This is a genomic window from Pseudomonas putida, from assembly GCF_001636055.1.
Classification (GTDB): domain Bacteria; phylum Pseudomonadota; class Gammaproteobacteria; order Pseudomonadales; family Pseudomonadaceae; genus Aquipseudomonas; species Aquipseudomonas machongensis.
This window is the reverse complement of sequence record NZ_CP011789.1, coordinates 3,308,357-3,366,027: the sequence shown is the minus strand read 5'-3', so window position 1 is coordinate 3,366,027 and position 57,671 is coordinate 3,308,357. Positions and strand designations below refer to the sequence as shown.

Here is a 57,671-nt window from a genome sequence, read left to right as displayed (position 1 = left end):
CGCACCTCCTGGTGCATGGCGGTGTTGAAGCTGTTGAGTTGCTCGGGGCGGTTGAGCGAGAGGAGGGCGATGCCGTCCTCGATGGAAAACAGGATGTGCTGGAAGCTCATGGCAAGCGCGCTCCGTCAGTCGGTGGAATCGAGTGGGTCAGCGGCCGATGAAACTGGCCGAGCGTTTTTCCTGGAAAGCGCGGATGCCCTCCTGGCGGTCGGCCGTGCCGGCCAGCAGGGTGAAGGCATGTCGCTCGAAGCGCAGGCCGCTGGCAAGGTCGGTATCCTGGGCCTTGAGTAGCGCCTCTTTGGCCAGGCGCACGGCCAGCGGCGCCTTTTGCGCGATGCTGCACGCCACCTGCAGGGCGCGTTCAACGGTCAATTCGGGCTGGGTCATTTCGCTGATCAGCCCGGCCTGCAGGGCATGGCGGGCATCGAGGGTTTCGCCGGTGAGCACCAGCTGCATCGCCAGTGGCTTGCCGACTGCGCGAAGCAGGCGCTGGGTGCCACCGGCGCCGGGAATGATGCCGAGGTTGATCTCTGGCTGGCCGAAGCGTGCGTCGGACCCGGCGATAACGATATCGGCGCACATCACCAGCTCGCAGCCGCCGCCGAGGGCGAAACCGTTGACGGCGGCGATCAGAGGCTTGGGAAAAGCGGCGATGCGCTGCCAGTGGGCGACACGGGGATCGTTGAGGATGCCGACCAGGTCGCGCTCGGCCATCTCGTTGATGTCCGCGCCTGCAGCAAAGGCCTTGCGATTGCCGGTGATCACCACCGCACGGGTGTGCTCGTCATGGGCGGCAGCGTCGAGTTCGTCGGCGAGCTCTGCCAGAAGCTCGGTATTCAGGGCGTTGAGGGCTTGCGGGCGGTGCAGGGTGATCAGGCGGACACCGTCCGCCTGGGCCTGCACAACGAGGTTGCTTGGCATGGTGGTACCTCAGGCTGCACGTTTGGCGCCGGTCAAGGCCGGCCAGTTCTTGGAGTCGGTTGCAGTGGTGGCGCAAGTATAGGCGCAAAGCGATACGAAATATCAACATCAAAATTAATATGATGTATCTAAACGTTGACTGCTGATCCCCGGAATCGCCGAAACCCCTTCCTCGCATAGGTTCCGAGCTGCCATTCGATGAGAAGAACGATTCAAAAAAAGCGATACAGCAATTTCAAAATTGACTGATCTATTTGAAGTGATACATGATCCGTGAACATCATGAATCACATTGAGTCACTCCCATGCCCTGCTATCGCCTCGACGGCTTGACCCCAGTGGTCCATCCCACCGCCTACGTCCACCCCAGTGCCGTGCTGATCGGCGATGTGATCGTCGGCCCCGGCTGTTATGTCGGACCTCTCGCGGCGTTGCGGGGCGACTTTGGGCGCATCGTCCTGGAGGAGGGCGCCAATCTGCAGGACACCTGCGTGATGCATGGCTTTCCGGGCGGTGACACGGTCATCGAGCGCAACGGTCATGTTGGGCATGGCGCGGTGCTGCACGGGTGCCGAGTAGGGGCGGATGCGCTTGTGGGCATGAATGCGGTGGTGATGGATGGTGCGCACATCGCGCCACGCTGCATCGTGGCGGCCACGGCATTCGTCAAGGCGGGGTTCACCTGCGAGGCGCAGAGCCTGGTGGTGGGCTCGCCGGCCCAGGCCAAGCGTACGCTGAGCGATGAGGAAGTCGCCTGGAAGCAGCGCGGCACGCAGGAGTACCAGGCGCTCGCCAGACGCTGCATGGCGTCGATGGTGGAGTGTTCACCGCTGAGTGCGGTCGAGCCCGCACGCCCGCGCATGGGCGATACCGGCCTGCGGCCGAAGACGGGGCATGGCGCATGAGTATTGCCGTGTCGCGCCATGGCCAGGCGGGGCGGGGTAAAGGTATAGTCGGGGCTTTCTCCGCGCCCAGTTCCCCCATGAGCAGCCTCGCACCCCTGAACCACCTGATCACCCGCTTCCAGGAGCAGACGCCAATCCGCGCCAGCTCGCTGATCATCACGCTGTATGGCGATGCCGTCGAGCCCCACGGTGGCACGGTGTGGCTGGGTAGCCTGATCGGTTTGCTGGAGCCCTTCGGCATCAACGAGCGACTGATTCGCACGTCGATCTTCCGCCTGACCAAAGAAGGCTGGCTGACCGCTGAAAAGGTCGGTCGCCGTAGCTACTACAGCCTGACCGGCACCGGCCGACGGCGTTTCGAGAAGGCATTCAAACGGGTCTACAGTGCCATCCTGCCAGCCTGGGACGGCGCCTGGACGCTGGTGCTGCTCTCGCAGTTGGACGTTGCCAAGCGCAAGTCGGTACGTGAAGAGCTGGAGTGGCAAGGCTTCGGAGCCATCGCCCCTAACGTGATGGGTTGCCCGCGTGCTGATCGTGCGGATCTGGCGGCGACCCTGCGCGAGCTGGAGGCCGAGGAAGACAGTATCGTCTTCGAGACCCATGCCCAGGAAATTCTCGCCTCCAAGGCCATGCGCGCGCAGGTCAGGGAGAGCTGGGGGATCGACGAGCTGGGCCAGCATTACAGCGAGTTCATTCGCCTGTTCCGTCCGCTGTGGCAGGCACTGCGCGAACAGGAAACGCTGGAGGCGCAGGATTGCTTCCTGGCGCGCACCTTGCTGATCCACGAATACCGGCGTTTGCTGCTGCGCGATCCGCAGTTGCCCGATGAACTGCTGCCCGGCGACTGGGAGGGCCGTGCGGCGCGCCAGTTGTGCCGCAACCTCTATCGCCTGGTGTCGCCCAAGGCTGAAGCCTGGCTCAATGACATGCTGGAGACGGCGGACGGACCGCTGCCGGATGCCAGCGAGAGTTTCTACCGTCGATTTGGTGGTTTGAGCTGAAACATACGTGGTACGCATCACGGTATGTTATGGCGATTGAGGTTGACCATACTTCTGTGGCCACCCCTGAAAGCTGAAGCGCCCTGCAGGGCGCGCCAGCCAAAGAGTCGTGCTCAACTCCGCTCGACCAACCCCGCCAATACCGTCTGCAGATCGGTGCGCGCCTGGCGCGGCGTCCCTTCAAAGTCGATCCAGCCCGCATTGAAGCCATCGAGCATTTGCATGCGCGGTACCGGATTCTCCATCCCTTGCTCAAGGAATAGTGCCTCCCAGCTATCGCGCGGGACTGCTTGCGCCTTCACTTCACGCCCGAGCACCTGGCCAAGCGTGGCAGCGAGCTGCAGCGGCGAGATCGCTTGAGGGCCGGTCAGCTCCACCACCCGCACGCCCTCCCAAGGCTCCTGCAGCAACTGCGCCGCAACGCGCCCGACATCGGCCGTGGCGACCATGTGCACGGGCTTGTCCAGCGGTTGCAGGAAGCTGTACAGGACGCCATGTTCCCGAGCGGGGGCAATGTCCCACAGGCTGTTCTCCATGAACCAGGCAGCGCGCAGAAACGTTACCGGCATGGGCAGCTGCCCCAGCACATGTTCCATTTCACCCAGCTGCGATAGCAGGTTAGGGTGGCTGGCCTGCGCGCCAACGGTGGACAGGCACACAACGCGTTCCGGGTGGCTGGCCAGCAGTGCCGCGTGCAGGTTGGCGAGTATCGCGCGGGTTTCGGGGAAATCAGGGCGAGGGTCGAAGTTCGGCGGCAGCAACACGAACACAGCGGTGGCGCCGTGGAACGCCCGGGTCAGGGCGACACGGTCCTGCATGTCGGCTACCGCGACGCTGCACCCCTGGGCCTGCCAGGTTTCGCCCTTGGCGGCATCGCGCACCACAGCGCGCACCTCCTTGCCTGCGGCCAACAGGTTGCGCGCCAGGGCGCTGGCGACTTGGCCGGTGATGCCAGTGATAACGTACATGGTAGGTAACTCCTGAGTGGGAGGCGGCACAGCGCCGCGTTCGGGAGCCAGTCTGTGGTGCGTCGATTGATTAATCGATAACATGAAGCTCATTTCAATAATGACTGATTGGCATCAATATGAGTTTTGATGAGCGCAGCCTCAGCGGCATGAGTGTGTTCGTCGCCATCGTCGACAGTGGCAGCTTTGCCGCCGCTGGCGAGGTGATGGACATGTCCCAGCCGGGTGTCAGCCGGGCGTTGGCGCGCCTGGAGAAACGCCTGGGGATTCGCCTGTTTGACCGCACCACACGCTCGGTCACCCTGACCGACGAGGGGCGCCGCCTGTACGAACAGGTGGTGCCGTTGCTGGCAGCGCTGGACGAGGCGGCCAGCTCGGTGACCGAGGGGGCAGCGGTGGTCAGGGGGCGGCTGCGGGTCAATGTCGATCCGTTTTTCGCTCGCCTGATACTTGGGCCGCGCCTGGGCGGGTTTCTCGAGGCGCACCCACAACTGAACCTGGAACTGATCACTCGCGATCGCCTGGGCGACATGGTCGCCGAAGGTTTCGACTTGGCCGTGCGTTTCGGCGAGCCCCGCACGTCAAGCCTGGTGGCGCGCAAGCTGCTGGACACTCGTATCCTGACCGCGGCGGCACCGGCCTACCTCAAGCGTTTTGGCCGCCCGGCACAGCCGCAGGCCCTCAGCGAACATCGCTGCATCCAGTTCCGCGATCCGCAGAGTGGTCAGCCTTTTGCCTGGGAGTTTCACCGAGGTGCCGAGCGCCTGACCGTGGACACGCGCGGGCAATTGCTGGTCAACGATGTGGGCAGTCTGCACAGCACCTGCCTTGCCGGCTACGGAGTTGCGCAGGTGATGGCTTTGGGTAGCGAGCTGCTACTGGCCGAGGGCCGCCTGGTCGAGCTGTTCGACGACTGGCCGGACGAGCGTTTTCCGCTGTATGCACTGTACCCTTCGCGGCATCACCCGCCGGCCAAGGTTCGCGCATTTCTCGACTTCGTCCTGGAGTTGCTCAATGCACCTCAAGGGTGAGGGCAGGGCGTAGCTACGTGCGCGTGCAGCGCCTCGGCGAGCCATCCCATGAACCACAGGGCATCGTCGCCTGGAGGGTGGGGAGGGGTGAGCAACGGGTAGCTTTCCAGTGCGACCGCCTCATCGACCCCGCGTCGGCGGCCAAGGCGGTGCCTGCTACCACGGCACAGGGCGGGCAGACCTTCTGGGCGCTGGGAATATTCGGCCAGAGCATTGCGATCAATCCGCAGGAGCGCCTGGTGGTGGTGCAGTGGTCGACCTGGAAAAATGCCGAGTCGCCCAGTTCGCTGTATGACGAGCAGGCGGTATTCGTCAATGCGGTGAGTGCGGCGCTGGCCGGAAAGCCTTGAAGCTGCTCGGTAGCGCCTGAGCTTGTCGGCTTGCGTGCTGTCGGCGAGGGATCTGGGGGCGGACATAATGCGTGGCAAGCATAACTCAACTAAATAACTATTTAGCGTAGCTATAATTTAGATACCTATTACTCAGACAGGCGACGCCCAAGCCAAACCGTCTGGCCACCGCATTCCGCGTCCTCTGCGATGTGCTCCAGCAACTCAAAATCGTGGTTGGCGAGCAGTGCCGTGTATTCCTGAGGGTCGAGGCTCGCATGGTACAGCGTTTCACCCTCGAAAACGCCCAAGGCTTCGCCATGAGAAGGCCCACTGGTGAACATCAGCAACGCTCCAGGTGCGGCATGACGCTGAAATACCGGGAACATCTTGCGCTGATCGTCGGGCTTGAGATGAAAAAAGCTGTTCCAGGCCAGGATGGCCGCGAAATGGCGATCGAGCGCCAATGTGCGCATGTCCGCGTGAATCCATTCCTGCGTTGGAAATTGCGCGCTGCACAGTGCGAGCATCTGCTCAGACGAATCTACACCGATGACAGACGCGCCGGCGTCGATCAGATAACGTGCCACGGGTTGGCCGGAGCCGCAGCCCAGATCCAGAACGGTCGCAGACGGCGGTAGCAATGAACGGAAGCGTTCGATCCATTTGCGGTCGATGAAATGGTTGACGCGCAGATCGTTCCACGTAGCGGCGTGGCGGTCGTAGAGACTGATGATCTGATCTGCGGATGGATGGTGAGACATGAACTGGAGCATCCTTGATCGGCTTTGAAGGGTGAAGGCTCATGAGGGGCTTGCTGAGAGTCGAATGTACCTTGGGTGTGGCTCGTATGGGAAATACAGAAATACGCATAATGTATATTATGTTAAATTGAGTATTGTGGGAGTTGATCTCGATCAGTGTCCAATCCCAAGCGCTCAGAACTAAACATGCGAAAAGCTAATGTCAGGATGCCCTAAAAAAAGTAATCGGCCCTTAAAAACAATAAACCAGAATAATCAATGAGTTATCCTGAATCTTCTCCCCTAGGCAAACTCTACGAATCGCAATCGGTCCGTAAAAAAAATAGGACGCGTGCCACTCCAGCGCTATAAACGCCATATTGCCTATCCTTAAAAAAGTAAAACCTTAAAAAGAATAATTTTTTTAAGGGTTGATCTGATCACTCTCCCGACCGATTGTCTGGGGGTAACTACGTGGCTGTTAGGGATCCGCAAAAAGGATAAATACTCCTAAAAAAGAATAATTACCGCACATCAGTTGCTTGAAATGCTCCGTCGCCGCTCTCGATAGCGACACACTACCGCCAGTATTTTTAAAAGGATGGATTCACAGCCCCTAGGTCCGCTCTGCGGAGCCCTCAAAGAAGATAAATATTTTGAAAAAAGATAACCTGTTTTAGAGGCACAGCGCGGAGCAGATGTGGCTAGTCTTCAGCGAACCTGGCACTACTAGGCTCAACCCTCCTTCAGGCCTAGTTCTGCATGAAAAGCTAGGCGCTGACCTTGATACGAAAAAGTTCCACCGTGGAACTCAAGTACTTTTGGTTCAGGGCCTCTGGGGAGCTAGCCCATACTCAGCGCCTGAAGGCGCTTTGCGCATTCTCGTAGGGATGCATAGGTTCCATCGCTTATTTTCTCCAGCGGAGTGCTTCCCTCAAAATAATCGTTGTCATTTTTCATGGACATAAAACCTGCGATATTCTTAGGATTCTCAAAAATCTTGTTCAAGTAGCTATTCATCTCAAAAATAACGCTTAGGCGGAGCTTGATCTCTTGAGCGGCACAATCGGGCATGCCGATTATACTATGTGCGACTTGCTCTTCAGCGCCCCAAGACATCAATAGTGACAGCGCTGACAAACAAGCCTGAAACGACTCACTCCCGGTTGTATCAGCCACGACTTGCTTCCGTCCTCTGCTGCATGTTGAACTGCTCATTGATCAGTTCGCCTAATATCCTCGCAATCCAGGCTTGGTATGCACTCAGTACTGGATCGCTCGAATTAGCATTTGATGCTTGGTAAATGCTTCTCTCGCTCCTCACAACCTTGAGAGGTATTTCATTACCATCAACATAATAGCGCCCACTCGCAATACGGTAAGCATACGAATCTAAGGTTCTCTCGGGCTGCGCCAATATAACCCTTGCGAAGTCGACAACAGGCTCTACCGTCCACTTTTGGTTAGGACTCAACCGCGGCGGCAATGCGAGTTGAAGACCTACCACGCCTCTAGTGGCATTGGGCCTGTCGAGCTCGTTCAAGAAGTCCAATGTGCTCTGGCCCGTTTCAAAAATCCTGATGTCAATAATCTCTTTTTCTTCCAAAAGGTCCAGCACGCAAACGATTAGAAATGTGGATCCTGCCCCTAGGGATGCTACTTCTGAGAAGCTTTCAGGGTTTACTCGCAAGGTCGTCATAGCTCTCTCCCAACGAAAATGAACACTATAGATTGTAGCACTATAGGATTCAAAGAGGCTTCATCATTCCTTTTGTGGATCAAATACGCAAATGGAGCTCAAAACAGCCCTCGCTCAAGCGCTACGCAAAACTAGGACTAGCCGAGGCCTGACCCAGGAGGATTTTGGCGATGTCAGCAGCCGTACCTATGTAAGCTCTCTTGAGCGCGGCCTCAAGAGCCCCACCCTCGATAAGCTGGTCGAGCTGGCGACACGTATGGACGTGCACCCGCTATCCCTACTTGCAGAGGCCTTTTTGCTGATCGATAATGAGCCCGACATCGAAATGCTGTTCTCCCGAATCCGTCAAGACCTACATCGGCAGTGAACCGATGGCAAAGCAAAGGCCTCTACGCACGCAATATCCGATAACTGTCAGACCCGGATATTGCATAGCACCTCATTCGAAAGCATCCTTGATAGATCTGCAACCTCGTCTGAGTAGCCCATGCGCGTAGATCCACAACATCTTTTTGATACCTTTGGGAAATTTAACCAACTCAGTTTTCTCGGGGTGCATCAGGAACTACCATTGGTTCTTGATTATCTGAAACGATTCGCTCCTGATTGTAAGGCCTTAGAGAGCTACCTTGTGGTGCGAAGTTTTTTACGCTCATATGCCGGCAACCAGACGACATTCAACTCGTTTCGCACACATGTCGAGCGTCTCTTGCTCTGGTCCCAGATCATAGCGAAAAAATCCATTCTTGATATTCGTCGTGTAGATGCTGAAATGTTCATGGAGTTTTGCCTACAGCCTCCAGCAGAATGGGTAGGACCAGTAGTGAAATCGAGATTGTTCGTCTGGGGGGCGAAAACGACTTGAGTCAGATGATTATGTTGTGAACAAAGACTGGAGGCCGTTCAGTAGTACGGCTAGCAAACGAGATCGTAAAATCGCTGTAGAGTCGTCGAAAGACCTTCCAATTCGCCCCTACCAGATGGCGCAAGGATCGATTGCGCAGGTGGTAGTTTTTTTCAGCATGCGATGGACGAAGGCTTGACCGAGTCGAATCCTTTCCGCGCAATAAAACAAAAGTCCATCATAAACAACGTGCGGTATTGGACGTTTCCGCACAATCGCTTACAGAGCTTCAGTGGAGTTTCGTTATCGACTGTGCAGAGCAGATGGCTGCGGAGGATCCGAGACACGAACGCACTTTATTTATTGTGGCAACTATCTTTTCGATGTATCTCAGGATCTCTGATTTATTCGGCAGAGAAAACTGGCGCCCCTCAATGGGTGACCTGCGCTGAGATACTGTTGGCAACTGGTGGTTTCATGTTGTCGGAAAGGGAAATAAAGCAGCCCGAATTAGCGTGCGCGATGACTATGTTGATTGTTACTTAACTCGATATCGCCGCTATTTAGGACTTTCTCCCCTGCCCTCACCTCAAGACGTTTGCCCCCTAATTGGAACGCTAAATGGTCGCGGCGGCCTGTCTGATCGCTACATCCGATCTTTGCTTCAAGTAGTGTTTGTCCGTGCACTAAAACGAATGCAGGAGGAAGGCTGGAGCGACGATGAAATTGATCAACTTCGCTCGGCATCACTACACTGGCTTCGTCATACATCCGCTACTTTCGATGCGCCTTTGCGAGATATGAAGGACTTGCAGGCAGACCTTAGGCACAACAGCCTAAGTACTACCCAGAATATTTATTACAATAGCCTGGATGAGCAGCGAGCTTCGTCTATGAAAGGGCTTAAAATTCGAAAATAGCCGATCGGTCATTAATCAAACTCGAACTGCTTGCCTCAGGTCGTCGCAACCGAGCACCGGTTACGGTTACGGCTACGGCTACGGCTACGGCTACGGCTACGGCTACGGCTATGCTTGTGCTCAAGATGAGTATTTTGCTAGCACTCCAACTGATTAAGTGGACCGGTTGAAATGAAACCCTGCAAAGGTTCCCGGCGGGAGCTTGACCAAATCTGGTCCTGCAGAGAACTTAGCTCGCAGTCCGCTGGAATCGACCGAAGCGCCTGCGTCGTCTGATCATATACGTAAACGTGAAAGCCCAGCTGCAGTGCACGAGACATCTGCCGATGCCAGTAGAATTTCCCATCGCCTGTGATCGCGTCCTCGCCTAATAGCAGGTCATAGCGCGGGAGGATGTAGCCGAAAAGCACAGTTCGCGAAATTTCGGAAAGCGCTAGAGAATGACGCGTACTTGCCGATCGCCAGACCCGATGTCTCGCAAGGTATCGGCTACTGACTTCAGGAGCGCTGAGCAGTGTGACTTTGGTGTAAAAAGCCACGGAAGCCTCGGCATCGTCTACCAAAGCGATCTCGAAATCGTTGGCACTGCCTTCATGCGGCCGATGGTCGACGCGTATCAAACGGTAGCCAGGCTGAGCACTGTAGCCCGCGGTTTCACCGATATCGCTGATCCCGTCGACCCGAGTAAGGCCGGCGTAAAACGCAGAATTACCGGCAGTGCGTGTGAGCAGCTCCGGCAGTTCAGGGAGCGCTTTAGTAGCAAGGTACATAGTGGTGTCTCGATGAGAGCCTGATTCCATCTGCAACCCTAATGGAAACTCCAAGACTTCACAAACCCTCACGATGGGGTACGTACTGGTGTTTCTGGAATCCCATTATTGAGTGGCTCAATTCAACAGTCCAGGCTAGCGCGCTCATGCGATGTCCAGGCCAAGCCGCTCCCTCAGCACTTGCTTCCCGTACGCTTTTCCGATTTCCAGCATCACTGCCAAACTCACCCCTCCGGCTTTCTCAGCGCCAGCTTTGGTGAGGCGCCACACCTCGGTGTCCCGAATCGTGTCTAAGTATTCGTGCCCTCTGATGGTCAGGCGCTGGGGGCGCCAGTCGAAGTCATCCATCGCGGACAGATCCTTTGCAGCCAATAAGCCAGCCTCATGCAGTAACATGACGTGATAGGAAACTACGCTATGGGTCTGATCATCGAACTCAAGATCAATCCACGAATCAGGTGTCTGGTCGCTCTCTTCCACTGCAAGCAGAATCTGACGAATCAATTCTTTATCTAATCTCAAGGAATCGTTCCCCCGTCTCCTTTTTCCTGGTTGTGAACAGCTGGCATTCTAAATCGGATGGCATCGTAAATGCGCAATGCCTCTCCACTGGTCTTGGCATGCACGATGTAATGAGCGTTAGTCACGGTTCCCAGTAAGGAATAATGGATTGTCCTGGCTTATCAAGCACAATAGCGACGCTCTGCTGTGCCCGGGTTACCGCCACGTAAAACGTCGCCGCTGGGCCAGGGTCAAGCGACTTACCTCGCTGCAGAAAAGTTGCGATTGGGCCTGTTGCGATGATCAGCACGCGCTCGTAGGTTGCACCCTTGGCGACCTTGAAGTTGATGTAATTCAGGTCGAACGCAGTGCCCGACCTTACGTTCACGCGTAGACACTGAGGGTTAAATCTCTCCACATATGCATGAACGTTACGCTTGGCGAGCAGAAATACACCGTCATGATCAGTCGTAACCTCGTTGAGTGACTCCGTTCTAGGGAAGCCCCACACGGGATTGAAGATGGTGTCTGAGAAGCTCGCAATACCAGGTGTACAGCGCCACGTCGTGTTTCGAAATTGAATCTCGAGCTCTCCTCGTCTCTGCTTGCTGAGGAACCACGCTAGGGCCTTGGCGTAGGCATATTGCTTGTTCTTCCGGCTTCGAGGGCTTGTCGATAGCACTGATTGCCGAATATCGCCAACCATCCGGATGTCGATACGGGACGTGAACAGTTTCTCTAAAAGCTCCCAGTCCCAGCCGCTGAGATCTTGAACCTCATCCACTAGGATTTCGTCGTATAGGCTCTCCAATCTGTAGAACAGAGCACCGTTGCTTTGCTCCACAAGAAGGTTGGCTAGTTTGCCGAGCTCAGCCGCATACAACGCACCAGAGGGGTTAAAAAAACGTTCTTCGCCCGTTGCGAAGCGGTTGGGGAGCCCTTCATAGTCGAAGCCTTGTACGCGTCGACCTGGGAAGACAAAGGGCAGGAAAGGCCGAGCAAAATGCCGAATGAGTAGTGTGAACCACCCCATCACTTCCACATTGGTCTGTAGACCAATTGCTTTCGCCAGGCGTTCTGAAAGCTCGTGTTGATTTCGCTGGGTGTACGTCACAACCAATACTCGACGAGTAGGCGCCAATGCGGCGCAATGCTCAACCAGGCCCTGAGTTTTGCGAGATCCCGCAACGGCGAGGGTTAGATGGTTAGCCATGGATAAAGGCTGCCGCTGCTGCCATGTACGTCGGTGCGACAATACGCTGCCTACTTTCAGCGATTCGAATGGCGGCCTCTGTTTTCTCTCTGGTCATCCACACTTCGACGCGAGCGTCAGTCCGAATACCCAGAATATCCCGGAGTGCAGCCTCTCCATTGTGATGAATAAGTTGAGGTTCCAGTGTGTACCCGTGATCCACATCGCCGATGAAGAGCTCTCTGTGCTCTCCATCAAGCCACTCCTCAACGTCTTCTCGAAGTGCTGCGGGATCCTGGCCGTCGTTGTCCCTCAAAACTGCAACCCTCTTGCCGAGTCGGGAGCAGAGCTCGAGGCATCGGGCCAGTGAGAGGCTGCGCATGCTGAGGACATCAATGCCACATGCCATCGGTGTCATCTGATAGCGATCATGGAAGATCCGCTCAAAAATGATCTCGTCGGACGGCCCCTCGACGAGAACCAGTTTGTCCGCGAGCGCCATCCGAAGCGTATCGTAGCCCGGAAGCTTCTTGTAATACCCCACGGTTTCCGGAGTTAGCCCCGTGATCGTTGTGACTGCATCCCGATTGATCAGCATCAGAGAATCTAGCCCCAGCCTATTGAGCACGTAGGTGCTGTGAGTGCTGATGAACAACTGCTGTTCTTCCCCTGCGAGCCGCTCAATGCGGTTCAAAAGCTTGACCATGCTGGTGTGGGAAAGGTGGTTTTCCGGCTCCTCGATCATCACCACCCTGGTGCGATCGGCATGTCGGCCCATTGCCAGAGAGATTTTGATGGTGGCCTGCTGGCCTTGCCCAGCCATCGAGAACGGCACATTGTCTATGTGCGGTGCGACAGCCGACTCCCACGATGTCCTGGTTGTCTGATCCATGGCCACCTTGAGGGGTTGTTGGTCGAGCGACGCCTCCAATTGCCCCAGTCGCTGATTAAGCGCCGCTAAGGCCCCATCTGACATAGCTGCTTTGGCCCGCCTGTAATCCAGGGAGATCAAGGCCTTTTCAGAGGGTTCCAAGTGGTCATTCAATATCTGTCGAAGGTGGTAGTCGACGCCACCAAACGTCCTGATCGTACGCGAGTCGATGATCGCAATGGAGAGATCTCTAGGGCGCCGGGTGAGCTCCGAATCGCCGAAATGGCGCCACTCGATCTTGTAATACTCCACAGGGAGCAGCATGGACGGATTTTCCGTCCACGCTTGAAGTTCTGCATCGTACTCAGGATTGGGTGCGACCCGGAACACCACGCCAGGGCAAGCCTGTGCAGGAATTGCGCTGTTATGCACTCCACACAACGCTTGGAGGTCAGGTCGGTTTTCCAAGAACAGCTCAATTTCGATTGTGGGCCAAGCCGCATCTCCAATAAGTAGATTGTCCAAAAACTCCGAGACTATCGCTGTGTTGAACCAGTAGGGATTGAGCTCTTCTGCTGCAGGTCTTCCCCCCATACGCCCCGTCATCGCCAAGGCGATAGCCTCCATCAACGAGGATTTACCCGCCTCGTTTCCACCAACAAGCAGGTTGATCCTTCTGTTAGGCTCCAGCTCAAAGTCCCGATGGATTCTGTACCCTTTCACCTTGATCTTCGTGATCATCGTCTTTCCTTGCTAAAGGAATCCCGTCCAGTGGGCGGGCGAATAGGAAGAGTGTACCGCGGTTTGTCGATGGCGCCAGCGGGCGCGCTAGGGCGCACGTCTCGCTGATGTCCACGAGGCTTTAGCCGCTGCGCTTAAGGACGCCACCCAGTTCGGTGAAGAGTGAAGAGTGAACACAGAATGTAAACCAGAGTCGTAGCCCAGTACGCTGCGTAGCAAGACATTCAATCTCACACTACTTTCTTACCAAATCACGAAGATTATTGATGATTTGGGCGGCAGTTTGCTCTGAAGATTGATGTCGAAGCAGCGCCAGCGCCTCTACCGTTTTTGGGATATCAATAGCAGGCCTGGCTGGTCGTCCCTCGTTTTGCACGAACGGGCCATCGGTCTCGGTGAGAAGCCGGTCTGACGGGAGTGAGGCGACAAGCTTACGATGCTTGGCGGAGTTCAACATCTGAATGTTGATCGAAAAATAGCATCCAAGCTCCACGGCCCTGCTGGCTTCGCTCGGAGAGCCAGTGAACCAGTGGAGCACCACTGTTCCCCGGTCGGCTGGAAGTAAGCGTTCAATATAGGACAGCACCTTACCCACGCTGCGCACGCTGTGGACAGAGAGGATTTTCCCGCCCTGCTCCGAGCAAGCCTCGAGCACTCTCTTAAACACCCTCTCCTGGGCCTCGAAGCTTCGATAGAACTGGGGTCCGGCATCAAGCCCCACCTCTCCGACGTATCGAGTTTCCTCAAGCAGGCGTTCCAGTAGTGGTAGCTCAGATTCGCGCTCTGCCACTAGTTGAGGATGTAAGCCCAAGGCCACCCGGACATGCCGAGCCGAGGCCGCAAGCTCTCGATTGCGCTGCCATGCTTTCGGTGTTGTGGTCACGGCCAAGGTGGCCACCTCAGCCCGATCGCATTCCACGATGAGACGCTCATGATCGGGATAGAGGTCAAGATGGCAGTGGAAGTCCACCCACCTCGGAGTTGATCTATTCTGCGACTTCATAGTGGTACGGCGGTCACACCCTCAAGGTAATCGTCCACTTCTAGCAAGCCCTCTCGATAGACCTGTTCAAAGTTATCCAGGCTATCAGGGTGGTCGATCAACGGCCCGGGCTCGTGAATGGCGAACTTTGCGCGCTGGGGCGCACGTTTGAGGCGCGCTATGGCCAACTGGAAAGATCGCACATGTTCGCCATCAGACTTGTTCGTGTCCAGAGATTGAGCATGCAGATCCGGAATGACATACCGCGTCTGATCCGGCCCACAACCGCGGTGAATTGCAGCCCGCCGGATGATGCAGGGGACGCAGAACCCACAATGCTTGGGTGATCGATTCGCGGGGTCGGGATGGTACCTCGCCTTTCCGGGTGATGAGCACGACATTGTGAGATGCACATGATCCGCCAGGAATGCAGGGTCTGTGCACTGTTCTGCCATTTGCCCCTTGGTAAGATAGCTGAACATGTTAAACAACCTTGTGCTCAGCCCCAGGCGCCCAAACAGCTCATTTACCCGCGCCATGTAGTATGGGTGGGTCGTACGAGTGCTACATGCACCTAGGCGCCGCGGATCCAGCGGGACGTTCAGAGAGATCAAGCCATTTTCAGGAACATGGATGGTGATCGAGTCGCCGATCGCTTCCGCGGCCATGGCCGCCAGAGCGAAAAACAGGAATGAGCGCGCTCGCAGCGTGTCCTCGCTACCACCACCTTCCACGAGGTCATGCGGGAAGCCTACACGGGCCTGTACGTGATTAATCGCGGTCTCGGAAAACCTCTCCTGCAGCACTGCCCGACAGTCGTTTTGATAGGTGCTGGTGCTGTTAGTGTCCCAGTAATGACTAACAAGTAACGGCTTGCCGCCATTACTTAGCAGGTTGATCGCGCCGATAAAGCTGTCCATCCCCCCGGAGAACAGGCATACGCTGTCAGACTCATCTGTTCTCAAGCTATCAGGGATGGGGGAAAGCTCCTCGATATCTGTGGGACGCTCGCGGAAGGCCAAGCGCCAACGATCACCAGTGAGGAATTTCAATGTCGAGGCCAGCAAGTCGGACGTTGCTGCCCAAAGAACGGGATCCGCGACGGGGATGTAGAGATCAATCTCTCTCGTCCAGGCATTCTCCGATTCGGTGTCCCGTGAGATCCTCGTATCTGCTGCGGTGAGGGTCGCTGCCAGGAGTGCAAGATCGACGGCAGTTTCTCCTGGGCTTAGACCAAGACCAGCCAACTGCTCAACGGCTTGCCCGATTCCAAACTGCAGTCTCCCAATTCCATCCAAGAACTGAATATTGGTGATGACACTGCCTGGCGCCAGCAACTCCAGCTCTTGGTCGTCAGTTTGGCCAAGCCGGCAAATAATGCTGTGGTGCCTCATTCTAATCCCTCCGCTGCAGTGGCGATCAGATCGAATGCCGCCTCATAGATCGCACTGGTCACCTGATTGACCTCTTGGTCTGTGGGGGCCGGCCATTGCTCCAGTCGGTTAGCGAGCTGGCCTCGTGTACAACCCATGATAAAGGAGCTCAGTTGAGATTGAATGCGCTCAACTGCGTCCACATCATCTGGCATGGTGATCCCCCTGCCGCCCAAATCCGCCATGATCATGCTCTCAATCGAATTCGCTACGAAGTCGAGGAAGAAATTCTGTCGATCAGCTTGGGTCATGTCATCGAAGCTACCGTTGCTTGCCTCGTCCAGTTCGGCGATTGTCTTTAGCGCTGCCTGGCGCGCAACACCTTCGTCGATCGCCCCTCCAGGCGGGCAAATGAACTCAAGTAGCGTGAGCAGCACCTGGGAGGCCGGTTGCCCTGGGGCAACGGTGAGCTGCAAGCGTCGCAGCGTTTCAGCTGCCCCGTTCCGCTGAACATCTCCGAAGATGCTGAGCAGCTTGGCGGCAGTAGCACGGGACGTTCCCATGCGACGCGCGCCTCTGGAAGATCCTCCAACGCCTTTGCGCACATAGGAAGACAACGCATTGCCAAGGTCGCTAGGGCTGCCAGTGCGGGCAAATCGGGTGAAGCTACTGCGCGCCCCGCGAAGGGAGCCAGTGCCGTCATTGTTCACTGGCGCTGATGGCGCGGAGCCCGGCTGAGATGGCATAGCACCAGGTTGCGATGGATTTGACGGGCCTGGCCCGTTGGCTTGAGCAGCCGGTGCGCTTGGCTGCGCAACATCATCAATCCAGGAAGGCACCAAGCCGGAGCTCGGGCCTCCATATCCTTTGGAGGTACCCATATCAATCCTTATGATTTGCCGCTGAAGGCCAGTACGCGATTGGCCGCCTTCTGGAGATTCTCGTTTTCGACCTGCTGGCTCCAGCCCCTGAGAATTCCCTCAAGCGCTTGGATAGCGTTCGTATCCTTCAGGCACTCATGCCATGGGGCTGGAGCCCACATGCCGAGTTTTGGTGTGGGCAATGATCGGACAAATTCGACCAAGCGTTTCTGTAGTGCGGGGCGTTGTTTGACAAGCTCGATCAACCCCGCAACTCCTTTAGGTTGATCCAAAAAATCGTCCGCCTGGATTATCTGATCGCGGAGAGCATCAAAAACATTCTCGGCATCAACCTCAGCCAATCCCAAAATTTCTTTCTTCGTGGCCCCTTGTCTGAACTGCAATGGTGGGCCCATCAGCTTGTCGACGAGCGCCTCGAGATGACTCACTGCGACCTGCCCCATCAACGAGCTGCGCTTGTCGCGAGTCACGAAGATGTACGGCCGCAAATCAATGCCCGATAGCGCGGGGTCAATCGCCGCCCAATTGCTAATCCAATCACTCTTCTCCCAGTCGTTCACCTCTCCAGAGGTGGCCACCGCCTTGAGCTTCCCGGAGCTTTTCCCCTCCTCTGGCTCTGAAATCCTCTCCTTGGATTTCCTAGCCCGCTTCTCCAACTCGGCGATGGCAGGTACCACGCCATTCGCATCCAGACTCGCGATCCGTGCCAGTTGCTCGTAAAAATCGGGGTGGAAGCGCTCAGCCAACATGATTTTTGCAAGTATTGGGCGCCGGATGTCCTCAGCAAACCCTCGAGCATCGGCGATGGCGTAGCGAAGCATCATGGAGTTCAAGAAGCGTTTGATCTGCCGTGGGTTACCGCGGGTACCCTCACTCAAGATCCGGGCTAACAAGGCACTAGTGTCCAGTGCTTCTTGGGCAAACTCCGGAAGCGGGTTGCCGAAGGCGCCAGCTACAGCCTTGCGGTCGAGGCCTGTGCTCTTCCAGGGGCGGAGCATGTCCTGCTGGGCGGTTTCCAAAAGGCTTTTGAATTGTTTGTCGTCCGTTTTCACACAGCTCTCGAGCTGCAGCAGCGTGATGTAACTACGAGTCTCCGCCAATCCGAGGGCCGGGATGCGGAACGGTACCTGGATGAGTTTCTCCAGGTAGTTACGTGCGTAGGTCACGGGCCCCGCACCTTGCGGCAGGTCTGGGAAGTGCTCGCGTACCGCGTACTCAATCATTGCCTCATCGGCACCGACCACGAAGGCAGTTCGATTTACGAAGAGGAAGAGTCGGATGGCTTCGAGCGTGGCGATGGCTGTTTTGGGTAGGCATCGATCCAGGTCATCAACGATGACCACCAATTGGTCAATGTCGGCGGCGGTCAGAAGCTCTTCGAACTCGACTCGGAACTGATGCATGTGCTCGGGAAGCTGCTCAGACTCTGTTTCGGCATCCTTGATGAAGCCCCCGGCCTTCTCTGCAAGGCCGGTTAGACTCTCAACGCTTAGATGGTCACCTGGGTTCTGCACGAAGGAGGAAATCGATTCCACCGCCCCTTTGAGCTGGTCAATGCTAGGGATGCCGGTTAGCGCGGTGAAGCCTAGCCCTCCGGCATGCTTGGCCAGCTTGAACCAATCCACACGCCGCAAGACTTTCTTTGCGGCCTCGGCAACTTTCGTGGAGCCTGGGCGAGCACGTCTCAGCTCATCAACAATGGTCTGGATAACGACAGTTTTCGCATCCTCGAAACCTTCGAATGTCCACCCGTTAAACCATATGCAGCAGACGCGCTTATCCGCGTTGAGCAGTTGCTGAGTCATCTTCAGGACACTGGATTTACCTGCTCCCCAATCACCATGAACGCCAATAGTGACCGGGGTGCCCCGCGATTCGTGAAGCAGGCGCTGTACCGTTTTGGCAATGGGGGCGTAATACAGCAGGTCAGTAGCCGTTTCCTGGTCGTTCAGGAACATGCAGAGAACTCCCTTCCTAGCATTTGGGGTGCAACCCATGACAGTGAACTCAGCGCTAGGAAGCGACCGGTCTCACATCACATAACGGGCACAATTTGGTGACCGGAGTAGGCCAAAGCCCGTCGACTGATGTCAATACGCCATTTTGCAGTATTGCTACTGTATTTTGCCCCGCCAGAACTGGTGGGCTACCTTAGGCTCCTCATCTCATGCGATTTGGCTAGCGGTAAGGCGTACTTGGGAGTAATTCTGCTGCGGAAGGTGTCGGCCTGCTATTTCGCCATGCTCCCCTATGGGGCTGTTGAATCCGGTTACACCCGGCCCAACGCATCTAGCCAAGTAAATCGCTATTGATCAGCCCTGGGTAAAGGCGCAAAGAAACTCGTATGCTTAAAGGTTGGGAGGAGTACATTAGTACTCCTTGCTAAGTCTCGGCTCGAGGCTTACCGACTTTCAGACCGATCCTTGGTTTCAATCGCAGCGCGAAGTGCTTCTAGCTCGTTTTCAGACTGCTCGAGTAGTGCCTTCAACTCTTCTGCCCTTTGCTGCGCTGCTGTTCCAGCCAGATGGGCATCGGTAGCATCTTTACTCTTGGTTTCGAGCTGGTGAGCCAGTAGCTCTTTGGCCCCTTCCGCGCGAGCAGTTGCAGCATTGGCGATGCCCAGGTCGCCTCTCAGATGCTCGATAGCGTCACGATGCTGGCTGGCCTCCTTGGCGTGCTGACGGTTTTCGGCTATCAATCGCTCGTTATCGCGAATCAGTCGAGTGGCTTCTTCCTGCTTAACCATGAGCGTCTGCTGGAGGAGTGTCACCTCTTGCTGCATCTGGTAGATCTGAGTTTCGTGACGGTTTAGATCCTGGTCGCGCTGCTCCTTTACCGCTACTCGGTAGTGCTCGAGTGCTTCTCTGGCATGCGTATGCTTCTCCTCCAGAGATTCGATCTGGGCGTCCTTCTCTTGCACGCGAATCTCAAGGTCGCTGCAGCTCTGGCTGAGCCGGGCGTTTCGAGTGATCTCGGTTTGTAGGCTGGATTGAACGATCTTGAGTTCTTCGTCCTGAGCCTGCAGGGCTGACTGCAGCTTGGCGATCTCCAATTGCGATTGCTCAAGCTTGCTTTGAAGTGTACCGCTCTCAGCTGCCATCGCTTTGCGTTCAAGCTCAAATGCGGCCCGCTCATGCGCCAAGGCTTCGTTTCCCTCCTCAAGCAGGCGTTCAAGCATCTTACCCACCAGCTCCGTAAGTTCATCACTTAGGCGCGAAGGCGAAGCCGAGGGTCGAGGGTCGTGTGATTCAATCTCCTTCAAAAACCGCTGAATCGTTGTCTTTGATCCGGTATTTCCAAGTTCGATGCGTATCGCGTCGATGCTAGGGTTCTGCCCTCTCGACAGCAGCGCCTCGCGAGCCTTGCGCACCAGTACCAGGTTAATGCCGCCTCTGGCCACGTCTGCCCCTACGATTTCGTACTGTTTTACGTTTCATGTAATTACGTGCCACTTTAACACTTTTATATAGCAATTATTCCTTAATTTTTGGCAAGACATAATCGAGGTTTATGGCTTGTCATGCCGTTGAGCGGCAGTAAAATGGTTAGAAATGCCGTACAAATGGTAAAAGCGAGCAACCGATGGCTCGAAGCGGGGAAAATTGCGTGGTTGAAGTGGTCAGCAAGGCAGAGAGGTACCTAGAGGCGAGCGTTCGAGAGAACACCTCGAAGAGCTATGCGGCTGCCCTCGCCCACTACGAGGTGACCTGGGGCGGCTATCTGCCCACTACCAGTGAGTCAGTGGTACGGTATATCGCTGAGTACGCTGACCAACTGGCGCTCAGTACCCTCAAGCAGCGCTTGGCTGCCCTAGCCAACTGGCATCAAAGCAACGGATTCCCTGACCCCACTAAAGCACCCAAGGTCAGGCAATTGTTAAAAGGTATTCGGGCATTACACCCTGTGCAGCAAAAGCAAGCGGCACCCCTAGCATTGCTGCATCTCGAAAAGGCAGTGGCGCATCTCCAGGAGGAGGTTGTTCAGGCAAGAGCTGCCGGCAACATGTCTAGCCTACTCAAAGCGACTCGCGATATCGCCCTGCTGACGATCGGCTTTTGGAGAGGGTTTCGCGGAGACGAACTCGCCAGGCTCACCATCGAGAACACACATGCCGAGCGCTACGTTGGGATAAGGTTTTACTTGGGAACTAGCAAGGGGGATCGACAAAATATCGGGAGGGAGTACAAAACCCCTTCATTGACCAAGCTATGTCCTGTGGAGGCATACCTCAATTGGCTGGAAGCTTCTGGCCTCACCCGCGGCGGCGTATTCCGGGGCATTGATCGTTGGGGCAACATCAGCGATCGACCTCTCGCTGCCCACAGTCTCATCCCCCTTCTTCGGGGCACCCTAGAGCGCTGCGGCCTACCCTCTCAAACGTTTACCGCTCACTCCATCCGGCGGGGCTTTGCCACATGGGCGGCGAGTTCAGGCTGGGACATCAAGACCTTGATGGAATACGTAGGCTGGAGTGACATGAAGTCGGCGCTGCGCTATGTGGAGCCCGCCCAGCAATTCGGCGGACTCGTGCGGAAGCTTGAGGGGTGATTTCTGGCGCGCTCTGATTGCCAACAGAGGTAGGATTGCGTTGACCGCTGCTGGCTGGAGTTTCTGGATAGGCATGATCGAGACAGATGGCCATCTCAGCTCACTTACATCTCATGACGTCCCGGTCCAATCGGGTGTAGCCATTGAAAACGTAGAAATTTGATTCAATGCCAGCGGTTGGGATGTATAAAAAAACCGCCCTTGAAGGCGGTTTGTCTGCGTTCGGAAGATGATTCTAGCGAGCCAGCCAGCTTTCCACTTCCTCGGATCCGTACTCGGCTTTCCATTCCTTAAGCAGCTTGTGATTGCCGCCCTTGGTTTCGATGATCTCGCCATTGTGCGGGTTCTTGTACTGCTTCACCTCACGGGCGCGGCGCGGGGACTTTTCTGCAGCTGAAGGAGCGACTGAACGACGGTTCGCCTGCGGATCCAGAATGTTGATAATGTCGCGAAGGCTGTAACCGTATTTGCTCAGCAAATCGCGCAGCTTGGTCTCAAATTCGATTTCTTTCTGCAGCTCAGAAGAGCTTTTCATTTCTTCCAGCTCGGCCAGCTGGGCGGCCAATTTTTGCTCAAGCTGACGGAATTCTGCCAGGCGGGACATATGAGATCCTCAAATTTAATGAAAATAGTCGGACATCCTAAAGCATTTCGTTAACGATGTCTTTTAGTTTGACGCTGATTCTAAATCATCGTTGACTTTAACTTACCATGGATTGTTTTCTCTAGAGTGCATAAATCTTGACACATCCATGATGTTGTACTGACCGCAGGCTACTCTGCTTGCAGAATTCACGTGCCTTTTCGACACGCTCAATCGTCCCGCGCATCACATTCAACCGACGGTTAACTTCCTATACCCAGACTGATAGGACGACAGCCCGGCCTAGCTTCGCACGCTCCTCAACCACACGAGCAGGCGTAACAGGTTAGACCGGTCAGGTCACACTCCTCGAGTAAATAGCGTTGTGAGCTTGAATTTGCAGCTGAATTGACTTTATTTGCACCCAGAAGTGAAATACAAATCGGTAAGCGCAGCGGTCTGACCAGTTCATAAAACGACCTTTCGATTGAGAATGGTCGATCCTGCGACGAGAGGTAGTGAGCTACTACCATTGCTGCCATTAATAGTAATGATTAATGAAGATAAGATTTTTATTAGTAAATACTATGAACCTGCGCATCTATGATGTGCTTCGTTGTGCATATTTCTGGTCAGACCGGACAAAGGAAGCGGAAATTCTTCAGCCACCCTAAACTGTTACTCATCAGATTCTGTCTGTCACAGATCTGCTGCGAATGGGGACGACCCAATCCGCTCAGCGAAGGCCGTCAGGCCGCACGAGTCAAAACTGGATGACGAAAATCATGTTGCTCCACGATCAAAACAATCGAGTCTGTATCGCATGTTTTTTCCACTTCTCGTGCACCTCATCCATCCGTTCAAACCTACATAGCACTCCGCCACCGCAGCGGGACCCTACTATCCAAACGCCGGAACTCACATTCACGTCCTCAGCGCATCAATAAACACCATAATCCATTCTCACAAGGCACTCGCAGACTTGGCGATACCCTTCGTTATCCATAAGAAGACTGCAGGGGGCGCCCCCCCAAGCCAAGGGCCGGTTCGATGAGCCAGTTAGCCGCCAATTGATGGTTACCCAAAACGAATGCCGCTAGACCGCGAACCTGATCCATTCGCACAGAAACAACGGAACTGACTACTCCAGCAACTCGGACCTGCTGATGAGCAAGGGCCTAGTAAATCTATCGCTAGCATACGGGCCTCCAATTGTTTGTTTTAGCTGGCTTATGGATAGGGGCCCCTTACAATAGCTACAAGATCGCTCGTGCGTTCGAGGCCTATCTGATGCAACATCCAGAAATTATCGCTGAGCGGGCGCCAACAAACGACTCCGCTATAACCACCTCTACCAGACATCACCAACATGGACCGGATGAACGTACGCTGGAACATGAAAACCAGCACTGCGCAATTTAAACCGGAAAGACAACTGAATAGAACAAGCGGTCCAGACTGCCAGCTCAATCCGACTCAAAAGCAACTTTGATTGGCAGCTCACCTGCCTCGAATAACTCAGCTGCAACTTTATGCCGGCGAGCTTGTTCCAGGTGCTTACGCATGTGATCAGCTGCTGCAAGCCGATCACCTTTTTCAAGACAAGCAAGGATAGCGAGATGCTCAACCGCCTGCTCTCGCCGAGGAGCGCGCTTGCTAGCCTGACGGTATTCCACAAGACGGCGAAGCTGGTCGAGACGACGAACCGTCTGGACGTGAAATCTGTTGCCGGAAAAGCTGGCAAGCGTCTCGTGAAACTGAGCATTTGATTCGAACAGTTCCTGCGGAGTCATGGTCAGGTAGCCGCCATCAGCAATGAATTGCTGCTGCTTTTTACAGCGAGCCAAAGCTTCGGTATCGATCATAAACGTTGGGGCAAGCAGTCCCGCCGGCTCGATGATCGCTCGGAAGGAATAGCTTTCTTCGTAGGCTTCGACCGAGTCGATCATCGGCAGGAATTGCCAGCCTTGGCCGGCACGCTGCTCAATCCAGCCTTCTTGTTGAATGCGGCTCAAAACCCCTCGCAGCATATAGCGTGAAATGTTGAATAAACGCATCAGGTCCGTTTCAGCAAACTGCTCAGGAATCTGGCCGTTCAGTCGCATCACCGCGATCTGCTGATAGACCGGGTCGTCGATGGAGACCGACAAATCTTGGGCAATTTCAGCCAGATCATCATAGGGCTTGGCCAGGAAAAAACCGCGATTGCGGTCCTGACTCAGCAATCCTCGCTCGGCAAGGTAGTTGAGAGCAATCTTGATAGGAGTTCGTGACGTCTTCAAAGCCTTAGCCAGTCCTAGCTCCGAGACATGATGCCCCGCAGCCAGTTGCTCTTGGCGAACATAGGCAACGATATCGCGAGCCACGCGGGCTTGAAGAGGCGTCAAATTCATATCTTTTCCGAGTTGGGGCGTTGGATTGTGGGGCTCCTCCCATCAGACGAACCCCACAGCTCCCACATTATGCCTTTTGCGGGTTCATTTCCAAATGGAGTTCGGCGTTAACAGATGTCGAGACCATTGGCTTACGGGTCATAGCAGTGCAATAAACGCACCAGCCACCAGGAGGATGCCTGCGATCATGAGGACCAGTTGTACGAACTCGTGGCTTGAACAGCGTCCCAGTGGCGCTCGGAGCGGCCACACCGAAAAGGTTTCCGCCAACGACAATGAACGCAACTGCCCGACAACGTCACCGGTACTTGGCAGCAGGTCCTTGAGCAAAGAGAAGTTCAGCGAAGTAGTCGACGCGATGCCAGCCAAAGTGAGCGACGTAATCAAAACAAGCGATGCAGTAGATTCAGCAAACGGCACAAGAAAAAATGCAGTTATCAATCAGCATCGAGATCGCAATCACGTTACGGCGCTTGCCTGAGTTAAACCCGCCACCGCGAGTCAGATACCAGCCGATGAGGTTGCCCAGCCCCATGTATAGCACGATTGCAGCAGCATACAGGATGGCAGTCACTAGACCGATTTCTCCAGCAATAGATGCCGCTCTTGCTGAAGGTAGCTCGGCAGCCAGGTCAGGAGGGGATACTGGGTGTAGACGTTGCAGCCTTGCGCAGAAGCTGCAGCACCCCCTTTTTGCCGCCACCGGAACGCGAATCCAGGATAGTTTTGCTCTCTTGGCTGCACAGCCACCGCATGTCTTCAGGCTTGCCGAAGAACAGATACCCAGCCAACAGCCAACCGCCAGCAGAGCCGACGGCCAGCCATCAACTTACGAAGCTGAGTGATAGACCGGGAATGCTCCGAACATCACGCCACCTACCAACATGGCCATGCTCACCAGGAGCGCCCATTTCAACGCAAAGCGCTGGTGGTCACCCAGGTCGACTTTTGCCAACGCCACCAGCAGATATAGCGAAGGCACCAATGGGCTGAGCAAGTGAACAGGCTGACCAACCACCGATGCCCGGGCGATCTCCAGATGCGAGATTCCGTAGGTAGCGGCGGTCTGGGCGATCACTGGCAAGATGCCGAAGTAGAAGGCATCGTTCGACATGAAGAAGGTGAACGGAATGCTGACCAAGGCAGTGAACACCGCCAGGTATGGGCCAAACGCATCAGGAATGACTGCCAACAGCCCCTTCGCCATCGCATCGACCATGCCGGTACCCGAAAGGATGCCGGTGAAGATGCCTGCGGCGAAAATGACCGAAGTCACCGCGAGAACGTTGCCCGCGTGAGCGGAGATACGCTCTTTCTGCTGCTCCAGATGTGGGTAGTTGATCATCACCGCGATGGCGAAGCAGACCATGAACAGCACTTGAATCGGTACGATACCTGCCATCAACACGCCAATCATCGTTGCAGTGAGTAACAGGTTGGGCCAGAACATGTGCGGACGGCGATTGCGATCGCACTCCTCATGCGAACCATTACCCAGCGCGATAGAGCCGTTGTGGAAATCATCCACGGCAATCACGCCCAGGCGAGCACGCTCACGTCGACCCAGCAGAATTGCGATGAAGAGCAAGCAGGCGCAGCCCAGCAGCATCGACGGCACCATAGGCAGGAAGATGTCCATAGCGTCGACATGCAGCGCAGCCGCAGCGCGGGCAGTAGGGCCGCCCCACGGGGAGATGTTCATGATGCCGTTGGCGATGTTGACCACGCAGGTCAGGCCCAGAACGCTCATTCCCAGGCGCTGATAAAGCGGCAGGAATGCGGCGACCACGATCATGTAAGTAGTGGAACTGTCGCCATCCAGGGATACAAGCATGGTCAAGATCGTGGTTCCGACCAAGACCTTCAGCGGGTCACCCTTCACGATCTTCAGGATGCAGCGCACCAATGAATCGAACAGTCCCGCGTCGATCATGATGCCGAAGTAAAGAATCGAGAAGGTCAGCATGACACCAGTCGGCGCCAACGTTTTGATGCCGTCGAGCATCATTCCGCCCAGGCCGGCGTAGAAGCCACCAATCAGGGCAAACACGATCGGTACCACGATCAAGGCAACCAGGGCGGTAAGCCGCTTGGTCATGATCAGGTACATGAAACAGGTGACCATCGAAAAACCGAGCACGGTCAGCAGCATGGCTCTCTCCTTATTGTTTTAGTGCCGCGAAGCCAAGCTTTAGCGGAACGAAAGGGACTGAGCGGACTGGTGCCGGACGGATTTACGGTAGGTCTGATTGCATTTCATCTTGAATTTCCTCGTTTTTGTCTTTGTGCGGGAAAGGTTGGCAGGCAGATAAATGGCCGGTCTTCAGGCTTCAAGGTGACCATTCGGCGCTCGACCGAAGTTTTTCTGCTGGAGATAAATTGACTCAAGTTTAGACAAAGTGCAATATCGCCTCACAAAAAACACGCCTGTGAGGTCCCCGGCATGAGCAAGCACATTGGCCAAACCCTGGCCGTAAACGGTCGCGACTACCGCGTCTGCAACGTATCGGAAGCTGTAAAAGCGATAGGCGGCGACTTTGCCCGCCTGCCAATGAGCCTCCGGATCCTCGCTGAAAACGTCCTGCGCACCGAAGCAGAGCCGAACGAAGCGCTGAAGGTAATTTGCACTCGATCTAAAAACAGCGACATCCCCTTCCGCCCCGCTCGCGTGGTTCTTCAGGACCTGCTCGGCACCCCTGCCCTGGTCGACCTGGCCGGTCTGCGTGACGCAGTAGCAAAAGCAGGCGGCGATCCACGCCAGGTAAACCCGGTCACCCCTACTCACCTCGTCGTGGACCACTCGCTGAACGTAGAGCGTTGGGGTGATGCCAGCGCATTGGCCGATAACGAAGCCATCGAGCGCGAGCGCAATGCCGAACGCTTTGCATTCCTCGACTGGTGCAACAAGGCCTTCAACAACCTGTCGATCGTGCCTTCAGGTAACGGCATCCTTCACCAGATCAACCTGGAGCGCCTGACCACCGTCATCGGCACTCGTGAAGTTGAAGGTGATCTGTGGGCATTCCCAGATACGCTAGTCGGCACTGACAGCCACACCACCATGATCAACGGCATCGGCGTGCTGGGCTGGGGTGTTGGTGGCATCGAGGCAGAAGCCGCAATGCTGGGCAAAGCCCTGATGATGCGGGTTCCAGAAATCGTCGGCGTCCGACTGGAAGGCGTCCCGCCATCGGGCTACGTTGCTACCGACATCGCGCTTGCCTTGACCGAAAGCCTGCGCAAAGCCGGCGTAATCGGCAGCGTGTTGGAATTCCATGGCCCAGGCGTTGCCGCCCTGTCCTTGGCGGACCGTGGCACCCTGTCCAACATGGCTCCTGAGTTCGGCGCTACCGCAGCAATGTTCGCGATCGACGATCGCACCCTGCACTACCTGCGACTCAGCGGTCGCGGCGGTGAGATTGCCGAGCTGACCGAGGCTTATGCCAAACATCAAGGTCTGTGGCATGACAGCCTGGAATCGGTCGAATACGACCGTGTCGTCACCCTCGACCTGAGCACCGTTGGTCGTGCGATTGCCGGCCCGAAACAACCTCACCAGCGCATCCTGCTGGGTAAAGGCGAAGCAGCAAAAGACGTCCCTACCGACCTGGATAACGGCTCGGTCGTGATTGCCGCCATCACCAGCTGCACCAATACCTCCAACCCCCGTGGCGTGATCGCTGCGGCCCTGGTCGCCCGCAATGCACTCAAGCGCGGTCTGCGTCGTGCTCCATGGGTCAAGACTTCCTTCGCACCCGGCTCCAAGGTGGTCGCCGACTACCTGGACCGTGCAGGTCTGAACGTGGACCTCGACAACATGGGCTTCAACGTTGTTGGTTACGGCTGCACGACCTGCAACGGCATGTCCGGCCCTCTGCTCAGCAAAGAGATCGAGGACGAAATTCGCACTCGCAAGCTGGAAACCGTTGCAGCGACCTCCGGTAACCGCAACTTCGAAGGTCGCGTACACCCGCTGGCTCGTGAAGTGTTCATCATGTCCCCTCCCCTGATCGTGGCGTACGCGATTGCTGGCACCTACCGCATCGACCCGCAAGTGGATGCGCTCGGCACCGACGCCGAAGGCAAGCCGGTTTACCTCAGCGAGCTGTGGCCTTCGGATCAAGAGCTGGACGAGATCGAGAAGAAAGCACTGTCGGCCGACCTGTTCGACAAGGCTTACAGCTCGGTACCTCGCGAAGCGGGCGTCATCGCCTCTGACCTGCGCGCCGGCGTTACCGATCAGTACGCCTGGGACCAGAGCAGCACCTACATCCGCAAGCCGCCGTACTGGAGCGATGAGCTGACTGCTACCGACCCTCAACGCGACCTGAAAGACATGCGCGTTCTGGTGATGCTGGCGGACAACATTACGACCGACCACATCTCGCCGTCGGGCGCCATCCTGCCGGACAGCGACGCAGGTTCGTATTTGAAAGGCCACGGCATTGGTGTTGATGACTTCAACTCCTATGGCACTCGTCGCGGCAACCACGAAGCCGCACAGCGCGCCACCTTCGCAAGCCCTCGCCTGAAGAACGAGCTGATGACTGACGGCCGCGAAGGCCCTTGGACGCTGCTGCTGCCGGAAAACCGCGTGAGCACCGTGTTCGAAGCCGCCCAAGCTTATGCCGATCGCAAGCAGCCTCTGATAGTAGTGGCAGGCAAGGAGTACGGCAGTGGTTCGTCGCGTGACTGGGCAGCCAAAGGCCCTCGCCTGCTGGGCGTGCGCGTTGTCGTGGCCGAGAGCTTCGAGCGCATCCACCGCACCAACCTGGCTGGCCTGGGCATCCTCCCGCTGCAGTTCCCAGAAGGTGTAACTCGCAAGACGCTGGGCCTGACCGGTCACGAGAAGTTCTCGGTGGAAGGCATCAACGACACCTTCGCGCCTGGCGACAAGCTGCTACTCGTCATTGAGCGTGCAGATGGCTCCACTGAAAACGTAACCGTCACCAGCCGCCTGGATACACATGAAGACGTGCGCTACTTCCGCCGCGGCGGCCTGCTGCCGCAGCTGCTGGTGGAGAGCATGGACAAGGCTGCTAAAGCGAAGCAATTGGAAGGAGCAGTGTAATGACTCAAGTTCGAATCCCTGCCGTATTCATGCGCGGCGGCACCAGTAAGGGCGTCTTTTTCCTTGAGCAAGATGTTCCGGCTGCAGGCCCAGAGCGCGATGCACTGATGCTTCGCGTCATTGGCAGTCCGGATCCTTATGGCAAGCAGATCGACGGCATGGGTGCTGCCACCTCCAGCTCCAGCAAGGTCGTCATCATCGGTAAATCGGGTCGTACCGATTGCGATGTTGACTACCTGTTCGGCGCCCCGGCAATCGAAAACCCGGTTGTCGACTGGTCCGGTAACTGCGGCAACCTGAGCGCAGCCGTCGGTCCTTTCGCCATTCGCCAAGGGCTCGTCGATGCGCCTCGTGACGGCATCGCCACCATCCGCATCTGGCAGGCCAATATTCAGAAACGCATCATCGCCCATGTCCCGATGAAGGATGGCGAGGTCGTTGAAGAAGGTGATTTCGTGCTGGATGGCGTCGCCTTCCCTGCTGCCGAAATCGTCGTGGAATTCCTTCAGCCTGGCGGTTCGGGCGGCAGCATTCTGCCAACCGGCAATGTCGTGGATGAACTGGATATCCCTGGCTTCCCAGGCTTGCCGGCAACATTGCTCAACGCAGGCAACCCGACGATCTTCGTCGACGCCCAGCGCGTTGGCCTGACCGGGACCGAGACCCAAGACCAGGTCAACGGCAACGCCGAACTGCTGCAATCGCTGGAAACCATCCGCGCACACTGCACCGTGGCCATGGGTCTGGCGGCTACCGCTGAAGAAGCAACGCGCCTTCGCCCTCACACGCCGAAGCTCTGCCTGGTAGCTCCGCCGCAAACCTACGGCGCTGCCGGTGGCAAGACAGTCGAAGCCGGCGAGATCGATGTGATCGCCCGCATCCTTTCCATGGGCAAACTGCACCACGCAATCACCGGCACTGGCGCTGTAGCCGTTGCCGTGGCGGCCGCTCTGGAAGGCACGCTGGTCAACCGTATCGTCGGCGATATCGGTGAACGCCAAGTCAACATGGGCCACACCGCCGGCACCGTTGCCGTAGGCGCGCAGACCACCCAAGTCGATGGCAACTGGATTGTGGACAAGGCCGTCATGAGCCGAAGCGCCCGTCGCCTGATGGAAGGCTGGGTGCTCGTACCGTCGAAGTACTGATTGCTCAGCTACCGCCGACCTTCGAAGGTCGGCGGTACTCATCACAACAAAAACAACGATGAGATTTTGCTATGTGCCCATCACCGTTCTCACCCGCCATTTCTCGACGCACGCTGCTCTCTTCTACTTCCATCGTCGCTGCGGCAACCATTTTGGGCCTCGGCGCGGGAGCGGCAGATGCCAAATCAGGACCTGAGAAGAACGCTATGCAGCCTGCCAACTCGAACAAAACCCAAATTGTCTATGTGGGCTCCAGAACCACTCGCGAGCGTAACGCCCGCGGTGCAGGCATCACGGTTTATCGACATGACCCGCAGACAGGTCGCTCCGAACTGGTTCAAACCGTCGGCGATCTGACGAACCCATCCTTCCTGTGCCTCGACCAAACCCAGAACCTGCTGTTCTGCGTGCATGGCGACCAGTCCATTGTCAGCTCATTCCAAATTGAGCCAGCCAGCGGAACGCTCACGAAGGTGAGCTCGGTTAGTTGCGAAGGGAACAACCCCGTCCATCTTACCGTGGACAAGAGCAACAAATTCCTCGCTGTGGCCAACTATGCCACCGGCAGCATTGTCATTCTGCCGTTCGATAAGACCGGCCACCTGCAACCCGTCATCAGCAAATACGACCTTCCGGGCAACCCTGGCCCGCACAAGATCGAGCAGGCGAGCTCCCACCCGCACATGATCCCACGCGATCCATCGGGCCGCTTCCTGGTGGTCCCGGACAAAGGACTGGATAAAGTCTTTGTGTTCGATTTGAAGCAGAACGGGACCGCACTGAAGCCTGAACTAGCGCATGAAATCAAGGCACGCGAGGGGGCCGGACCTCGACATGTGGTGTTCTCTCCGACCGGGTCATTTGCTTACGTCGTGAACGAACTGGACAGCACGATCACCAGCTACCGCTACAACCAGAATGACGGCTCCCTGGTTCCATTCCAGATGGTTCCAGCCCTCCCTCAGGACTTTGTAGGGGACAGCCGTGCAGCAGCGCTGGTCATTGCACCGGATGGAGTACATTTGTTCTCTTCAAATCGCGGGCATGACAGCGTGACCATTTATTCGGTGGATCAGCCTACCGGGAAGATCAACCCGATCGGCAACGTACCTAGCCACGGCAAGAAGCCTCGGTTCATGACCGCGTCCCCTAACGGTCGCTTCTTGTTCGTCGCTAACGAAGACAGCGACAACATCAAGACATTCTCCATTAGCCCGAAAGGCGAACTGGCTTTGCTGGAGCATCAGATCCAGACCGGCAGCCCGGTCTGCATGATTTTCCGCACCGCTTGAACCTCTTTTTTTCCTGATCCTGGCGTGCCGGGAGGCACGCCTATACCCCACGTTCCAATCGATGGAGCAGCACATGCATAACAAAAACAAGATTGGTTGCAAGCTTCTCGCCGTTACTCCTTGCCTGGCCGCAGCTATGGCCTATGGGGATGGTTTTATCGACGACAGCAAGGTCACCTTGCAAACGACGAACTTCTACATCAACCGCGATTTCCGTGACGGTGCTGGCCAGTCAAAGCGCGAAGAATGGGCCCATGGTTTCATTCTCGATGCGAAGTCCGGATACACACCAGGGCCAGTCGGTTTTGGGGTCGATGCTCTGGGCATGCTCGGCCTGAAGCTGGACTCAAGTCCCGATCGAACCGGTACTGGCCTGTTACCGACTCATGATGATGGTCGCGCTGCTGACGAGTTCAGCCGCCTGGGCCTGACTGGCAAGATGCGCCTATCCGAGACAGAGCTTAAATACGGCACTCTGATCCCCAAGCTGCCCACTGTTCAGGCCAACACTGGCCGCCTCCTTCCCCAGACCTTTGAGGGCGGCCTGCTCACCAGCAAAGAATTCGATTCGCTGTCCTTCATCGGTGCCCGCTTCGAGCGCCAAACCGATCGCGACTCGACAGACCGCGTACCGATCACACTAAACAACAAAAACCGTCGTTTCACAGGCAATACCGAAGGTGACGCCTTCTGGCTGGGCGGCTTGGATTACCAGCTCACAAAAGACCTGCTACTGACCTATCAATATGCAGAGCTGGAACAGGTCTACCACCAACACTTCGTGGGGGCGAACTATTCGATTCCAGTGGGCCCCGGGAAGATCAAAGCTGATCTTCGCTACATGGATAGCGACGATGACGGTCGAGCTTTGGGCGGACGTATCGATAGCAGAGCAATTTCCGGCATGTTCACCTACAGCTTGGGCGGACATGCGCTTGGTCTGGGACTGCAAAAGATGAACGGTTCTACCTCCATGCCCTATCTCGATGGAACTGATCCTTACCTGGTCAACTTCGTCCAGCTCAACGACTTCGCCGAGCCCGGTGAACGGTCTTGGCAATTGCGCTACGACTACAACTTCGCGGCTCTCGGCATTCCTGGCTTGACCTTCATGACCCGCTACCTGCGAGGCGACCAGGCCGACGCAGCGACCATCACCGGTGAGGGCCATGAATGGGAGCGCAACACTGAACTGCAGTATGTGGTGCAATCCGGTGCCCTGAAGAACGTATCGGTCCGGTGGCGTAACGCGAGCTATCGATCGAGCTTTGCACGTGGCGCGGATGAAAACCGCCTGATCGTGTCCTACACATTCCCAATTTTCTAACCCAGGAGAAGGTATGAGCCCTATTGCCCAGCAGGTTCTCAAGGACCTGGCGCCCAACGGCATTCTGCGTGCGGCGATCAACTTCGGTAACCCAGTGCTGGCTCAGCCAGGCGCTGACGGAGAACCGCATGGTGTTTCTGTTGCACTTGCTAAATCGCTGGCCGAAGAGCTGGGCGTAGGTCTCGAATTGCGCACATACGACGCGGCCGGGAAGGTATTCGCTGCACTTGAAGACAACGCGTGGACGTTGGCCTTCCTGGCTATCGAGCCTGTCCGCGCCGCCCAGATCAGCTTCAGTGAACCCTACGTACTTATCGAAGGGACCTATCTGGTAAAGGCCGAGTCGCCCTATTCCAAAACCGAGGACCTGGATCAACCTGGACTTCGGCTTGCGGTAGGCAACGGCGCTGCTTACGACCTGTACCTGTCACGTACGTTGCAGCATGCAGAGCTACACCGAGCTGAAACGTCTGCAGGTGCAGTAGACCTATTCATTGACCAAGACCTGGATGCTGCCGCCGGGGTCAGACAACCGCTGGAACAAATCGCAGCCAAGAATCAGAATTATCGGGTGATGCAGGGAGCCTTCACCGCTATCCGCCAAGCAGTCGCAGTGCCACGAGGCCGTGATGCTGGAGCAGCCTATGTTAGAGACTTCGTCGAACGACGATTGGCCGAGGGCTTCATCCGGGGTGCATTACTTGCCAGCGGGCAAACCGACGTCAGCGCACCCCGTTGAGGTCGATACTGGAGACGAGGCCTCATATAATCTGATGGGCTTCACTGGTCCCGATCTGTGAAAACAAACAGTTACAGGGTAATCGTTAGTGCCATCAATCAATTTTTTGGCAAGTTCGGTTCTTCAGATCGTTCGCGAATCAGCAATAGAGCATCCCAATAGAATGGACAGTTGGATAGACGCAAAGACCAGCGCTTCGATGGTGTACAAAGACGCAATGCCGCCCTGGATTGTTGAGTTTGACAATGGCGTAACCCTTAATGGAGCAATGCCCTACGCACGGATCGAGGGATATCGTCCTGTGACACTGGACCTTTACCTACCGCCCAGCCCGCGTCGGTCCTCTCCTTCCCCGTTGCTGATTTATATACATGGCGGCGGATGGCGACGAGGCGACAGTCATCGGTCAGGAGTGTTCAGCGATTTCCCGCGGCTGCTGGCAGAGATAGCCGCCCGCGGATATGCCGTGGCGTCGATCAACTACCGACTGAGCGCGGAAGTGAGGTGGCCTGGACAGCTCGAGGATGCCAAAGCCGCCCTGAATTATCTGGCAGGAATCGCTGAAGATCTTCAAATTGACACTACCAATACCTACGTCTGGGGAGTATCCGCTGGCGCGCAGATCGCTGCAAGTTTGGGCAACCCGTGGACCGATGGTAACTCTCCCGCGGCCGAACCTGGAGGCCGTGCTGTCACAATTCAAGCCGTAGCGGTATGGTACGGCGTGTTCTGCTTCCAAACCCTACCTTATCAAGCCCAACTCCTCGGGTTGTCTCTTCCGCAGCACGAGCTCGCTCCAGAGTCGCAATTACTGCGTTACTTACCCGACTCCTCGGATGTTCCTAAAGGGGCCAGTCCGGCGTTAGAAGTTAGCAACGAAACAGCGCCCACCTTGATTTTGGTAGGGAGAAAAGATGAAAAAGTCCCTTACTTACAAAGTATTCAATTAGCGCATGCGTTAGCTGCAGCTAACGTTCCGCACCAACTTACTGTGTATCCCGATGTTGGTCACAGCTTCATCTGCGAGCAAGATAGTACGATCACTCATAAAACCAATCTAGAAGCCTTAAACACTACCATTCAGTTCTTCGACGCTCGGGCCTTCGATTGATTGATCAAGGTTGGTCTTGAGTCGCAGGCTGGGTGGCGAAACTCACCAGCAGACGCATGCCATATTCTCCCAAGCAGTGACTAATGTAGGCCCTGATCCTAGAGCCTGGGATGTGCGCATGTATTACCGTGCCTTAAGCTACCAATGCTGTCGATCGGATGGCAGCGGGCTTCGGGACGTTAACTCAGCCGCAAGCCGATCTGGCAAGCACTGCCTCCCCTTACTCAGAACCAGTAAATTCTGCGCAGCGAGAAGAGGGTTCGAGTTGGACGTTGCGTCCTGCCAAAATGCCGGTGAATGCACCTGCGATAGAGATGGCGGCGGTGGTCAGCAGCGGTGCCGTCCAACCACCGGTTGAGTCGTGCAGTTGCCCCAGCAATATCGGGCCTGCTGCTGCCATCAAATAGCCTACACATTGCGCCATTCCTGAAAGTGCAGCCGCGTCAACGGAGTTCTTTGTGCGCAAACCGATGAACGTCAGGCCGAGCATCATGCTGGCGCCAGAACCAAAGCCTAGGAATGCGGCCCACCACATAGCGTGGCCTGGCGCATAAATAAGTCCGATAAGTGATAAGGCTGTTAGCAGACTGACGGTAGCGGCCGCCAGTCTTTGGTCTGTGAGACGGCGAAGCGTGGCCGCCAGGATCAAGCCGGGAATCGCTGTAGTCAGTTGAAGCGTGCCGTGTATTGTTCCTGCTTGTTCGGGGGATATCCCATGGTTCATCAGAATAGTAGGAAGCCAGCTCACTGTGACATAAAAAGGCAACGCGTTGAGCCCCATGAACAGGGTGACTTGCCAGGCAAGCGGCGAACGCCATACCGCCACAGATGCCGCTTGGTTCGGGCTGGGCAGGCTCAGGTGTTCTTTAACTTTCAACTGCGGTAGCCACACCAACATCGCCAACAGCGGGGCTGCCACCACCAAACTCAGGGCTATCGACCATCCCCATGATTGGGTCAGAGGAACGATAGCGGCTGACGTAACAGCACCTGCTGCGCCCATCGTGATGGAGTAAGCGCCGATCATAGACGCCATTTTCGATGAGAAGTCGCGTTTAATCAGGCTGGGAAGCAACACATTGCCAAGGGCGATTCCGGTGCCTATCAGTATCGAACCAGCGTATAACGCCCACGCGCTACCTGCGGAGCGGAGTAGGATGCCCACTGAAATCACCAACAGAGCACCGAAAAGGGTGCGCTCAGTACCGGACCTTCGTGCGACCGCAGCGCTGAGCGGGGAGAACCCCGCAAAAGCAAGGAGTGGCAGTGAAGTGAGCAGGCCCAGTGCTGATGCACTCAAGCCAAAATCCTTCTGGATTAGCGGCAGAATGGGCGCGATGCCCGTGAAGGGAGCGCGCAGATTAATGGCAATAAGCAGGATGCCCGCGACGAGCATGGTGGCCTGCCACTTGTTTTTTGTATCTGACATATTCTCTAGCTGTCCTCTAAAAAAAAGGCAACTGTAGAGAGCTTGAGAGTTATAGAATATAGATATCAAGCCATATGATACCTAAATCATGCCATTCTCAAAAAATGTCGTTTCCTCACCAGAAGATTTCGATTCAGACCTTTTTTTCCAGGCGGCGATTGCACTCAAGGTTGTGCCGGAACCTAATCATTCCGGCACCGGCACACATGATCATCGTAAAGGCCAACTGATCTTGTCTTTGCGGGGGGCGGTGAGCTGTGAGGTGCAGAACGCAATCTGGCTGGTGCCACCCCAGCACGCGGTATGGATCCCCGGCGGCACGCCACACTGTTGTCGTGTAACCGCGAATGCCAGTACCTGCTTTCTGTTCGTCGAGCCCAGCGCAGCTGTCATGCCTGATGGGTGCTGTACACTTGCTATTACGCCGCTTGTCCGGGAGTTGATCCTGCACCTTGTTGAGCAGGACCGCTCTTGTCTTTCAGAGGGCAAGGCCGCGCGGTTGGTTGCAGTGCTACTCGAGCAGCTTTCCGATGCGTCGGTGAAAGAGCTGCACTTGCCAATATCAGACCATCCGAAGATCAAACACATCGCGGATACGCTCTTTGCTACTCCCGGCGACCGCACCACCCTGCGCGAATGGGCCACTCGGCTTGCGACTAGTGAACGAACGCTGGCTAGGCTAGTTGAAAGCAAGACCGGGCTCAGCTTCGGGCGGTGGCGCCAGCAGCTGCATTTGATGATCGCACTCAGCCATTTGGCAGAGGGGGTATCCGTGCAACGTGTGGCGGGCATTCTTGGATATGACTCCGTTAATGCCTTCATTACGATGTTCAAGAAAGCCGTAGGTAAGTCACCTACCCAGTACTTCTCTTCTTTGCGCTAACACTCCGCTCGCGAATCCGAGGGGCCGAAGCTATCAAAAACTAGTTTTTACACAGTGGCCGTTGTACAAATCCGGCAATGGAAGCTATGAGTCGTCATGACCCCGCTAGGCTTTAGGGACTTTATGGAGATTCATCTCCAACCAGTCGCCAAGTGCCGCAACATGCGCGGCGGCTTCCTGACCAAAAGGGGTCAGATCATATTCGACCCACGGAGGGACAATGGGATATGAGGTCCGGCGCACGAAACCATCGCCTTCCAGCCGCTGAAGGGTCTGCGACAACATCTTTTCGCTGACGCCGTTCACTTTGCGACGCAGCTCACTGTAACGCAGCGTGCCGTCAATTAGCGCAATCAGGCATAGCATTCCCCACAGACTCGTGACGTGAGACAGCACTTCCCTGGCCTTGCATTTGCCCGTGAATAGGTCGCCGCGCCTGAGCTTGGCGGTCAGCGTGTGCTCGTCAAGCGCGGATGAGTCTTGGGGGTTGACGGTGTCCAAGCGAGAGTCAGTCATTGTACTAACCAAAAGGTGCGTACTTCCTTAGGGTGGGGTAGCAAACTTATAGTGCGTGCCAATCATCGGTCAAGGTCAGGGTGAGCGCTTTGCAACGTCCCACATTCAATAAACGCTGGATGCCCGTGCTGGTCATCGCAGCCATCGTCGGCGCACTGGCACTGTCATTCGCCTGGGCCGCCGGGCTGGTCGGGGGCCGAACCACCACTCGAACGTTTCTCGGTGACTCGCTGCAGCACTTCGAACCGGGCTATCGTCGAGCGCATGGTAAGGGCATCTGTTTCGCAGGAGTTTTTCGCAGCAGCAATGCAGCGGCGTCGCTCTCGACCGCTCGAGTGTTCGCCCAGGATGAAGTCCCGGCAATCGGACGTTTCTCGATCGGATCCGCCGACCCCCATGCGCCGGACGCCTCTACCGCCACGGTGAGCATGGCCTTGTTGTTGAGTGCAGACGACAGATCTCAATGGCGGATGAAGCTGAACAATGCCCCCTACTTCCCTACGCGTGATGCCGAGGGGTTCCTGGCACAAAGGCACGCATTCGAGCCTGACCCGACCACCGGACAGCCTGACCCCGCGCGAGTCGGGGCGTTCTTCGAAAAGTACCCAGAGGCTCGCAAGGCGGTGGAGTACAAGGCGACTGCGCCTTGGCCGAGCAGCTTTGCGCAGGCCCAGTACAACGTCATCAACGCATTTATCCTGCTTGCGGCAGATGGCACACGCCAGCCCGTGCGCTGGTTCATGCGGCCCCACGCTCCCTTCCATGGCCTCTCCCCGGAAGAGCGGGCGCGATCCAGCCGTGATTTCCTGTTCGACGATATCAAGAAGCGGGTGGCACAAGCGCCCGTTCGCTGGGATCTGGTACTGCAATTGGCGCAGGCGGGAGATCCGGTCGATGATCCGTCACAACCCTGGCCCGACGAGCGACAGCAAGTGGTCGCCGGCACGCTGGAAGTGACCAGCGTTCGCGATCAGCGCGAAGGGGGCTGTCGCGATATCAACTTCGACCCCACCTTGGTGCCATCCGGTATCGCGCTTTCGAACGATCCTGTGCTAGCAGCGCGCGCGGGTATTTACTCGCACTCTTACAATGCACGTCTGCGCGAAATCGCGTTCGGCAGGGCAACCGACGCCATTGGCCAGCAGGAGCACAAGTGATGCAAGACGTACCAACTACCCGTACGCGCAGTCCCCGGCACTTCAACCTAACCGCCAGGCTACTGCACTGGGCAATGGCGATCGCCATCATGGCCATGCTGTTCATCGGGGTAGCCATGATGAGCTCATTAGCCCTCCGTCCCGTGTTGATCGACGTGCATCAGCCGTTGGGCATCGCCATCCTTTGCCTCGCACTGGTGCGCCTGGCCAATCGCTTCTGCCGGCCTGTGCCGGCACTGCCCGCAAGTATTCCCCGCTGGCAAGCCGTAGCCGCCCACCTGTTGCACGGCTTGCTCTACCTATTGATGGTGGGGTTGCCAGTGCTCGGCTGGGCGGTGCGTTCGGCAGGCAACTGGCCCGTCATCCTTCTGGGCGACTGGAGCTTGCCTGCGCTGGTTCCGGAAAACCCGGTGCTCTACGCATGGCTTCGGCTGGCACATGGCGCTCTGGCGTGGCTGCTGTTCGCGATCATCCTGGGACATCTGGGCGCCGCATTGATGCATGCCTGGGTACTAAGAGACGGTGTTTTCTCCAGCATGGCCCGAGGCGCCAGCGACGAACGAGCTAAAGCTGGATCCGGCTCGCGGCCCACGTCTTGATGCGTTTGAATATCCCGCGCTGGCGTTGAACCGATAGCGGTCAGCCCTGACTGGCCGCTCTCGCCTTTTGGCGGAATAACCATCACTGGTTCTACCGGGGGGCGACTGTCAGTCGCTGATGACATGCCGCTCGCAGGCAAGTCGGGTGCATTCCCTAAAAAGCTTGGCGGCAGGCCCGGGGTCACGGTTATGGGGATAAAAACAGCCGATCCCGCCGAAACGTAAGGGCGTGCCGAAGGTGAAGCTTCGAATCCCGCCCTGACCAGACAATTGCCTAGCCGTCTCCATCGGCAGCAAACCCACAGTCTTCTGGTCCTGCATCAACGCTACGTTGGTAAGCACCGACAGCGACTCGATTACATTGGCTGGCAGCGGTAAATCAGCCTCGGCAAAAAGCCCATTGACGGTACGACGTAGTGACGAGCCGGGTGGCGGCAAAATCCACGGATAGGCCTGCAAATCGGCCAAGCTCGACACGGCCTGATCGTGTAGCGGGTGTCGGCTTCCGGCAACGATCGACAAAGACTCCACGTAAAGCGAGTCAACGCCCAACGTCCGGCTCTCCTCCCGCCCCCGCCAGTCGTCAGGGATCCTCCCGATCACCAGGTCCACCTCACCCACTATCAAGGCGGGGAAGAGTTGATCGAATTGCCCGATCCGCACCGACACCAGCACCTGCGGGGCGCGCTCCTTGAGCAGCCGTAGCGCGAGCGGCAACAACGATGCCGAAGCTGAAATTAGCGTGCCTACAACCACATGGCCTGCCCCCCCCTCGTGATGAGCCTGCACTTCATCAGTTAGCGCCCTAAGCTCTGCCAGCATTGCACGGGCTCTGCGCAGCACTACCTCGCCCAGCTCCGTCAGGCGCACGCCGCGATTGCTACGTACCAGCAACGGCGCGGAGAAGTACGACTCTATCTCATGGATAACCTTGGTGACGGCAGGTTGAGTCATGTTCAATATCTGAGCTGCACGCACTAGTGAGCCGCTCTGCACGACCTGGTCGAATACCACCAGTTGGTAGAACTTCAGCTTGCGCGAAACCGTAAGTACGCTTGATTTCATGACGCTCCTCGGCAACCACGACTTTTTTCCGATCAGGTTGCCGCTCGTTCGCGATGGCCAATCAAATGCCGAAGAATCCCCGGGCGTTCTCGGCGCAGATACGCGACTTGTCCTGCTCGCTCAACTGCGGATGCTCCAGTACACCAGCACCAATGGCCTGTTCGCCTAGCGGGAAGGGAGAGTCGGAGCCCAGCATGACGCGGTCTGCCCCCATCACGTCCACCAGCAAACGCAGTGCACGAGGGTCGAAGACCGCCGAGTCGACGAAGAAACGTTTGACATAGCTTGACGGCAGTTCCGGGCAATCCTCTCGGACAATATCTCTATGGCGCCAGGCGTTATCTACCCGTCCCAGGAGGAAGGCGAAGCCGCCGCCGCCATGGGCGAAACAGATGCGCAGGGACGCCGGCAAGTGTTCGAAAGCGCCAGACAGGATCAGCGACAGGATACCCAGCTGTGTTTCCGCCGGCATCGCGACAAGCCAAGGCAACATCCATTTCTTCATGCGCTCGCCGCCCATCATGTCCCACGGGTGCACCAGCAACGGGATATTTTCCACCGCACAGTGGTGCAGGAAGGTGATCAGGCCCGCTTCGTCCAGATCGTGGTTGCCCACGTGATTGCCGATTTGCACCCCGACATGGCCACAGGCCTTGGCCCGGCTGGCCTCAAGGCAGGCCGCCTCGATATCTTGCAGGGGTACCTGGGCCAGTACCTTGAGGCGATCGGGTACCTGGGCCGTCATCTCCAGGGCTCGATCATTCATCATCTGTGCCCACGGCAGCGCCTGCGCGATAGGTTGGTCGTAGGCGAACATCACCGGCGTTGCGCACATCACTTGCACGTCCAAGCCCTGCTCATCCAGGTGTTCGATGCGGCGCTGCGGATCCCACAGCACATCATGTACCGGACGGAACGGCTTATCTCCCAGCATGATCTGCCCCTGACGCCCCTCGGTATGCAGCCAAGGGCCACGCTGAGGACTCAGGCGGGCGGCCTCGGCTTGAGTAATGCGGGGAAGAAAGTGCGAATGGATATCGATTTTCATAAGTCGTGGACCTCACGCAGCGTGTTGTGCCAGGTCTGCCAATCGCGGCCTGGGTGGATTTCGCCGCAACCAGGGCAACGACGCTCTTCATCGGTGGTGGTATAGAATTGGTCGTATACCGGTGGAAGATCGGCAACGATGCTCTTGAGCCTCAACTCATAGCGCCGGACCACGGTGCCGCAGTGCGCACAGGACCACTGCAAGGCGTCGGACTGCCCTTCCGGGCGGCGATGCTCCACCACCAGACACAGACTGCCGGGCTCAGGACGCTGCGGCGAATGGATAACGTGGGGGGCCATCAGGTAGATGTCGCCTTCCTTGAGGTCGACGCGCTCGTAGCGACCTCGGTCCCAGACGTTCAAGTAGGCATTGCCCTTGAACTGGTAGAAAAACTCCTCCACCGGATCGTCATGGAAGTCGGTGCGCTGATTAGGCCCACCCACCACGGTAACCATGTAATCGCTGTCCTGCCATATCTGCTGATTGTTAACCGGCGGCTTGAGCAGGTGCGCGTGCTCGTCTATCCAGCGGTTGAAGTTGAAAGGGGCGCTGAAGTGATGCTTGTCCATGGTTGTTTTCTCCCAACGGTTCAGCGACGACGCGGCGCGTACGCTATGGCCTTGATCTCGATACGTAGATGGGGGTGCGGCAATTGGTGTACGGCTACGGTGGTGCGGGTCGGGCCGCTTTCGTCAAAGTATTCGGCGTATACGTCGTTGTATCCGCCGAAGTCGTTCATATCGACGAGGAAGCTGCTGATCTCCACCACGTCTGCAAGGCTTGCACCTGCAGAGGCGAGGATGTCGCGCATGTTCTCAATCACTGCGCGAGTCTGCGCCCGAATGTCTAGCTGGGTGGTGCCCATGGCATCCACCTCGACGCCGACAAAACTGTTGTCCGGGCGCCGTGAGCTGGTACCGGAGACGAACAGGAAGTCACCCGCACGCTTGATATGCGGAAAGCGCCCACGCGGTGTGGCCTTGCCAGCAACGACAGTGGCGTTGAGGTCACTCATAGCTGACGCCTCCGTGGTCACCGCGGACGCTGAAGCTGCTCTGCCCAACGCCATGGACATCGACACTGACATGCACGCCTGGGTACAACGCCACCGCAGCGCAGGCGGCGCCTGCCATCACGAGGCTACCCGCGGGCAATTCGAGTTCGGCGCCGTGCAGCAGGCGTGAGGCCTGCACTAGACTGCGCAGCGGATTGCCGAGGATTGCAGCCGTGGAGCCGGCCTGAGCCACACGCCCATCCAGGCGCATCACTACGCCGGCGTTGTCCAGCCCAGAGAAGTTGCGCGACCAAGCTCCAATGGTGAGGCCGGCCGAGGAGCAGTTGTCCGCCACCACATCCTCCAGGCTGAACTTGAACGCCTGGTAGCGTGAATCGATGATCTCCAGCGCCGGCGCCACGGCCTCGACATAATTGCCTACTTCCAGCAGGGTCAGCGGGCGATCAATCGCACGGCGCGTTAGAAAGCAAACCTCCGGCTCGACTCGCGGATGAATGTAGCGCGCCAAGTCGATCAGGCCGCCGTCCTCTTCCACCATGGTGTTGCTGAGCCACCCCCAGATCAGGCTATCCACCCCCATTTGCACCATCTTCGCGCGGCTGGTGAAGCCCAGCTTGATGCCGATGCTGTGCTCACCATCGGCATAACGACGCTGCATGGAGGCGCGCTGGATCCGGTAGGCGTCATCCAGGGAAAAGGCGGTGCTGCCACTGAACTGTGCCAGTGGTTCGGCGCTTCGCGCCGCTCGGTCAAGGGCTTCGGCGATACGAGCAATATCGGTATTCATGCACGCTTCTCCAGCGATGGCTTCAATAGGTCGAGTGCGACGTCAACGATCATGTCTTCCTGGCCACCGACCATCCGCCGCTTGCCCAGCTCGACGAGGATGTCCACGGCCTTGATGCCATACCGTGCAGCGGCCACTTCGGCGTGGCGCAGGAAGCTCGAATAGACCCCGGCGTAACCCAGGGCCAGCGTTTCACGGTCCACCCGTACCGGGCGGTCCTGTAGCGGGCGCACCAGGTCGTCGGCGGCATCCATCAGCGCGTACACGTCGGTACCGTGCTGCCAGCCAAGCTTGTCGGCAGCGGCGATGAACACTTCCAGCGGGGCGTTGCCGGCGCCGGCGCCCATGCCGGCGAGGCTGGCGTCGATGCGGTCGCAGCCCTCCTCCACGGCGGCGATGGAGTTGGCCACGCCCAGACTGAGGTTGTGGTGGGCATGGATACCGGTCGACGTCGCTGGGTCGAGCACAGCCTTGACCGCACGGAAGCGCGCACGGATGTCGTCCATGTTCATCGCCCCGCCCGAATCCACCACATAGATGCAAGTGGCGCCGTAGCCCTCCATTAATTTGGCCTGCTGCGCGAGCCCTTCAGGCGTGTGCATATGGCTCATCATCAGGAAGCCAACGGTGTCCATGCCCAGTTCACGGGCATATTCGATGTGCTGGCGCGAAACATCTGCCTCGGTGCAGTGGGTGGCCACGCGAACAATGCGAGCACCGGCGTCATAGGCGCTCTTCAGGTCATGGAGGGTGCCAATCCCTGGCAGCAGCAGCGTGGCGATCTTGGCGTGGTTGACCGCGTCGGCCGCTGCTTCGATCCATTCGAGGTCGGTGTGGGCACCGAAACCGTAGTTGAAGCTGGAACCCTGTAGGCCATCGCCATGGGCGACTTCGATGGAGTCGACCTTGGCGCGATCCAGCGCCGTGGCGATGGCACGCACGTCATCCAGCGAATACTGGTGACGGATGGCGTGCATGCCGTCGCGCAGGGTTACGTCACTGATATAGAGCTTCTTGCCGTTCATGCCGACGCCCCCATTGCTTGTGCCATGCGCTCGGCGGTGGCCAGCGCGGCGGAGGTCATAATGTCGAGATTGCCGGCGTAAGCCGGCAGGTAATGGGCGGCGCCTTCCACTTCAAGGAACACCGACGTCTTGAGACCGGTGAAGGTGCCCTGCCCAGGCAACCTCAGGCCGCACACGGGTTCGAACTGCACCTGCTGTTTGAGGCGGTAGCCCGGCACGTAGACCTGCACTGCGCGAGCCATTTCCTCGATGCTCCCCGCGATGTACTGTTGGTCGGCGGTCTCGCTCAGCACGTACACCGTGTCGCGCATCATCAGCGGCGGTTCCGCGGGGTTCATGATGATGATCGCCTTGCCCTTGGTCGCGCCGCCTATCACTTCGATGGCCTTGCTGGTGGTCTCGGTGAATTCGTCGATATTGGCGCGGGTGCCGGGGCCGGCGGACTTGCTGGCAATCGAGGCAACGATCTCGGCGTAGTGCACCTTGGCCACCCGCGATACCGCCGCGACCATTGGGATGGTCGCCTGGCCACCGCAGGTGACCATGTTGACGTTGGTCGCCTGCAGGTGCTGCTCGAGGTTTACCACCGGCACGCAGTACGGGCCGATGGCCGCTGGGGTCAGGTCGATGATGCGCAGGTCGGCCTTGTGCTGGCGCAGGAAGGCGTCGTTCTTCACATGGGCACCAGCGCTGGTGGCGTCGAAGACGAAATCGATGTCCCTGAACACCGGCAGGCGGGTCAGGCCCTGCACGCCTTCGTGGGTGGTGGTCACGCCCAGGCGGGCGGCGCGGGCCAGGCCGTCGGAGGCCGGGTCGATGCCGACCATCGCTGCCATCTCTAGGTGCTTGGCGTTGCGCAGGATCTTGATCATCAGGTCGGTGCCGATGTTGCCGGAACCGATGATGGCTACTTTGCGTTTCTGGCTCATTTAGGGCCCCCTTACTCGGCTTGAGCAAAGGACGCAGTGACGCGGCCCAAGCCCTGGATCTCAGCGGTAAACACATCTCCCGGGCTCACCGGCACCATAGGTCCCAAGGCACCGGTCAACACCACGTCACCGGCACGCAATGGCTCGCCGAGACGGACCATGGTATTGGCCAGCCACACCGCCGCATTCAGTGGGTTTTCCAGGCAGGCTGCACCGGCTCCGACCGATACCGGTTCGCCGCGTAGACTCAGGCGCATGCCACAATTGACCAGGTCCAATTGCCCCAGGGATACCGGCTGACTGCCCAGGACAAACAGCCCGGACGAAGCATTGTCTGCGACTGTGTCGAGCAAACTGATGTCCCAGTTGGCGATTCGACTGCCGACGATTTCGATGGCCGGCAGGGCGAAAGCAGTGGCACGGATAATGTCGGCCAGGGTCTGGCGCTCATTGCACAGATCGCGCTCCAGAACCAGGGCGATCTCTGCTTCTACCTTGGGCTGCTGGCATTCACTCCAGCTGATAGACTGGCCGTCACCTCGGGCCATCTGGGCAAACAGCCGACCAAAGTCCGGTTGGTCAACCCCCAACTGGCGCTGGACAACACTTGAGGTCAAACCGATCTTGTGACCTACCGGGTTCCAGCCTGCGGCAATGTCGGCGGCGTTGTTGTACTGTTGCACGGCGTAAGCCTGCTTTAGCGCGGATTCATCTTGCTCGACAGCCGCACGCTCGATGAGTTCGCGTACTGGCGCACAGGGCCTGCCCTGTTCACGAGCCTGGCGCAAACACGCTGCTGCTTCAGCGATTGCTGGATGCATGGAGTTCTCCTGTCCTTACGGATTGACACAAATGGTGGTGAGCTCGGAATAGAAATCCAGCGAGTGGCGCCCTCCTTCGCGGCCAAGCCCAGACAAGCGTGCGCCACCAAAAGGCGTACGCAGATCGCGCAGGAACCAGGTATTGACCCACACCATGCCGACATGGATACGTCTAGAGAGACGGTGGGCCCGCTTCAGATCGCGAGTCCACAGAGAAGCAGCCAGGCCGTAGGCCGAATCATTAACGCGTTGCAGCACTTCCTCGTCGCTATCGAAGGGCGCGATATGACAGACCGGACCGAACACTTCTTCGCGAATGCAGCGAGCGTCATCGGTAAGGCCGGTCCAGATAGTCGGCTGGATAAAAGCGCCCTGGTCGCGCTCGTCGCCAAATGTCGGCACACCGCCGCCACTGACCACTGTCGCGCCCTCTGTCACAGCCAACTGGAAGTAGCCCAACACCTTGTCGCGGTGTTTATGGGAAATCAGCGACCCCATGTTCACGCCGTCTTCGTCGGGATAGCCGATCTTCAGCTTCTCGGCGCCTGCTTTGAGCGCCGCGACAAAGCGCTCGTAGATCGACCGCTCGACGTAGACCCGCTCCGTGCATAGGCAGACCTGGCCAGAATTGGTGAAACTGGAACGCAGCACACCGGCAACTGCCGCATCAAAATCGCAATCGGCAAAAACGACTGCGGCATTCTTGCCACCCAGTTCGAAAGACACCTCACGTACGCCCTCGGCAGCAGCGCGCATGATGGTCGAGCCGGTGCGCGACTCACCGGTAAAGGTGATGGCATTGACGCCAGGGTGGCGAGTGAGAAACTCACCGGCAGAATCAGGGCCAAAGCCATGCACAAGATTGAATACACCGGCGGGCACACCGGCCTCGTGCATGACCTCGGCCAACAGGGTGGCACTGGAAGGCGTATCTTCCGACGGTTTGACAACCACAGAATTACCACAGGCCAACGCTGGCGCGACTTTCCAGGTAAGCAGCAACAGCGGTAGGTTCCACGGCGAGATGATGGCCACCACGCCATGCGGCTTACGCACGGTATAACTGAACACATCCGTACCATCGCCGGTGCGCATTTCAAAAAGCTCGCTACCGCCGTGTCGCACTAAATCAGCGAAGGTACGGAAGTTCTGCACGCCCCGTGCAACATCCAGGCTGCGCGCCTGATGCACGGGCCGACCAGTATCAGCGACTTCGGCATCCACGAAGTCTTCAAATCGACGCTCGATGCCATCGGCGATCCGCTCTAGCAGATCAGCCCGCTGGGCAGTACTGAATCCAGCCCACGGCCCCAATTGAGCGCCTGCCGCCGCTTCGACTGCAGCATTCACTTCATCTTCACCAGCCTCACATACCTGGCCCAATAGGCTCCCATTGACAGGAGAGATGTTGTCGAACCTGCGGCTGCTCTCGACGAAAGTCCCAGCGATATAGTGACGTAGCAAATGTTTGGACACAGCGCCCTCCTGAGCAGGATGTTTTCAATGAGTTTAGGGACGTCATATATAAATTAATAATAGAAATATCGTCTTCGGGTATCAGAACTCGGAATACATGAATTTCAGGCAAAGCTATGGATGTGAGTGCGCTTTAGTAATTCACTGCAACTTTCATGTTAACGATGCCCGCAACTTAATTGCGCCACCCAAACAACTTCGGGTTTTGCTTGTAAGCCTGCAGGTAATGCTCAAGCCGCCGCGACTTTTCATCTCAGCCAGTAGGCCAGCGCGTTGCAGTCAGCCCGAGCGTGCAGCATCGCTTGCGGTGGTGCTGCACACTTGAGCAGCACTCCCGATGCGGCCCTTTTAAAGGTGCCGGGCGAAGTAGGCCTGCGTACTTGCCCGGTTGGCGGCGAGCTTGTGCGCAACGTCCAGTGCCATGGGGTCGGGATAGACCTCCGTGGCACCGCTGGCCAACCCCGCTACGATCGCATCGGCCACGTCCCGAGGACTGGCCTTGGCACCCGCAACGTCACGGCTCATCGCGGTATCGATCGCACCGGGGAGCACCGCCATCACCTGCACCTGGCCGGCCAGCTCGGCCCGAGCGGCCTCGGTCAGGCGCAACGCGGCCGCCTTGGACGCACACAACGACCCCATGGCTGGCAACGCCACCCGCGCCAGAATCGAGAGCACGTTGACGATAGCGCCAGTGCGCTCGACAAGCGTCGGCGCAAAGGCACGCATCATCGCGAGCGTGGCGAAGTAGTTGACGGCCATTTCCTGGGCAGCGGCTTCGGAGTCCTCGGTGCCCAGCAACCGCTGCTGCCTATTGAGGCCAGCATTGTTCACCAGGATATCGACCCGTACCCTGCTCGCCACCTGCGCGACTTGCTGCTGGTCGGTGACGTCCAGATCCACCGCCTCCACCAGCGGATGATCGAACAGCAGACGCTCAGGGTTACGGCAAGCGGCGTAGACACGACTTGCCCCCGCAGCCAAAAACGCTTCGATCAAGGCAAGGCCCAACCCTCCGTTGGCGCCGGTGATCAGGACCTCCTTGCCCACAGTCGTGATGGCGCTCACAGGTGCTCACTTTTGGCCCAGCGGGCCATCAGCGTGTTCGAAGGCAGCGATTCATCGAGCAATTTCTTGGCCGTTTCGATGCCCGCCACCGGTAGCCCTTCTGGATCGAGCAGGCCGATCTGTACCAGCACAGAGGCCTGGTCCCAGTAGATATGCTCGTGGTATAGCTTGTTGCCGCGGAAGTTGACCACCGCCACCATGGGTACTTCCACGTATTTGCCGGTAGGTGCTATCCCAGGCAGCATGTAGTCCATTTCGCAGGTGTGGGTGAAAGACATGATGAATTCATCGACGACCTGGTAGGCGCCGACCGTGCGAGAAACCGGAATCATCTTGGTGTCCTCGGGGTTGGCGTGGACAAAGTGATGCTGATAGAAGCGTCCGAGTTGCTTGCTGCCCACCCCGCCGGTCAGCGTCGGAATATGGTTCACGTAAGGCTCGGCGACCATGGTCTTCAGGGTGGCCGGCACGTCTCGGGTAACGAACTCATGGTGGATGTGCTCGTCCCACAGGTCTGAAAGGTTGTAGGCCGGCCCGATGTACTTCTTCAATGCGCCAATGGTGCGCCCATGAGCCATGAGGGCCGAGGGTTTGTGAAAGTGATCGCTGCCCAGGCGGGCAAAGGCATGGTCAGCACCCTCGTAGGTATACAGCTCTACGCCTGGGCGGCCACGCAGCACCTCGGCGATACGCGCACGGGTCGTGGCGTCACACAGCCCGTCCAGTTCGCCGTGATGCAGCACCAGCCCACCGCTCAGGCCATCGGCTTCATCCAGGTATTGCTCAATACCCATGCCGTAGTAGCCCACCGCAACCGCGACATCAGTACGGGTGGCGGTGAGGTAGGCCAGTTTGCCTCCCAGGCAATAGCCCACGAAGCCCAGGGCGGGCTCGGTGACCTCGGCCAGATCCCGCAGCGTGTCGAAGGCGGCGGCGATGTCGTCTACGGCCTTGTCCAGGTCCAGTGCGGTGTAGAGGCTCAAAGCCTTATCGAAATCTGCGGGGGTATAGCCCAGGTCGATACCCGGCTGTAGACGCCAGAACAAGTCGGGCACCAGAACCACATAACCTTCCTCGGCATACATCTGCGCCACCTCGCGCATGTTGGCGTTCACGCCAAATATTTCTTGGCCCAACACGATGCCTGGCCCCTTGCCTTCAGGCGGCAGCGCCAGATATCCCTTGAAACTTCCAGCCTGGTCTCGTGCCTGAATATCGATGTATTTGCTCATCTCATTACTCCTTCTACGGTAAGCGGACAGACATTGCTCTACATGAATTCTTGGCGAAGCAGCTTTGATGAAGCATTGCCAACGGCGCCATCTACAGCAGCTTGAAAGGGAATTCGGTGATCAGGCGAATCTCATCCATGTCACCGCGTGGCTCAGCCGAATTACCGCGGTGCACGCCGTACCGCGCTCTAAAGCTGAGGTTTTTCGCCGGCCCGTCTTGCACGACATATTGCATCTCGATATTGCGTTCCCAGTGGCGCCCCCCATCTCGAAAGCCGAGGGGATAGTAGGAACTGTACGGTTCGATATCGGAGCCTTTGCCACCCTGTCCCTGCATGTAGCGAATCATGAACCTCAGGCCAGGCACGCCACGCGCACTGAAGTCATAGTCGTAACGAACCTGCCAGGACCGATCGTTGGGCGCGTTGAAGTCACTGAGCTGCACATTGTTAGCCAGCTGTGCCACGGTGGTTTGCCCGTCTCGGAACGCCATATAATCGAAGGGCGTGTCGCCCTGCACCTTCTGGTATGCAAGCATGAGGGAATGGGCACCGAACTTGACGCCCGGAGCAAAGGACCAGGTTAAGTTGTCGATGGGCCCGCCATGGGCGGCACCGATGTCGACCGTTCGGTACATGCTGAAATTCAAGGTTGGGGTCAGCCCCTCGACGAGGGCAGGCAAGTAGCGAAACCCCAGGTAATCCTGGCGCCAAAGATCTTCGGCACGTTGAGTGCTGAGGTAGCCTTTGACTGCGCCCTGCTCATAATTCAGGCTGAGATAATCGACCGTATCCGTCTCCGTAGCGCCATACAGGGAACGTAGCGTGCTGTCGTTGCGGTTCTCCGAAGGCGCCTTGCCGGCGGTGATGTGGGCGGCATCGAAGGTTAGCGGCTGCAGATCGCGACTGATGAGCTGCCATGCTGTCACAGTTTGCGGCAACAGGCGCCCGGAGCCACCATCGGTGAGTAACACCGGAGAGGTGCGCAATTCCATGGAGCCGTATTTGAGCACCATTTCACGGTACTTGAGCTTGAGCGCACCGCCGCCCACGCTGTACTCATTCGCCACATCACCGTCGTTGTTGACGTGAAGCAGGTTGGTGCCGGTCTTGCCACGACCACTGTCAAGCTTCAATCCCGCATACAGATGCGCGTCGAATCCCAAGCCGACAACACCAGTCGTGAACGGGGAGATGTAGTCCAGAGTTAAGCCTTGGGCCCACTCCGCGCGATAACCGTTAACGGTGCCTGATCGGCGGTTGGCACCACCGTTGCGGAAGTCGCGGTTGAGATAAAAGTTCCGGGTTAAACCGGACAAGCTTCCCTGCTGAAAATATGTTGAAGCATCGGCCCATAGTTCATCTGCCAAGGCCTGTTGGCAAGCCAGCGCCAGCCCTAAGCCAGACACTAGTCGGTAATCGATCACTGCAGGCATAACCACACTCCTGGGTACTCACGTGCACCACGCGCAAGGCCTTGAGGCCATGCATGGTCAGGGAATGACTAGCTGGGGGTCGGCCGACGACGCACGCTTCGGCGATCGAGGTCGGCTCGAACAGTTGTTGATTACAAGTCGCGGTCGGCCGGGTGGGCTACGATTCGCCGATATTCATCTATGGCGAGCTCTACCAAGGTGCCTGGAGGCAAAGGCTCTGCAGTCTGGGCAATTACCACTGGCCCATCGCTCAGCTCGACACTAGCCAGGTGCAGGAGCTCTGCGGTAGCGATCCCGATCCGCGCGCGCACCACGGTAGCCTGAGCAATCCGGGCGGCCCCGGCAGAGACTTCCTGCCACTGCGCCTCACCGCAGCGCGGGCAGCTGTAACGCGGCGGGAAACTGGCCTGGCCGCAACCGACACATTGCTGGATCATGAACGCCATGCCACACCCCCTTGCCACCGTTCGAGCACCACCGCGTTGGCGCACATGCCGTAGCGATACTGGACCATGCCATAGCCGGTCACCACCGCCAGGCGCGCATTGCTGACCTGGCGTTGACCGGCGTCGCCAAGCAGCTGGGTAATAGCTTCGACCAACCCATGCATACCCCCCGCCGCGCCCGCCTGGCCGGCCGAGAGCTGCCCGCCCGAGGTATTCACCGGCAGTTCGAAACGGCCTATCCGCCGCAGCGCTCGCCGGTAATCGTCGTCGGGGACGAAGCCCAGGTCGGCGAGCTGGATCAGGGCCATGACCGGATAGTCGTCATACACGCACGCCAGGTCCATGGCATCAGGCCCGGTATTGGCGCGGTCCCACAGCGTGTCGGCAATCTTTGCCAGCGGCGTCTGCAGGCCATCGCCAGCCTGGTGGTCATCGTTGTGCAGCGCCTTTACTGCACGCACCGCCACGTTGACCGTGTTGCGGGCGAGGTCGGCGCGGGTCAGCAGGATGGCGTTGGCGCCATTGACTACCGGTACGCAGTCAAACCGGCACAGCGGGTCGGCCACCATGGGCGCCTCAAGGTACTGCTCGATGGTCAGCGGCTCGCGGTAGACCGCCAGCGGGTTGCGCTGCGCCCAGGCTCGCTGGGCAATGCACAGCTCTGCATAGTCTTCGCGGCCAAGGCCGGTGCGTTGCGCATGACGCTGGGTGAGCATCGCGAACACCCCATTGGGCCCGCCGTGCTGAAGCGGCTTGAGGTACTCCTCGGTGGTCCGGTTGTAATGGTCGACCAGAGTCTTGAAATCCTCCGGGGTGAACGTATCACCGGCCACCAGTACGATCACGTTGGCATCACCGTGCTGGATGGCACGCACGGCATGCTGCAGCATATTGATCGCGCTAGCCCCGCCATTGCGGTCATCCATGCACCAGGTCAGGGTCAGCCCGAGGCGCCACGCCAGATCGATGGCGTTGTCCGGCCGGTGGGTGAAGGATGCCACGCCCAGGCCGTCGACCTCATGCGCTGCCACGCCTGCCTGGCGCAGCAATTGCTGCACCGCCCTGCCGAGCAGTTGCGACGTCGACTCACCCGTGCCGCGCCGGTTGTAAGGTACTTCCAGGGCCCCGGCGATCAGCGCCACGGCGTCATTGCTTGCTGACCGGTTCATGACCGCCCTCCTTTGGCCCGCACGCGGGTCTCCTTGGTGAAACAAAGAGAGATGACTGTGATCAGCCCCAGCGCCATCATCATCAGAGAAACTGGCCAACTAGCCTGGTAATGCGCCAGCAAGGCGGTAGCGATCATCGGCGTCAGGCCACCGGAGAATACCGAGGCGACTTCGTGCCCGAGAGCCATTCCGGAATAGCGGACCTCAGTGCTGAACAGTTCGCCCATAAGACTAGGCTGCGTACCGATCATGGCCCCGTGGCAGATGGCATTGCCAATGAGGAAGGCGAGCCAGATCCAGGCAGGCTCTCGGGTCTCGAGTAACCAGAAGAATGGGAATGCCATTAGCACCATCCCTAAGGCACCCACCATATATACCGGCTTGCGACCTATGCGGTCCGACAAACGCCCCCAGAACAGCATGGCCACCAACTCCACGCACGTGGAGAACGTGACTCCCGCCAGCATCACACTATTGGGCACGCCAAGAAACTTGCCGTAGACAAGAGCGAACGCCAGCATGATGTAGGAGCCGCCGTTTTCAGCCACTCGCAACCCCATGGCCATCAGCACTTCCCGCGGATATCTGCGCAACACATCCAGCACGGGCATATGCGCCGTCTTGCCCGTTGCCTCAGCTCGCTGGAAATCCTGACTCTCTGGCAATGTCCGGCGAATGTAGACGCCCAGGACGAATATGACGATCGAGATAAGGAACGGAATGCGCCAACCCCAGCTATGGAAATCCCGCTCCGGCAACAACTGGACTAGATAGAACACCGCTGCGGACAAGACAAACCCACCGCCCACTCCGATCTGACTAATCGAAGCGTAGAAGCCGCGGCGCTCAGGTGGCGCCGACTCGCTGATCATCAGCACGCCACCGCCCCACTCGCCTCCTGCTGCGATGCCCTGCAAGATACGTAACAGCAGTAGCAACGCGGGCGCCCACATGCCCGCTTGAGCGTAGGTGGGCAACAATCCGATCAAGAAAGTTGCCCCGCCCATGATAGAGAGCGTCCATACCAAGGCTTTTTTGCGACCGTACTTGTCCCCGATATGGCCGAATATCACCCCACCGAAAGGCCGCGCGAGAAAACCCAATGCAAACCCGGCCAGTGCCGCGATCGTACCCACCAGTGGATCGGTGCCCTTGGGGAAAAACAATTCCCCGAATATGAGCGCCGCCGCTGTGCTGTAGAGAAAGAAGTCGTACCACTCCAACGCCGTGCCAGTGACAGAAGCCAAGACGATCTTGCGAAAGGTCTTACTGTCGATCGGTACTCGGTTATCAACTGCAGCGGAAACATGACTGTGCTCCGACTGGTTATCTGATAGTTCAAGCGAATGCGTGCCCGTCATGGCCGTCTCCGTCAATGACTGAATATTTATGAACGCTATTTTTATTGTTGTTGCATCTTTTGTTATTGCACGGCAGTCAAAGCTAAATGATTAGGCGCGTTTAAGCCTGTAGCCGGAGCACTCTAGGTCCCATGTACTGGCGGTAACGCCGAGTTCTCTCAATTTATATTTCTGAACTTTGCCGTTTTCGGTTTTCGGCAACTCGATAACAAAATCTAAGTAACGCGGCACGGCGAAATACGCCAACCGTGACTCACAATATTGCGTCAGCTCCAATGGATCGAGCGTAGTCCCCTCCTTGATGACGATAGATGCCATGACTTCATCTTCCGCCAGTTCGGATTTCACCGCATATACCGCCACGAGCTCCACCGCGGGGTGGCTCGACAGAACCTGCTCCACCTCAAAAGACGAGATGTTCTCTCCACGGCGACGGATTGTGTCCTTCAAGCGGTCAACAAAGCGGAAATAGCCGTCGCTATCGCGCACAACCCGGTCGCCGGTGTGATACCACAGGTTGCGCCAGGCTTCGACAGTCTTTTCCGGCATACCAAAGTAGCCGCAGGCGAAAGCGAAGGGCTGCTCAGCGCGCAATACAAGCTCTCCTGGTTCGCCATCCGCTACCGGCTGATCCTGGCTGTCTACCACCCGGGCACTGAAGCCTTTGGCCAATCGGCCCATAAAACCAGGCCGCTGATTCTCCAGAGTCCCTCCAATCACGGCATTGGTTTCGGTAGCCCCATAACCATCGATGAGGCCTATGCCTGTGCGTTGAATAAACGGGGCGTGGAACTGTTCAGGGACGCCTGGGGCTAGCGCGACACGCACGTTATGCGCGCGCTCGAGCTCATTGTGCGGACGGCTGAGAAGGATAGGCACCATGGCTCCCAGCAGATACGTCACTGTGGCCCCGGTTTCCGCAAGCGCCTGGTAGAAGCCGCTAGCGGAAAAACGTTTGTCTACCACCAGCTGTGCGTCGTGCAGCAAGGCCTGGAAAAAGGCGTTCAATGCATTGGTATGGAACAACGGCAGGCATGTATACAGCACATCCCCGGGGCGCACCTGTAGGTCGCCACCGGTATTCAGCCCCCACCAAAAGAATTGGGCGTGCGGGCAGATCACGCCCTTGGACAACCCGGAAGTCCCGGAGGTGTAAAGGATAACCAGCGGGTCGCCATCCTCGAGCACTGCAGGTGGGGCCATGGACGCACTGCGAGGGGGCATCGACCGCACCCTCAACCGCTCCTGCCAAACCGCGTTGACATCGCCTTGCGGCGAAAGGACCCACAGGGCTTCGACAGCAAGCGCAGAGTAATCAAGTGCCGCGAGCACATCCAGATTGACCTCTTCACTGACCAATAAGCGCGCCCCACTATTAGCCAGCACATGATTCAACTGCATGCCCCGACAGGCGGTATTAATAGGCACCGCAACCGCGCCCAGCCAACCACATGCCAACAGCACTTCAAGGAACTCGGCGCGGTTGGCGCACATCAATCCAACCCGATCTCCACGCTTTATCCCATATTCCGCGAGTGTTGTGGCACGCCGTCCTATCACGTCGACAAGTTGCGCAGCAGTCCAAGTGCAGCTTCGGTCGGAAAAAAGCGCCGTTTCAGGGCTGCGTTCAATACGTTTCAACAGCAGCACCGGAAGTGTTAATGCCCCGCCAACTGCTTGTTGTTTGCAAAAACCTGTGTCCATCACTCAAAGCCTCAGATTGTTGTATCGCCTCGCTGTTGTTCCGAAGTCTATGAACCTGTACCCTATAAGTCAAATTCATGGCAATTATACAATTGATAAACGGTATTTATACGAATGCGCAACTTGAATGATGTCGATCTAAATCTGCTTAGGGTTTTTCAGGCCATAATGGAGGAACGCAGCTTGACACTCGCGGCTGGACGCCTGGCGATTACACAACCTGCTGTAAGTTACGCCTTGGGTCGACTTCGCAAGCTTTTTGATGATGCGCTATTCGTACGCACGCCGGAAGGCATGATGCCGACCCAGACCGCCGAGCGGATCGCCCTACCGATCGGACGGGCACTCACGGCAATACGCGATGCTCTGAATGAAACCGAACCCTTCGATCCTGGTACTAGCGACCGGGAGTTCCGTTTGTGTATGTCAGACATCGGCGAACAGGTGTTCCTGCCGTCGCTTTGTGAACGGCTTCAAACGCTTGCGCCGGCCATTAGGCTCTCATCAGAGCTGGTACCCGTCGCCATGGTGGTCGAGCGGATGCGTATGGGGCAACTGGACTTCGCAATTGGTAACCTGCCCACACTGAAAACAACCACCCGGTACCAATCCCTGTTCCGAGAGCAATACGCCTGCATGACTCGCAAGCGTGACGGACTTCCGGCCGGGAAAATCAGCGTGGAGGATTTTCTTGCCCTCTCCCATGTCAGTGTCACCTCCACTGACAGCAGCCACTTAGCCATCGAGGACACTCTGGCCTCACGTGGCCTGAATCGACACATCGCTTTGAGGGTACCCCACTTTACAGTTGTGCCGCAGATACTCAGGCATACAGGGTGGATGGTCACCCTACCTGAAGGCGTCGCACATGCGCTGAATCATTCGAATGATTTCGTGATTTACCCGCTGCCAGTGGAGATGCCGGGGGTCGAGTCTACCGTTCATTGGCATGGTGCCTACGACGCTGATGCCGGCAATCAATGGTTCAGGGCATTTCTATTTGAAACCTTGCGCAGATAAGGCTATTGCAGATCAGGGGTAGTCACGGAGGCCAAGTCATAAAGGGGCTAGCAGCATACGTCGGCGGGTATTGCTGGCCGGGCTGCGCTACGCGCAGTGTGCGCAGCACGGCAAGGGTATACGCGCCCGCATGGCCCGGTCATAGACTGAGCCGCTTCCGAGCCGAAATGGACGGGCAAAATTACCTAACTCCTCATTAGGATCATTTACGCGCCAGGCTACGCCATGTTGAGGGCCTCCTCCCTGCGCTTCGGCTCGGGCGCCAGCATAATGCTCGGCCTGACGTTCATCGGTTTGCGTGCAAATGAAGCTGACGACACGGCTCATTTTCAGGAGCAGCGGAATGCGTCGTTTTTTTAATTGCAGCCATGGTCCACTACTGCTGGGCCAAGCCAGGCGCACCATTCAACCATCCCATAAACGCCAATAGTGATTGGCATTTTAGTCCGGAGAAGCTTTCATCTCCTTATCAGCCAGCATGCGAACCGCCGTCGTGAACTAGCCCAGCGATCCAGTCAGCGAACGCCTGCACAGCTGGTGATAGAAAGCGCTGATGTGGATATAACAAGTGTACAGGAACCCGGTCAGGCTGCCAGTCAGCA

The 57,671-nt window shown here is 57.5% G+C and carries 54 protein-coding genes and 1 pseudogene (2 of these 55 running past the window's edge); 17 read left to right on the top strand and 38 right to left on the bottom strand.

The genetic code is table 11. The features are described from left to right. Together paaG and paaF are read right to left on the bottom strand one after the other, a co-directional pair. Positions 1 to 110, bottom strand: partial view of a 2-(1,2-epoxy-1,2-dihydrophenyl)acetyl-CoA isomerase PaaG gene (paaG, locus tag AB688_RS14965; protein WP_063544944.1) — the start only. 682 nt of this gene lie to the left of the window's left edge; only the first 110 of its 792 coding nucleotides appear in the window; its start codon is at positions 108 to 110; its stop codon lies off the left edge, out of view. Positions 111 to 147: 37 nt separating this feature from the next. Next, positions 148 to 921 carry a 2,3-dehydroadipyl-CoA hydratase PaaF gene (gene paaF / locus AB688_RS14960; RefSeq protein WP_063544943.1) on the bottom strand — a complete coding sequence of 258 codons (774 nt, stop codon included), beginning with the start codon at positions 919 to 921 and terminating at the stop codon, positions 148 to 150. A 305-nt stretch (positions 922 to 1,226) separates the two neighbouring features. On the opposite strand from paaF, the gene paaY reads away from it, so the two are divergent. Both paaY and paaX read left to right on the top strand, forming a co-directional pair. Beyond that, positions 1,227 to 1,826, top strand: a complete 600-nt coding sequence (gene paaY, locus AB688_RS14955) for a phenylacetic acid degradation protein PaaY (RefSeq protein ID WP_063544942.1) — start codon at positions 1,227 to 1,229, stop codon at positions 1,824 to 1,826. 77 nt (positions 1,827 to 1,903) lie between these two features. Beyond that, positions 1,904 to 2,827, top strand: coding sequence for a phenylacetic acid degradation operon negative regulatory protein PaaX (gene paaX / locus AB688_RS14950; protein WP_196759862.1), 924 nt, complete (start codon positions 1,904 to 1,906; stop codon positions 2,825 to 2,827). 113 nt (positions 2,828 to 2,940) lie between these two features. Here paaX and AB688_RS14945 read toward each other — a convergent pair whose 3' ends face one another. Continuing rightward, entirely contained in the window at positions 2,941 to 3,795 is an 855-nt protein-coding gene (locus AB688_RS14945) for an NmrA family NAD(P)-binding protein (RefSeq protein WP_063544940.1), read from the bottom strand. Between the two features lie 119 nt (positions 3,796 to 3,914). Here AB688_RS14945 and AB688_RS14940 point away from each other — a divergent pair, with 119 nt between their 5' ends. Further along, a complete protein-coding gene (locus AB688_RS14940) occupies positions 3,915 to 4,826 on the top strand; it encodes a LysR family transcriptional regulator (protein WP_063544939.1) in 912 nt (303 codons plus the stop codon). Between the two features lie 17 nt (positions 4,827 to 4,843). Further along, positions 4,844 to 5,176, top strand: coding sequence for a hypothetical protein (locus AB688_RS27040; protein ID WP_196759861.1), 333 nt, complete (start codon positions 4,844 to 4,846; stop codon positions 5,174 to 5,176). 128 nt (positions 5,177 to 5,304) lie between these two features. On the opposite strand, the gene AB688_RS14930 is transcribed toward AB688_RS27040, so the two are convergent. The 3 genes from AB688_RS14930 to AB688_RS14920 form a co-directional block, all read right to left on the bottom strand. Further along, complete coding sequence (locus tag AB688_RS14930) at positions 5,305 to 5,919, bottom strand: class I SAM-dependent DNA methyltransferase (RefSeq protein WP_063546723.1); 615 nt, start codon at positions 5,917 to 5,919, stop codon at positions 5,305 to 5,307. Between the two features lie 822 nt (positions 5,920 to 6,741). After that, positions 6,742 to 7,077: a hypothetical protein gene (locus AB688_RS14925; RefSeq protein WP_050587348.1), complete on the bottom strand. Its 336-nt coding sequence runs from the start codon at positions 7,075 to 7,077 to the stop codon at positions 6,742 to 6,744. Next, positions 7,070 to 7,597 (bottom strand): hypothetical protein, encoded by a 528-nt coding sequence (locus AB688_RS14920; protein WP_141400918.1) that lies wholly within the window; start codon positions 7,595 to 7,597, stop codon positions 7,070 to 7,072. Before AB688_RS14920 ends, AB688_RS14925 begins: the two co-directional genes overlap by 8 nt. Positions 7,598 to 7,688: 91 nt before the next feature. Between AB688_RS14920 and AB688_RS14915 the strand changes: the two genes are divergently transcribed. Next, entirely contained in the window at positions 7,689 to 7,964 is a 276-nt protein-coding gene (locus AB688_RS14915; protein ID WP_027915576.1) for a helix-turn-helix domain-containing protein, read from the top strand. A 120-nt stretch (positions 7,965 to 8,084) separates the two neighbouring features. Continuing rightward, a pseudogene (locus tag AB688_RS26325) lies at positions 8,085 to 9,361 on the top strand (site-specific integrase). 137 nt (positions 9,362 to 9,498) lie between these two features. Here the strand turns inward: AB688_RS26325 and AB688_RS14910 are convergent. The 9 genes from AB688_RS14910 to AB688_RS14870 form a co-directional block, all read right to left on the bottom strand. Next, a complete protein-coding gene (locus tag AB688_RS14910; RefSeq protein WP_027915575.1) occupies positions 9,499 to 10,131 on the bottom strand; it encodes a hypothetical protein in 633 nt (210 codons plus the stop codon). A 144-nt stretch (positions 10,132 to 10,275) separates the two neighbouring features. Further along, the gene (locus AB688_RS14905) at positions 10,276 to 10,653 is read right to left on the bottom strand and encodes a DUF2513 domain-containing protein (protein ID WP_027915574.1); all 378 of its coding nucleotides are present in this window, start codon (positions 10,651 to 10,653) and stop codon (positions 10,276 to 10,278) included. Positions 10,654 to 10,774: 121 nt separating this feature from the next. Beyond that, positions 10,775 to 11,845, bottom strand: a complete 1,071-nt coding sequence (locus AB688_RS14900) for a UvrD-helicase domain-containing protein (RefSeq protein ID WP_063544937.1) — start codon at positions 11,843 to 11,845, stop codon at positions 10,775 to 10,777. Continuing rightward, a complete protein-coding gene (locus AB688_RS14895; RefSeq protein ID WP_063544936.1) occupies positions 11,838 to 13,436 on the bottom strand; it encodes an ATP-dependent nuclease in 1,599 nt (532 codons plus the stop codon). Before AB688_RS14895 ends, AB688_RS14900 begins: the two co-directional genes overlap by 8 nt. Positions 13,437 to 13,671: 235 nt before the next feature. Further along, positions 13,672 to 14,439: a Qat anti-phage system TatD family nuclease QatD gene (qatD, locus tag AB688_RS14890; RefSeq protein ID WP_063544935.1), complete on the bottom strand. Its 768-nt coding sequence runs from the start codon at positions 14,437 to 14,439 to the stop codon at positions 13,672 to 13,674. Next, entirely contained in the window at positions 14,436 to 15,812 is a 1,377-nt protein-coding gene (gene qatC / locus AB688_RS14885) for a Qat anti-phage system QueC-like protein QatC (RefSeq protein WP_063544934.1), read from the bottom strand. Before qatC ends, qatD begins: the two co-directional genes overlap by 4 nt. Beyond that, positions 15,809 to 16,354: a Qat anti-phage system associated protein QatB gene (gene qatB / locus AB688_RS14880; RefSeq protein WP_063544933.1), complete on the bottom strand. Its 546-nt coding sequence runs from the start codon at positions 16,352 to 16,354 to the stop codon at positions 15,809 to 15,811. Before qatB ends, qatC begins: the two co-directional genes overlap by 4 nt. 326 nt (positions 16,355 to 16,680) lie before the next feature. After that, complete coding sequence (qatA, locus tag AB688_RS14875) at positions 16,681 to 18,630, bottom strand: Qat anti-phage system ATPase QatA (RefSeq protein ID WP_063544932.1); 1,950 nt, start codon at positions 18,628 to 18,630, stop codon at positions 16,681 to 16,683. Between the two features lie 443 nt (positions 18,631 to 19,073). Further along, complete coding sequence (locus AB688_RS14870; RefSeq protein ID WP_033695119.1) at positions 19,074 to 20,072, bottom strand: DNA-binding protein; 999 nt, start codon at positions 20,070 to 20,072, stop codon at positions 19,074 to 19,076. Between the two features lie 206 nt (positions 20,073 to 20,278). Between AB688_RS14870 and AB688_RS14865 the strand changes: the two genes are divergently transcribed. Next, positions 20,279 to 21,220: a tyrosine-type recombinase/integrase gene (locus AB688_RS14865; RefSeq protein ID WP_027915684.1), complete on the top strand. Its 942-nt coding sequence runs from the start codon at positions 20,279 to 20,281 to the stop codon at positions 21,218 to 21,220. A 235-nt stretch (positions 21,221 to 21,455) separates the two neighbouring features. Here AB688_RS14865 and AB688_RS14860 read toward each other — a convergent pair whose 3' ends face one another. The 4 genes from AB688_RS14860 to AB688_RS14850 all read right to left on the bottom strand — a co-directional run bounded on the left by AB688_RS14860 (position 21,456) and on the right by AB688_RS14850 (position 26,345). Further along, complete coding sequence (locus AB688_RS14860) at positions 21,456 to 21,824, bottom strand: histone-like nucleoid-structuring protein, MvaT/MvaU family (protein WP_027915683.1); 369 nt, start codon at positions 21,822 to 21,824, stop codon at positions 21,456 to 21,458. A gap of 1,445 nt (positions 21,825 to 23,269) precedes the next feature. Next, positions 23,270 to 24,196, bottom strand: a complete 927-nt coding sequence (locus AB688_RS14855) for a GntR family transcriptional regulator (protein WP_027915682.1) — start codon at positions 24,194 to 24,196, stop codon at positions 23,270 to 23,272. A 406-nt stretch (positions 24,197 to 24,602) separates the two neighbouring features. Further along, the gene (locus AB688_RS26820; RefSeq protein WP_155738208.1) at positions 24,603 to 24,770 is read right to left on the bottom strand and encodes a hypothetical protein; all 168 of its coding nucleotides are present in this window, start codon (positions 24,768 to 24,770) and stop codon (positions 24,603 to 24,605) included. A gap of 255 nt (positions 24,771 to 25,025) precedes the next feature. Further along, the gene (locus AB688_RS14850; RefSeq protein WP_027915681.1) at positions 25,026 to 26,345 is read right to left on the bottom strand and encodes a CitMHS family transporter; all 1,320 of its coding nucleotides are present in this window, start codon (positions 26,343 to 26,345) and stop codon (positions 25,026 to 25,028) included. A gap of 294 nt (positions 26,346 to 26,639) precedes the next feature. Here AB688_RS14850 and acnA point away from each other — a divergent pair, with 294 nt between their 5' ends. From acnA to AB688_RS14820, 6 genes are all read left to right on the top strand, one after another. Next, complete coding sequence (gene acnA, locus AB688_RS14845; RefSeq protein WP_027915680.1) at positions 26,640 to 29,267, top strand: aconitate hydratase AcnA; 2,628 nt, start codon at positions 26,640 to 26,642, stop codon at positions 29,265 to 29,267. Next, entirely contained in the window at positions 29,267 to 30,415 is a 1,149-nt protein-coding gene (gene prpF, locus AB688_RS14840; protein WP_025755077.1) for a 2-methylaconitate cis-trans isomerase PrpF, read from the top strand. Before acnA ends, prpF begins: the two co-directional genes overlap by 1 nt. Before the next feature lie 71 nt (positions 30,416 to 30,486). Continuing rightward, positions 30,487 to 31,707 carry a lactonase family protein gene (locus tag AB688_RS14835; protein WP_231100241.1) on the top strand — a complete coding sequence of 407 codons (1,221 nt, stop codon included), beginning with the start codon at positions 30,487 to 30,489 and terminating at the stop codon, positions 31,705 to 31,707. A gap of 73 nt (positions 31,708 to 31,780) precedes the next feature. After that, positions 31,781 to 33,034 (top strand): OprD family porin, encoded by a 1,254-nt coding sequence (locus AB688_RS14830; RefSeq protein ID WP_027915678.1) that lies wholly within the window; start codon positions 31,781 to 31,783, stop codon positions 33,032 to 33,034. A 13-nt stretch (positions 33,035 to 33,047) separates the two neighbouring features. Then, a complete protein-coding gene (locus AB688_RS14825) occupies positions 33,048 to 33,773 on the top strand; it encodes an ABC transporter substrate-binding protein (RefSeq protein WP_027915677.1) in 726 nt (241 codons plus the stop codon). A gap of 88 nt (positions 33,774 to 33,861) precedes the next feature. Then, positions 33,862 to 34,884 carry an alpha/beta hydrolase gene (locus AB688_RS14820; protein ID WP_231100240.1) on the top strand — a complete coding sequence of 341 codons (1,023 nt, stop codon included), beginning with the start codon at positions 33,862 to 33,864 and terminating at the stop codon, positions 34,882 to 34,884. A gap of 220 nt (positions 34,885 to 35,104) precedes the next feature. On the opposite strand, the gene AB688_RS14815 is transcribed toward AB688_RS14820, so the two are convergent. Beyond that, the gene (locus AB688_RS14815) at positions 35,105 to 36,313 is read right to left on the bottom strand and encodes an MFS transporter (RefSeq protein WP_027915675.1); all 1,209 of its coding nucleotides are present in this window, start codon (positions 36,311 to 36,313) and stop codon (positions 35,105 to 35,107) included. 88 nt (positions 36,314 to 36,401) lie between these two features. Here AB688_RS14815 and AB688_RS14810 point away from each other — a divergent pair, with 88 nt between their 5' ends. Continuing rightward, positions 36,402 to 37,196 (top strand): AraC family transcriptional regulator, encoded by a 795-nt coding sequence (locus AB688_RS14810; RefSeq protein WP_027915674.1) that lies wholly within the window; start codon positions 36,402 to 36,404, stop codon positions 37,194 to 37,196. A gap of 105 nt (positions 37,197 to 37,301) precedes the next feature. Here AB688_RS14810 and AB688_RS14805 read toward each other — a convergent pair whose 3' ends face one another. Next, on the bottom strand, positions 37,302 to 37,697 hold the full coding sequence (locus AB688_RS14805) for a winged helix-turn-helix transcriptional regulator (protein ID WP_231100239.1): 396 nt from the start codon (positions 37,695 to 37,697) through the stop codon (positions 37,302 to 37,304). A gap of 95 nt (positions 37,698 to 37,792) precedes the next feature. Between AB688_RS14805 and AB688_RS14800 the strand changes: the two genes are divergently transcribed. Together AB688_RS14800 and AB688_RS14795 are read left to right on the top strand one after the other, a co-directional pair. Next, entirely contained in the window at positions 37,793 to 38,869 is a 1,077-nt protein-coding gene (locus AB688_RS14800) for a catalase family peroxidase (protein WP_027915673.1), read from the top strand. Positions 38,870 to 38,943: 74 nt separating this feature from the next. Continuing rightward, the gene (locus AB688_RS14795; RefSeq protein ID WP_232238344.1) at positions 38,944 to 39,468 is read left to right on the top strand and encodes a cytochrome b; all 525 of its coding nucleotides are present in this window, start codon (positions 38,944 to 38,946) and stop codon (positions 39,466 to 39,468) included. Between the two features lie 108 nt (positions 39,469 to 39,576). On the opposite strand, the gene AB688_RS14790 is transcribed toward AB688_RS14795, so the two are convergent. From AB688_RS14790 to AB688_RS14715, 16 genes are all read right to left on the bottom strand, one after another. After that, positions 39,577 to 40,533, bottom strand: a complete 957-nt coding sequence (locus tag AB688_RS14790) for a LysR family transcriptional regulator (RefSeq protein ID WP_027915672.1) — start codon at positions 40,531 to 40,533, stop codon at positions 39,577 to 39,579. Positions 40,534 to 40,594: 61 nt separating this feature from the next. Beyond that, entirely contained in the window at positions 40,595 to 41,581 is a 987-nt protein-coding gene (locus AB688_RS14785; protein ID WP_027915671.1) for an amidohydrolase family protein, read from the bottom strand. Continuing rightward, positions 41,578 to 42,150 (bottom strand): 3-hydroxyanthranilate 3,4-dioxygenase, encoded by a 573-nt coding sequence (locus AB688_RS14780; RefSeq protein WP_027915670.1) that lies wholly within the window; start codon positions 42,148 to 42,150, stop codon positions 41,578 to 41,580. Before AB688_RS14780 ends, AB688_RS14785 begins: the two co-directional genes overlap by 4 nt. Positions 42,151 to 42,170: 20 nt before the next feature. Continuing rightward, the gene (locus tag AB688_RS14775) at positions 42,171 to 42,596 is read right to left on the bottom strand and encodes a RidA family protein (protein ID WP_025754657.1); all 426 of its coding nucleotides are present in this window, start codon (positions 42,594 to 42,596) and stop codon (positions 42,171 to 42,173) included. Next, the gene (locus AB688_RS14770) at positions 42,589 to 43,383 is read right to left on the bottom strand and encodes a 2-keto-4-pentenoate hydratase (RefSeq protein ID WP_027915669.1); all 795 of its coding nucleotides are present in this window, start codon (positions 43,381 to 43,383) and stop codon (positions 42,589 to 42,591) included. Before AB688_RS14770 ends, AB688_RS14775 begins: the two co-directional genes overlap by 8 nt. After that, on the bottom strand, positions 43,380 to 44,408 hold the full coding sequence (mhpE, locus tag AB688_RS14765; RefSeq protein WP_027915668.1) for a 4-hydroxy-2-oxovalerate aldolase: 1,029 nt from the start codon (positions 44,406 to 44,408) through the stop codon (positions 43,380 to 43,382). The genes AB688_RS14770 and mhpE overlap by 4 nt, the downstream gene beginning before the upstream one ends. Beyond that, positions 44,405 to 45,337: an acetaldehyde dehydrogenase (acetylating) gene (locus tag AB688_RS14760; RefSeq protein WP_027915667.1), complete on the bottom strand. Its 933-nt coding sequence runs from the start codon at positions 45,335 to 45,337 to the stop codon at positions 44,405 to 44,407. Before AB688_RS14760 ends, mhpE begins: the two co-directional genes overlap by 4 nt. 11 nt (positions 45,338 to 45,348) lie before the next feature. Continuing rightward, entirely contained in the window at positions 45,349 to 46,158 is an 810-nt protein-coding gene (locus AB688_RS14755) for a 2-keto-4-pentenoate hydratase (protein ID WP_027915666.1), read from the bottom strand. Between the two features lie 15 nt (positions 46,159 to 46,173). Further along, a complete protein-coding gene (locus tag AB688_RS14750; RefSeq protein ID WP_027915665.1) occupies positions 46,174 to 47,634 on the bottom strand; it encodes a 2-hydroxymuconic semialdehyde dehydrogenase in 1,461 nt (486 codons plus the stop codon). 348 nt (positions 47,635 to 47,982) lie between these two features. Next, positions 47,983 to 48,702, bottom strand: coding sequence for an SDR family NAD(P)-dependent oxidoreductase (locus AB688_RS14745; protein WP_196759860.1), 720 nt, complete (start codon positions 48,700 to 48,702; stop codon positions 47,983 to 47,985). Beyond that, positions 48,699 to 49,934 (bottom strand): dienelactone hydrolase family protein, encoded by a 1,236-nt coding sequence (locus tag AB688_RS14740; RefSeq protein WP_025754664.1) that lies wholly within the window; start codon positions 49,932 to 49,934, stop codon positions 48,699 to 48,701. The genes AB688_RS14745 and AB688_RS14740 overlap by 4 nt, the downstream gene beginning before the upstream one ends. 91 nt (positions 49,935 to 50,025) lie before the next feature. Beyond that, positions 50,026 to 51,369: an OprD family outer membrane porin gene (locus AB688_RS14735; RefSeq protein WP_063544931.1), complete on the bottom strand. Its 1,344-nt coding sequence runs from the start codon at positions 51,367 to 51,369 to the stop codon at positions 50,026 to 50,028. 131 nt (positions 51,370 to 51,500) lie between these two features. Continuing rightward, positions 51,501 to 51,815 (bottom strand): Zn-ribbon domain-containing OB-fold protein, encoded by a 315-nt coding sequence (locus AB688_RS14730; protein WP_027915662.1) that lies wholly within the window; start codon positions 51,813 to 51,815, stop codon positions 51,501 to 51,503. After that, positions 51,803 to 52,984, bottom strand: coding sequence for a thiolase family protein (locus AB688_RS14725; protein WP_027915661.1), 1,182 nt, complete (start codon positions 52,982 to 52,984; stop codon positions 51,803 to 51,805). Before AB688_RS14725 ends, AB688_RS14730 begins: the two co-directional genes overlap by 13 nt. Further along, a complete protein-coding gene (locus tag AB688_RS14720) occupies positions 52,981 to 54,345 on the bottom strand; it encodes an MFS transporter (protein ID WP_025754668.1) in 1,365 nt (454 codons plus the stop codon). Before AB688_RS14720 ends, AB688_RS14725 begins: the two co-directional genes overlap by 4 nt. Positions 54,346 to 54,435: 90 nt before the next feature. Then, positions 54,436 to 56,049, bottom strand: a complete 1,614-nt coding sequence (locus AB688_RS14715) for an ATP-dependent acyl-CoA ligase (protein ID WP_033695118.1) — start codon at positions 56,047 to 56,049, stop codon at positions 54,436 to 54,438. A 114-nt stretch (positions 56,050 to 56,163) separates the two neighbouring features. Between AB688_RS14715 and AB688_RS14710 the strand changes: the two genes are divergently transcribed. Then, positions 56,164 to 57,069, top strand: a complete 906-nt coding sequence (locus tag AB688_RS14710) for a LysR family transcriptional regulator (RefSeq protein ID WP_027915659.1) — start codon at positions 56,164 to 56,166, stop codon at positions 57,067 to 57,069. 469 nt (positions 57,070 to 57,538) lie between these two features. Here the strand turns inward: AB688_RS14710 and AB688_RS14705 are convergent, their stop codons facing one another. After that, on the bottom strand, positions 57,539 to 57,671 hold the 3' portion of the coding sequence (locus tag AB688_RS14705; RefSeq protein ID WP_027915658.1) for a LysR family transcriptional regulator. 776 nt of this gene lie beyond the right edge of the window; the window shows 133 of its 909 coding nt (coding positions 777-909); its start codon lies beyond the right edge, outside the window; the stop codon is at positions 57,539 to 57,541.

Excerpts from the sequence above, each read along its gene's own strand:
- paaF (WP_063544943.1), bottom strand. The coding sequence starts at position 921 with ATGCCAAGCAACCTCGTTGTGCAGGCCCAGGCGGACGGTGTCCGCCTG.
- paaY (WP_063544942.1), top strand. The coding sequence starts at position 1,227 with ATGCCCTGCTATCGCCTCGACGGCTTGACCCCAGTGGTCCATCCCACC.
- paaX (WP_196759862.1), top strand. The coding sequence starts at position 1,904 with ATGAGCAGCCTCGCACCCCTGAACCACCTGATCACCCGCTTCCAGGAG.
- AB688_RS14945 (WP_063544940.1), bottom strand. The coding sequence starts at position 3,795 with ATGTACGTTATCACTGGCATCACCGGCCAAGTCGCCAGCGCCCTGGCG.
- AB688_RS14940 (WP_063544939.1), top strand. The coding sequence starts at position 3,915 with ATGAGTTTTGATGAGCGCAGCCTCAGCGGCATGAGTGTGTTCGTCGCC.
- AB688_RS14930 (WP_063546723.1), bottom strand. The coding sequence starts at position 5,919 with ATGTCTCACCATCCATCCGCAGATCAGATCATCAGTCTCTACGACCGC.
- AB688_RS14920 (WP_141400918.1), bottom strand. The coding sequence starts at position 7,597 with ATGACGACCTTGCGAGTAAACCCTGAAAGCTTCTCAGAAGTAGCATCC.
- AB688_RS14915 (WP_027915576.1), top strand. The coding sequence starts at position 7,689 with ATGGAGCTCAAAACAGCCCTCGCTCAAGCGCTACGCAAAACTAGGACT.
- AB688_RS14910 (WP_027915575.1), bottom strand. The coding sequence starts at position 10,131 with ATGTACCTTGCTACTAAAGCGCTCCCTGAACTGCCGGAGCTGCTCACA.
- AB688_RS14900 (WP_063544937.1), bottom strand. The coding sequence starts at position 11,845 with ATGGCTAACCATCTAACCCTCGCCGTTGCGGGATCTCGCAAAACTCAG.
- AB688_RS14895 (WP_063544936.1), bottom strand. The coding sequence starts at position 13,436 with ATGATCACGAAGATCAAGGTGAAAGGGTACAGAATCCATCGGGACTTT.
- qatD (WP_063544935.1), bottom strand. The coding sequence starts at position 14,439 with ATGAAGTCGCAGAATAGATCAACTCCGAGGTGGGTGGACTTCCACTGC.
- qatC (WP_063544934.1), bottom strand. The coding sequence starts at position 15,812 with ATGAGGCACCACAGCATTATTTGCCGGCTTGGCCAAACTGACGACCAA.
- qatB (WP_063544933.1), bottom strand. The coding sequence starts at position 16,354 with ATGGGAACGTCCCGTGCTACTGCCGCCAAGCTGCTCAGCATCTTCGGA.
- qatA (WP_063544932.1), bottom strand. The coding sequence starts at position 18,630 with ATGTTCCTGAACGACCAGGAAACGGCTACTGACCTGCTGTATTACGCC.
- AB688_RS14860 (WP_027915683.1), bottom strand. The coding sequence starts at position 21,824 with ATGTCCCGCCTGGCAGAATTCCGTCAGCTTGAGCAAAAATTGGCCGCC.
- AB688_RS14855 (WP_027915682.1), bottom strand. The coding sequence starts at position 24,196 with ATGAATTTGACGCCTCTTCAAGCCCGCGTGGCTCGCGATATCGTTGCC.
- acnA (WP_027915680.1), top strand. The coding sequence starts at position 26,640 with ATGAGCAAGCACATTGGCCAAACCCTGGCCGTAAACGGTCGCGACTAC.
- prpF (WP_025755077.1), top strand. The coding sequence starts at position 29,267 with ATGACTCAAGTTCGAATCCCTGCCGTATTCATGCGCGGCGGCACCAGT.
- AB688_RS14835 (WP_231100241.1), top strand. The coding sequence starts at position 30,487 with ATGTGCCCATCACCGTTCTCACCCGCCATTTCTCGACGCACGCTGCTC.
- AB688_RS14830 (WP_027915678.1), top strand. The coding sequence starts at position 31,781 with ATGCATAACAAAAACAAGATTGGTTGCAAGCTTCTCGCCGTTACTCCT.
- AB688_RS14825 (WP_027915677.1), top strand. The coding sequence starts at position 33,048 with ATGAGCCCTATTGCCCAGCAGGTTCTCAAGGACCTGGCGCCCAACGGC.
- AB688_RS14815 (WP_027915675.1), bottom strand. The coding sequence starts at position 36,313 with ATGTCAGATACAAAAAACAAGTGGCAGGCCACCATGCTCGTCGCGGGC.
- AB688_RS14810 (WP_027915674.1), top strand. The coding sequence starts at position 36,402 with ATGCCATTCTCAAAAAATGTCGTTTCCTCACCAGAAGATTTCGATTCA.
- AB688_RS14795 (WP_232238344.1), top strand. The coding sequence starts at position 38,944 with ATGGCGATCGCCATCATGGCCATGCTGTTCATCGGGGTAGCCATGATG.
- AB688_RS14790 (WP_027915672.1), bottom strand. The coding sequence starts at position 40,533 with ATGAAATCAAGCGTACTTACGGTTTCGCGCAAGCTGAAGTTCTACCAA.
- AB688_RS14785 (WP_027915671.1), bottom strand. The coding sequence starts at position 41,581 with ATGAAAATCGATATCCATTCGCACTTTCTTCCCCGCATTACTCAAGCC.
- AB688_RS14780 (WP_027915670.1), bottom strand. The coding sequence starts at position 42,150 with ATGGACAAGCATCACTTCAGCGCCCCTTTCAACTTCAACCGCTGGATA.
- AB688_RS14775 (WP_025754657.1), bottom strand. The coding sequence starts at position 42,596 with ATGAGTGACCTCAACGCCACTGTCGTTGCTGGCAAGGCCACACCGCGT.
- AB688_RS14770 (WP_027915669.1), bottom strand. The coding sequence starts at position 43,383 with ATGAATACCGATATTGCTCGTATCGCCGAAGCCCTTGACCGAGCGGCG.
- mhpE (WP_027915668.1), bottom strand. The coding sequence starts at position 44,408 with ATGAACGGCAAGAAGCTCTATATCAGTGACGTAACCCTGCGCGACGGC.
- AB688_RS14760 (WP_027915667.1), bottom strand. The coding sequence starts at position 45,337 with ATGAGCCAGAAACGCAAAGTAGCCATCATCGGTTCCGGCAACATCGGC.
- AB688_RS14755 (WP_027915666.1), bottom strand. The coding sequence starts at position 46,158 with ATGCATCCAGCAATCGCTGAAGCAGCAGCGTGTTTGCGCCAGGCTCGT.
- AB688_RS14740 (WP_025754664.1), bottom strand. The coding sequence starts at position 49,934 with ATGAGCAAATACATCGATATTCAGGCACGAGACCAGGCTGGAAGTTTC.
- AB688_RS14735 (WP_063544931.1), bottom strand. The coding sequence starts at position 51,369 with ATGCCTGCAGTGATCGATTACCGACTAGTGTCTGGCTTAGGGCTGGCG.
- AB688_RS14730 (WP_027915662.1), bottom strand. The coding sequence starts at position 51,815 with ATGGCGTTCATGATCCAGCAATGTGTCGGTTGCGGCCAGGCCAGTTTC.
- AB688_RS14725 (WP_027915661.1), bottom strand. The coding sequence starts at position 52,984 with ATGAACCGGTCAGCAAGCAATGACGCCGTGGCGCTGATCGCCGGGGCC.
- AB688_RS14720 (WP_025754668.1), bottom strand. The coding sequence starts at position 54,345 with ATGACGGGCACGCATTCGCTTGAACTATCAGATAACCAGTCGGAGCAC.
- AB688_RS14715 (WP_033695118.1), bottom strand. The coding sequence starts at position 56,049 with ATGGACACAGGTTTTTGCAAACAACAAGCAGTTGGCGGGGCATTAACA.
- AB688_RS14710 (WP_027915659.1), top strand. The coding sequence starts at position 56,164 with ATGCGCAACTTGAATGATGTCGATCTAAATCTGCTTAGGGTTTTTCAG.